This is a genomic window from Brevibacterium marinum (assembly GCF_011927955.1).
GTDB classification, from domain to species: Bacteria; Actinomycetota; Actinomycetes; order Actinomycetales; family Brevibacteriaceae; genus Brevibacterium; species Brevibacterium marinum.
The window spans coordinates 1,959,917-2,016,456 of sequence record NZ_JAATJN010000001.1 but is presented as its reverse complement, the minus strand read 5'-3'; the positions used below and the strand labels follow the sequence as shown (position 1 = coordinate 2,016,456).

The window sequence follows — 56,540 nt, the reverse complement described above, 5'->3', positions numbered from 1 at the left end:
TACCTCGACTCGGGCAAGACCGGACCGGAGAACACGCCCTCCGTCATGCGCTCGGCACTCTCGGGCATCCTCGTCACCGGCGTCATGCGCTACATCCTGTTGCTGGCCATCCTCGGCGTCGTCGCCTCGGGGGTTGCCATTGACCTCAGCGGTGAGGTCGCCAACCCAGCCGGACAGGCCTTCGCTGCCGTCCTCGGCGACGCCGGCATGCGCATCTTCGGTGCCATCTTCTGGGCCGCGGCACTGAGCTCGGTGATCGGTGCGGCCTACACCTCGGCGACGTTCCTCTCCGCGTTCTCCACCCGCCTCGAGAAGGGGTGGCCGCTGCAGCTGGCCACGGTCGCCTTCATCGCCGTGTCGCTCATCGTCTACCTGAGCATCGGCACAGCTCCAGCGACCCTGCTCGTCTTCGTCGGCGGATTCAACGGCCTGATCCTGCCCATCGGCCTGACCATCTTCATGTACATCGGGTGGTTCCGACCGCGCCTGCTGCGCACTGACTCGTACCCCAAGTGGTTGCTGATCATCGGCACCGCGGCAACACTGGTGATGTGGTACACGGCCGTTCAGTCGATCGGCCCAATCTTCGCAATGATCGGAATCGGAGGATGACAATGACATCGACCATCGACCTCAACTCGGACCTCGGGGAAAACGTTCCCGACCGCATCGTCAGCGACGATTCGGCCATGCTGGGCCTGGTCTCCAGCGCCAACGTCTCATGCGGGTTCCACGCGGGCAGTCCTGAAGGGATCCGATCGACTCTGGAGGCTGCGAAGAAGGGCGGCGTCGTCATCGGCGCCCACCCCGGCTACGACGACTACGAGGGCTTCGGCCGTCGCCCCTTGGACGTGCCCGCCGCGACCCTGCAGGCGCAGGTCGAATACCAGATCGGTGCGCTGCTGGGTCTGACGGCCGCGGTCGGCGGATCGGTCGCCTACGTCAAGCCCCACGGCGGCCTGTACAACGCTATCGTTCGCGACGAGGCTCAGGCGAAGGTCGTCGTCGATGCGGTCAAGGCCGTCGATGAGAGCCTCGTGTTCCTCGGCCTGGCCGGCAGCGTGGCCAATCGTGTCGCCGCCGAGGCGGGCCTGACCGTGGCGGCCGAAGCCTTCGCCGACCGCTCCTACAACCCCGACGGCTCCCTGGTCTCACGCACCGAACCCAATGCGGTGCTGCATGACCCCGAGGCCGTGGCCGCGCGCGTCCTCAGACTCGTCCAGACCGGGCAGGTCGAAGCCATCGACGGCAGCCTCGTCGACGTCGACGCCCAATCGATCTGCTTCCATGGTGACTCCCAGGGGTCGATCGACATGGCCCGCGCCGCCCGCGAGCTCCTCGAATCCTCGGATGTCGACATCGCGGCATTCGCCGGATCCAGCCGATGAACCGTGACCGGACTGGGCGCTCAGGGACCGGCGCCGTCGCCCGCGAGCGCATCCGTGCCGGTGCCGCCGAGCCCACCTCGGGCCTGGCGCCCGGACTGGTCCAGGCGAACCTCATCGCCGTTCCCGCCGACTGGGCCTTCGACATGCTGCTGTTCGCACAGCGCAATCCGAAGCCATGTCCGATCGTCGATGTCCTCGAACCCGGTCAGGTCGAATCGATCCTGGCACCGGGCAGCGATCTGCGCACCGACATCCCGGGCTACCGGGTGTGGAACAACGGTGTTCTGCAGGAGGAGATCACCGATGCCACCGAGGTCTGGCGGACTCACCCCGACCTCGTGTCCTTCCTCATCGGCTGCAGCTTCACCTTCGAATCCGGACTCGTCGAGGCCGGGATTCCGATCCGCCACCAGGAGGCCGGTCGCAATGTGCCGATGTATCGCACATCGACGGCCTGCCGCCCGGCGGGCAGGATCAGTGGGGACCTGGTCGTCTCGATGCGTCCGATCCCCGCCCATCAAGTCGCCGAGGCGGTGCGCATCACCGACCGCTTCCCCGCCGTCCACGGCGCCCCGGTCCACATCGGCGAGCCTGCACAGATCGGCATCGACGACCTCGACTCCCCGGACTTCGGCGATGCCCCGGTCATCGCCGACGGCGACATCCCCGTGTTCTGGGCCTGTGGTGTCACCCCGCAGGCTGCCGTCCAGGCTTCGGCTCCCCCGTTCGCGATCACCCACTCACCGGGAAAGATGTTCATCACCGACGAACCGGAAGACACCTTTCGCCAATGACCTCAGCTGCCCCTGCGAACTCCGGCCTGTCCTTCCACACGGCCTCTCGCCGCCACCTGCTCGTCGAATGCACCGACCTGAGCGCGACGATGCACCTGCACCACGCCCTCGAGTCGGCCGCGCTGCCGGGCATCGTCGAACTCATCCCGGCAGCACGAACCGTGCTCATCAACTTCGACCCGGCCAGAACCTCGGCGACGGTGCTTGAGAAGTCGATCCGCGGTCTCTCCCACACTGCGTCCGAATCCGACGACGCTCGTGAAGTCACGATCGACGTCCACTACGACGGTGAGGACCTCGCCGAGGTGGCCGAGCTGCTCTCGGTCTCCCCCGCCGAGGTGATCGCCCGCCACCGGGCCGCGACCTGGCAGGTCGCGTTCGCCGGGTTCGCCCCCGGCTTCGGCTACCTGGCCGGTGACGATCCGCTCTTCGACGTGCCCCGGCGCTCATCGCCGCGAACCCGTGTGCCCGTGGGTGCCGTGGCACTGGCCGGAGAATTCACCGGCGTCTATCCCCGGTCCTCCCCCGGCGGCTGGCAGCTCATCGGGCGCACCGACGCACAACTGTGGGACCTCGAGCGGGACCCGCCGGCACTGTTCGTGCCCGGAACGATCGTGACATTCCGGGAAGCCGAGCGAGAGTCCGTGACGGCGGAGACCTCGGCTTCGGGCGACGGAGACTCAACGGCAGTGCCAAATGCTGCGCACGCCGTCGAGGTTCTCCGGCCCGGCCTGCAGCTGCTCGTCCAGGACCTCGGGCGCCCCGGCTTCGCCTCGATGGGAGTCTCGAACGCCGGGACCGCCGACCGCTTCGCATTGACATCGGCGAACCGGATCGTCGGCAATGCCGAAGCCGCGGCCGGCCTCGAAAGCTTCGGCGGCGGCACGCTCCTGGCCATCACGGGCACAGGCGTGGCCGCGGTGACCGGGGCACACGGGACGATCACAGTGACCTCCGCAGACGGAACGATCCACCGCCCCCGCCTCGGCCAGCCCTTCGCCCTGGAGGACGGAGACGAACTCGAACTCGGGACCGCCGAGCGCGGCATCCGCCGCTACGTGGCATTCCGCGGCGGCGTCGAAGCCGAGTCCGCACTGGAGAGCCGGTCGAGCGACACTCTCGCCCACCTGGGTCCGGCTGCGTTGGAGCCCGGGACGACGGTGGGCATCGGCGACGGACGAGCAGCCCCCCACCTCGTCGATCCCGGACCGCACGCGTCACAGGAGAGACACCTCCCGCTGCCGGGCGAGACACTGACGATGACGGTGACCCTGGGGCCACGGGAGGACTGGTTCACCGTCGCGGGGGTGAAGACTCTGCTCAGCCAGGAGTGGACGGTCACGCACGAATCCGACAGGGTCGGTCTCCGGCTCGAAGGCGAAGTCCCTCTCGAGCGCTCCCGCACCGGCGAGCTGCCCAGCGAAGGCGCGGTCACCGGGGCGCTGCAGGTCCCGCCGAACGGCCAACCCGTACTGTTCGGGCCCGACCATCCGCTGACCGGCGGCTATCCCATCATCGCCAGCGTCGACGACACAGACCTCGCCGCTCAACTGGCGCCCGGCGTGAAGCTGCGCTTCACCACGTCGGAGGAATCTGCTCCAGACGCTGCCGCCGCGGACGACGGCAGCGACGACCACACGCACCGCTCACCGGAGAACGAAAGCTGAATCATGTCGAGAATCCTCATCGCCAATCGCGGCGAAATCGCTGTCCGCATCATCCGCGCCTGCTCCCATTACGGGCACACGTCTGTAGCCGTCTACGCCGATCAGGACATCGAGGCCATGCACACTCAGCTCGCCGACGAAGCATTCGCGCTGCCCGGCACGACTGCGGCCGAGACCTATCTCAGTATCGATGCGATCATCTCAGCGGCCAAGGACTCCGGTGCCGATGCCGTCCACCCCGGCTACGGATTCCTGTCCGAGAACGCCGACTTCGCCAAAGCCGTCGAGGACGCGGGACTCAACTGGATCGGACCCACGGCAGACACCATCACGGCGCTCGGTGACAAGGTCACCGCCCGCCAACTGGCGCAGAAGGTCGGTGCTCCCTTGGCACCGGGCATCGACCGGCCGCTGGAGGACGCGAACGAGGTCGAGGCCTTCGCCGCAGAGCACGGGCTGCCGATCATCATCAAGGCCGCCCACGGCGGCGGCGGTCGCGGCATGAAGATCGTCCACGACCTCGACGAGGTCTCCGGCGCCTTCGAGTCCGCGATCCGTGAGGCCGAGGAAGCATTCGGTCGGTCCGAGTGCTTCGTCGAGAAGTACCTCGAGCGTCCGCGCCACGTGGAGGTCCAGATCGTCGGCGACGGTCAGGGCCGGGTCGTGGCCGTCGGCGACCGGGACTGCTCGGCCCAGCGCCGCAATCAGAAACTCGTCGAGGAGGCTCCCGCCCCGGGGTTGTCCGCCGAGCAGCGCGAACGTCTCCACCGTTCGGCCGAGGCCATCTGCGCCGAGGTGGACTACCGGGGCGCGGGAACCGTCGAGTTCCTGCTCGCCGCCGACTCCACGATGACGTTCCTCGAGGTCAACACCCGACTGCAGGTCGAGCACCCTGTCACCGAGGCGGTGTCCGGGGTCGATCTCGTCGCCGAGCAGTTCCGCATCGCCTTCGGCCAGGGACTGTCACTGGATTCGACCCCGGAGCCGAACGGGCATGCCATCGAGCTGCGCATCAACGCCGAAGATCCCGGCCGCGGCTTCCTGCCGACACCCGGCCGCATCGACACCCTCAATGCCCCGGGCGGGCCCGGCGTGCGCTGGGATGCCGGAGTCCGCGCCGGTGACACCGTGCAGCCGGCCTTCGACTCGCTCTTCGCGAAGCTCATCGTCCACGGACCGGATCGTGCCGCGGCGATCGCCCGAACCGTGACGGCGGCGAAGGAACTGGTGGTCGAAGGCCCGGCCACCGTGCTGCCCTGCTCCCTCGACATCCTGACCGACCCGGCGTTCACCGCCGAGAAGCTGGGCATCCACACACAGTGGATCGAGTCGGAGCTGCTGCCCCGTATGGAGGCTCAGGACCGGCCGGCCCCGGTTGGCGATGCCGACATGCAGCGGATGACGATCGAGATCGACGGACGGCTGACGACCCTCGGCCTGCCGAGTTCTCTGTTCGCGACGCTTGGGTCCGCTGGGGCCGGTGGGTACGCGTCGGGAGACAACGTTTCCGGATCGTCTGGGACTGACGGCAATGCATCCGGTGCGGTCACGGCTCCCGTGCCCGGCAACCTCGTCGACTATCTGGTCGAAGACGGCGCCGAGGTGGCCGAGGGTGACGACATCGCCGTACTCTCGGCGATGAAGATGGAGACCCGGGTGCAGGCTTCCACCTCCGGGACGCTGACCCGGGTCGCCAAGGTCGGCGACACCCTGTCCGTCGGTGAGGTCGTGGCTCGCGTGGGATGAGGCGGACTGCTGGTCCGGGTCTGGAGCCGGCCGATCTCGACCGCGAACTCGAACTGTCACCGGCTCGGGCTAGAGTGGTCGGTGACGAAAAGCATCAGCCTGAGCAGAGGAGACACAATGCCCCGTATGTCAGTCGGCGACACCGCCCCGGATTTCACCTTGGTCGATCAGGACAACAAGTCCGTGAGCCTCAGCGACTTCAGGGGTCAGCGGGTCGTCGTCTACTTCTACCCGGCCGCGATGACCCCGGGCTGCACGACCGAAGCCTGCGACTTCCGTGACTCGCTCTCGGCGCTCTCTGCCGCCGGACTCGTCGTTCTCGGCATCTCCCCCGACAAGCCGGAGAAGCTGAAGAAGTTCATCGAGAAGGAGGGCCTGAACTTCGAGCTGCTCTCCGACGAGGACAAGACCATGATGGAAGAATGGGGTGCCTTCGGAGAGAAGAAGAACTACGGCAAGGTCGTCCAGGGAGTCATCCGTTCGACCGTCGTCGTCGATGCTGAAGGCAAAGTCGAACTCGCCCAGTACAACGTCAAGGCCACCGGTCATGTTGCCCGCGTCCGGAAGGCGCTGGGCATCGACGCCGCCTGATCGACTGTGGTGCGAGCATCGGTGGCTCGATCCCCCAGTCCGTCAGTGCAGGGTGCTCAGAGCGTTTTCAGCAACGCTGGCTGATCCTGCTACTGTTGAGAGCGCCCTGCGCGAGTGGCGGAATTGGTAGACGCGCTGGATTTAGGTTCCAGTGTCTGCGGACGTGGGGGTTCAAGTCCCCCCTCGCGTACGAATAAAAATGGCCTCTGACCTGGGTTTTTGATAACCAGGTTGGGGGTCATTCTCGTGCCATGTGCTGAGATATGTGCTAAACGTTCCCGAAATGCTGTGCGAAGCGGTTCATAACATCGGGTGAGCGCAGTTCCCCATCGTCGATCACGGCATCGAGGATCGCCCCGAACAGGACGTGCACCTTATGACCGCTGTCGGCAGACAGCACCTTGCCGAGGAACATTTCGTTCTTCGCGTCTGAGCCGAGGGTGGCGGCCCGGCGTGACACGAAGTATTATTGTTACCAAGGTAAATGATGTAGTAGGGTAACGATATGGAATCTTCGCTGCTCAACAAGCTCCTTGCGATCACCAGTTTGTTCCAGCAGGACATGGCTCGTGCCTTTGAAGGCACACCACTTACAGAGTCGAGGGTGGCCGTCCTGTGGACGCTCTCGACGAGCGGGCCGTCCACGCAACAGGTGCTCTCGAGCGCTCTTTCGGTTACACCCAAGAACATCTCCGGTCTCGTGGACGTCCTGGAAAAGCACGGCTACGCCCGCCGGGTTCCCCACCCATCTGACCGTCGGGCAGTACTGGTTGAGCTCACAGATGCGGGCGAAGCGATGATGACCCGGATGCAGGAGGAACACGCCTCACTTGAAGCGGAATTGCTTGATGCCATTCCTCCCGAACGTCGAGCCGAGTTCGAGAACGGCATCGACGCGATCATTGCGCGGCTCACTGAATTGATGAGCGCAGCACAGTCGGATAGTGGGAGTGGCACATGAACGCCGCAACTCAGACGAAGCAGAACGTATTCGAGTTCGAGACGGCCTCGACATGGCAATCACCGATCACACCAATATCGAAATCACCCTCGAACGCCCGACAGCGATCACTCTCCCTTGTTTATCGCCCACAGGCGGCCAGCAGATCGTTGATCGCATCTACCTCTGGACAGACGACCCCAAGGACTTCCTCACCGCGATGCGGGAACACATCGGCTCAGGCGCAGAGAGCGACACCAACAAGAAAGCGCAAGCGCACGCCGCGCACGACGAAGAACGGAGAAAGCGCATGGCTGAGTACAGCAACGGCCCAGCAATCGATGTCAATGGCCTCGTCAAGAGATTCGGCGACGCTACCGCGCTCGACGGAATCGACCTCACCGTAGAGTCCGGATCAGTACTCGGACTACTCGGCCCGAACGGTTCAGGCAAAACCACGACCGTGCATATCCTCGCGACCCTGACGAGAGCCGATCAAGGAACCGCCCGTGTCTGTGGGTATGACGTTGTCCGCGAAGCCCATCAGGTACGGCAACTCATTGGGCTCACCGGCCAGTACGCCTCAGTAGACAAAGACCTCAGCGGTTATCAGAACCTCGTCATGATCGGCCGACTGCTTGGCATGCCCAGAAGCCAGGCAAAGAGCCGCGCGTCTGGCCTTCTCGAAGAGGCAGGCCTTACTGACGCGGCGACCAAACCGGCAAAGACCTATTCAGGCGGCATGCGTCGCCGACTCGACCTCGCCGCGAGCATCATGGGCGAAGCCGCTGTGGTTTTTCTTGACGAGCCGACCACTGGCCTTGATCCTGCTCGTAGGGGCGAGACCTGGGCGATGGTCCGCAGACTTGCCGCGCAAGGCTCCACAGTTCTGCTCACCACCCAATACCTCGAAGAAGCCGATCACCTCGCCAGCGAGATTGTCCTCATCGACTCCGGCACAGTCGCCGCACGCGGCACCCCCGACAGCCTCAAACGACGCGTAGGCAGCCAAACCCTCGACGTACGCCTGAGCGACCCTGTCCAGCTCAAAGAGGCGGCAACACGTGTCGAGAGCATCATTCGCACCGCTCTCGTTGTGGACGCTCAGACCGGCAGGCTCAGCGCAGCTGTCGCTGATGGCGAGGTTATGCCCGCCATCGTGCGAAGCCTCGATGAGGCATCGATTGAGGTCAACGAGCTTTCTTTGCGCCTCCCGAGCCTCGATGACGTGTTTCTCACTCTCACCGGACATCGCGCCACCACAGAGAACGACAACAAGAAGGAGGCGGCATGACCACCGCGACACTCCCTGCCAGCCATGTGCCGTTGCGGAAGCACGTGGGGCTTGGAAAAACAATCGCCCAATCAATGACCCTCTCCTGGCGCGGGATGGTCAAGATTCGTCGGAACCCAGCGGGCTTGGCCGATGTCATCATCGGCCCTGCGATCTTCCTTGTACTCTTCGGGTACGTCTTCGGCGGTGCGATCTCGGGTGACACCGGCGAATATCTGCAGTACGTGTTCCCGGGCATCCTAGGCATGATGACGCTCTTCGCGACGATGGGTGTCGGCGTCTCGCTCAGCACCGACCTCTCCCAGGGCATCTTCGATCGGTTCCGCAGTCTGCCCATCGCGCGCGTATCTCCGCTCATCGGAGCAATCGGCAGTGACATTGTACGTCAGCTTGTCTCCCTGACGGCGCTGGTCGGCTTCGGACTCCTGCTTGGCGTACGATTCGAAACCAGCATCTGGTCAATACTCGCAGCTTGCGCTCTCGCGCTTGGATTTGCTTTCGCTGTGTCATGGGCATTGATCCTGCTCGCCCTCGCAGTCAAAGACCCGATGGCCGTGCAAGGTCTTGGAGCGGTACTCATCATCCCGATCACCTTCGCCAGCAACATCTTCGTCCCGGTGGAGACAATGCCCGGATGGATGCAGACTTTCGCCTCATGGAACCCAGTGGGGCATCTCGTGGATGCAGTGCGTGGATTGATGATGGGCGGTCCCGTTGGAGAGCCGTTGATGTTCACTCTGGTGTGGATGGGAGTCTTCGTGATCCTCTTCGCTCCGCTTTCTCTCGTCGTCTACAACCGGCGACCGTAATTCATCGACTTTTCCGCGTGACGGCTCACTGATTCTCTCCGGTGAGTTCGAGCAGAAGCCGGTCACCGCTGGTGACGAGCAACTATCGAGCCTGCGTTCCATGTGCTCACAGATCGACAGCGTTATATTAGACACAGGCACCTGACCGTGGATTGGGTTCCACCGGGCGGGGGCCTGTGGCACAGCTGAATGCTCTCCGGCCAGAAGGGTCCCACGAATATGTCTGCTGCTTCGAGTCTCTCCATCCGGCCCGTCGAGGTCTCTGACGAATCTCGCTGGCGCGAGCTCTTCCGCGGCTACCGCGACTTTTACCACCTTCAGGAGTCGGAGGAGATCGTCTCACGTGTGTGGGAATGGCTGAACGATCCCGAACATGAGTGCTCCGGACTCGTCGCCGAGGCGGAGGACGGCATCGTCGCAATCGCCGACTATCGTCACTTCTCACGTCCATCGACCGGCAGCGTCGGCATCTGGCTCGACGACCTGTTCACCGACCCTGCGGTTCGCGGGCGTGGCGCCGGCCGCGCACTGATCGCACGCCTGCAGGAGATCGCCGCAGCAGATGGGTGCTCAGTGGTCCGCTGGATCACCGCCGCTGACAATGAACGGGCCCAGGCTCTCTACGACAACATGGCGAGGAAGACGAACTGGGTCACCTACGATGCCGAACCTGCACAGGCTTGAGCTTGGAGAATTGAACGCCGGTAGCCTCAACGCCATACCAGAACTGTTCTCGGTCAGCTTTCTCCCGAATCTCTGACGTTCTGGGCGAAATGCTGCTGGGCGAGGAGAACCAGCGCCTCGAGCAGCGGGCGCCGCAGCACACTGCCCAGAACGACTCCGCGGATTCTCTGCTCCAAGCTTTCGGCATCCTCGATGGCCTCGAGGTCGGCCCGTCCCACCATCTCTGCCGCCTCGGCGTAGCCATCGAGGTGATCGAGCACCGTCGTCAGCTCCTCGGCGTGCAGCTGCGTGACCGCGCCTGCGGCCGCTTGGTAAGCCGGTGACGAGCGAGCACACCGCCACCCGCGTTGGCTGATCACACGGTCGAGGATCTCGCTTGTTCCCGCCCCCTCGTCGGTGATCGTCCCAGTGAGGACATCTTGGGTGACGGCCATGGCATCGATGACCGTGGATTCGCCGCTGACAGCGTCCACGACCTCCCGGACCTTCGACAGCGGCAGTCCGGCCACTGACGTCAACGCACGAATGAGACGAAGCCTGTCGAGGTGACGATGGTCGTACTCGGCCTGATTCACGCTCGTGCGGCGGCCTGGCTGCAGCAGTCCCTGCCTCATGTAGTACTTGATCGTCGGCACGCTCACGCCCGAGCGACGAGCCAGTTCGGCCATTCGCATCACAGTTGCCTCCGTCATGCCACTCCCCTCTTGCGCTCTGCCCGACAATAACAGATACTATCACTATCCATTATAGATACCTTAACTATCCATGAGGAGACGCCGTGGACATCATCGAAATTGCCACCGTCATCATCACCGGTGCCGTCGGCAGCGCCGAATTCGGTTCAGCCACAATGGTCCATCCAGTCATCCGCAAGTTGAGCGTCGAGGAGCAGCTCGTCTTCGAAAAGGGGCTGCTCACCACCTTCGGCCGGGTCATGCCCATCGGGATGACTGCAGCCGCAGTCCTGGGAATCATCGTTGCGATCGCCAACCCTTCGGGATGGCTCATCGCAGCCGCGATCAGCCTCGGTGTCGCCCTCGCGGTAACGATCATCGGCAATGTGCCGATCAATCTCCGGACCGGCCGCATTCCGGAGGCGTCCGCCCCGGAAGGCTTCATCGCGATGCGCCGGCGCTGGGATGCCTTCCAGATCGTCCGCGCCACGCTTCAGCTGGTCGGATTCGTTCTGGTCACGATCGGCATCATCGGCGGTTCGTGAGGGGCACAACCCCACGAGCGCCAGATCGTTCACAGGTCGCTCAGCTCCTGCCGCAGCCCAGCGATGAGGGCGCGCAGTCCCAATTCGAACGCGGCCACAGCTGACGAGGACTCGGCGAATCGCGGGTCGAGAGCCGCTCGGATCTCGGAGAACCGCTCATCCGCAGAGTCCCGGGTGATGAGGTCGTCAGGGGCGATGATGTCGAGGGCGGAGCCGAGGACATGGGCCTCAACCGTGCGCATGACACCCACGGTCCTCGACTCCGGCCAGCCGCCTCGGCGCAGGCCCGCGACCACTGCGTCGTACATCTGATAGGTCGAGAGGTCGCCGATCGCTGTCGTCGCGAGCAGACGGATGAGGTTCGGATGGGCGGCGAACGCGCGCAGGTACGACCGGGCCCAGGACTCGAGGGCCACGTTCCAGACCACCTCGCCTGCGGATGAGGGCGCCGAGGCGAACGAACGGACGTCGATGTCGGCGACGATGCGGGCGCGCATGAGTTCGATGAGCTCGGCACGTCCGGACACGTGGTTGTACAGGGAGGACACCTGTCGGTCGACGCGGGCTGCGAGCGTACGCATGGACAGCGCCTCGGATCCTTCTTCGTCGACGAGGGCGAGCGCGGCATCGGCGAGCCGTTCCCGGTTGAGTCTCATGCCGACCCCGCTTTCTGCTTTCCCTGGTTCCACTCGGAGTGTATCGTGTTCTCAGTCACAAATACGAACACTGTTCGTGCTCGGTGGCACGTCAGAGATTACACGCAGCGAAGCGGGGGACGGACCGAATTGGCTTTGACGCATTTCCACAACGGCGCCATCTGGCTCGGGGCTTCGAATGAGCCCGCCGACTCGCTGCTGGTCCGCGAAGGCGTGATCGTCGCAGTCGGCGCCGCCGACGTGGACCGGCTTCTGGGCTCGTCCTCATCCGAACACTCGCCCGCGAGCTCAAAAGAGTGCCCGATCGACAGCATCGACCTCGAAGGCGGCTTCCTCATGCCCTCCTTCGGCGATGGTCACGCCCACCCGATCTTCGGCGGACTCGAGGCCGAAGGACCGCAGGTGCGCTCCTGTGTCAGCGTCGCCGAGATCGTGGCCGAGGTCCAGCGCTTCGCTGAGGCCAACCCGGACATCGAGTGGGTCACCGGCGCCTCCTACGACGGCAGCCTCGTCGAGGGCGGGCTCTTCGATGCACGCTGGCTCGACGAAGCCGTGTCGGATCGTCCGGTCGTCCTGCGTGCCTGGGATTATCACACGGTGTGGTGCAATTCCCGGGCCCTCGAACTCGCCGGGATCACTGCGGGGACACCCCAGCCGGAGCTGGGTGAGATCCCCCGCCGAGGTGACGGTTCGCCCTTGGGGACACTGCGGGAATGGGGAGCGGTCGATCTCGTCGACGCCGTGCGCCCGCCGCTGGACGAAGCCATGCGACTGCGCGCCTTGGAACGCGCGGCGGACTATTATCTCGAGCGCGGGGTGACCTGGGTCCAGGACGCGTGGGTCGAACCGGCCGATGTCGAGACCTACATTGCGGCCTCGACCCAGGGACGGCTCAGACTTCGGTTCAATCTCGCCCTCTACGCCGACCCGCGCCGCTTCACCGAGCAGCTGCCGTCCATGGTCGAGGCCAGAAGGCGCGTGGAGGAACTCGCCGATCCGCTGCTGAGCGCGAAGACCGTGAAGTTCTTCGCCGACGGTGTCGTCGAGAACGAAACCGGGTCGCTGCTCGAACCGTACTGCTCGTCCCTGCACAACCACGGGCTGCGGGTCTGGGAAGGCGAGACCCTCGCCGAGGCGGTCCGAGCCGTTGACGCCGCAGGCTTCCAGGTCCACATCCATGCCATCGGCGATGCCGCCGTCCGGCAGGCCCTCGACGCCGTCGAATCGGCCATCACGACAAACGGGCCCCGCGATCGGCGACCGGTGATCGCCCATGCGCAGCTCGTCGCTTCCGAGGACCTTGCTCGCTTCGCCGAGCTCGGGATCATCGCGAACATGCAGCCTCTGTGGGCACAGCTCGATGACCTCATGACCGTGCTCACGGTCCCCCGCCTCGGCGAGGATCGGGCGCGGGAGCAGTACCGGATGCGCAGCATCCTCGACGATGGCGGACGACTGGCCTTCGGGTCGGACTGGCCGTGCACCTCGGGCACGCCCGTCGAAGGTCTGGCGATCGGCACGAGCCGACAGAACGATGAGGGTGAACCGGCCGACGGGTGGACACCGGAGGAGATCGTCGACATCGACCGCGCCCTCGACGCGTATTCGACTGCGGTGGCACACCAGGCCTTTGCCGATGACTCATCCGCGGTCTGGGGCGAGATCCGCCCCGGGGCGAGTGCCGACCTCATCAGATTCGACCGCGACCCTCGGGAACTGACACCGCGGGAACTCGCGGTGACAGCTGTTCGCACCACCTACCTCGGCGGCACTGCCGTGCATTCATCGATCTGAGCGAAAGGACGGTCATGTCCCACTCACACGAGACCACAGCACCTGAGGGCGGCCAGAAGCCTCACGGTGGCGGCGAAGGACAGCTGCGCCGGGCCCTCGGGGTCCCGTCTCTGGTGTTCTTCGGCCTCGTCTACATGGTGCCGCTCACGGTCTTCACGACCTACGGCATCGTCACCCAGGTCAGCGGCGGCCGGGTGCCGCTGGCCTACGTCATCACCCTTCTCGCGATGGTCTTCACCGCCAGGTCGTACGCAAAGATGGCCCACGAGCTGCCCTTCGCCGGATCCGCCTATACCTACACGCAGAAGAGCTTCGGCGCCGGCATCGGCTTCGTCGCCGGTTGGGCGCTGCTGCTGGACTACCTGTTCCTGCCGATGATCAACTACCTCGTCATCGGCATCTACCTGTCCGCCGCGTTCCCGATGATCCCGGCCTGGGTGTTCGTGCTCACGGCGATCGCTCTCGTCACCTTCCTCAACGTCATCGGCATCGTCTCCGTGGCACGGGCCAATATCGTCATCATCGCCGCCCAGGCGATCTTCATCATCACCTTCGCCTGCTTGGGAATCGCGTCGATGTCCGGCACCGGGACGGTTGATCTTGCGGCACCGTTCACCGGGGACGGGAGTGCACCCGGCTTCGGCAACGTCATGGCGGGTGCGGCGATCCTGTGCCTGTCGTTCCTCGGTTTCGACGCGGTCTCGACCCTGTCCGAGGAGGCCAAGGACGCCAAGCGCACCGTACCTCGCGCGATCGTCATCGCCACCATCACGGGCGGACTCATCTACATCGTGCTCTCGTTCCTCGCTCAACTCGTCTATCCCTCGAACGACTTCGGCGACGTCGACTCGGGCGCCCTCGATGTCATGGCTGCCGCGGGCGGTGAGTTCCTCACGATCTTCTTCACCGCCGCGTATGTCGCCGGCGCCTGCGGTTCGGCGCTGACCTCTCAGGCCTCGGTCTCGCGCATCCTCTTCGCGATGGGCCGCGACGGTGTTCTGCCGACGCGCTTCTTCGGACGCCTCTCACCGCGATTCCACACGCCGATTCTGGCGACACTCTCGGTCGGGGTGGTGTCGCTGCTCGCCATCGCCGTCGACCTCGGCTTCATCTCCGAGATGGTCAGCTTCGGCGCTCTCATCGCGTTCTCGGCGGTCAACCTCTCCGTCATCAAGCACTTCATCATCGATGGGAAGCGACGCGGGGCGCGCGCTGTGCTGAGCTTCATCGTGCTGCCCGGCATCGGCTTCTGCCTCACGCTGTGGCTGTGGACGAGCCTGTCACCGCGAACGCTGCTCATCGGTGCGATCTGGTTGGTCCTCGGCATCGGATACCTCGCTGTCGTCACCCGCGGGTTCCGTCGGCCGACCCCGATGCTCGACCTGGCGGAGTGAGGTCACCGAAACACGGCTTCACCTGCGTGCGCAGCCGAGGTCTTCACCATCCACGACGGCCTGATCGGCGAAAGCGTGCTCATCTTCGGCCGACTGTCCTACGGCCCTTCCAAGCAGGAATGGCACCGACTTCGACGCTCCTGAGGACTCATCGCTCCCCCGAATCTTCCAAGACGACAATCCCCGTGCGTGTGGTTTGGGCAGCACGATCGACGCCCATCACGCCTCCGATCAGCACGGCGTTCCTGCTGGAGATTTCCGCGTCGCCTGACCAAGCCCGACGATCAGGGCCGTGAGGCCGACGAACACCGCCCATCCCACTATCAGGATGAGCAGGGCCAGCGGCGCCTGGGCGACCGGCATGTCCAGCAGCGGAAGTGTCAGAAGCATGAGCGTCACCACGACCAACGCGAGGAGACCACCGGTGAGGCGATTGTTCCATTTCGACTCGCTCCACCGTATGAGCGGATAGATGAAGTTGATGCACAGCAGTGACAGCGTCCACGACAGAAAGAATGCGATGGTCACCATGAGCGCGCTCGTACCCCACGCGAAATACAGCTTCGTGGGTGCGAGTGGCCCGAGGAGGATCGGCCACAGGAGAGTCGACAGCGCCATGAGCCCAGCCACGAGCATCGACCCGAGGAGAAACAGTGGCAGCAGGCCCCGGTGCCGGTATCCGAAGTCGACGCGACGCGGGGAGGCCGGGAGCAGAGGAAAGAGCAGAGCGACGAACGCGATCGCGAGTGTCCCATATATTCCGGTGCCTTCGGCGTCGAGCGGACGACTGGGTCGGCCGGCGCCGATCACTTGCTCGGCCCAGCCCCACATCATGAGCATGGTGACCGCGACGGCGACCATGCCGCCGATGAGTATCCGGCAGATATCAGCCCCCAGCGTGCGCGGCGGCTTCGAGGAAGTCAGCCGGCGTGACAGGGGCTGCTTGCCCTTCCGACCCCTGCGACTCCGCCGGTGCCGACTGTCCGCAGTGAGCGCCCGCGGCGGCTGCGCCGCTGCTCGCGGCGAAGGCGGCATCGGCGGTCCGTGTCTCTGGGAGTGCATGATCTCAGTCTGCCAGTCCTCGCATCTCGGCTGTGGCCACCGTTGTTGCGGTCCTGGAACCTCCGCCCCGATCGGCTTCGAGTCCTACCGGCCAGCCCGGGAGGCTGTCTTGCCATCGGCATCAGCAAGACAGAATGCCGATGGCCTCGTCTCCCCTTTACGGGTGAAGCGGATCCGAGCACGCGTCAGTCGGTACCGGACAGGATGAGCTCCACCGCTTCGTGCGGCGCATCCCATTGCGGGAAGTGCCCGCACTTGGGGAACCAATGCAGCGTTGCGTCGGGGAACGCCGCGGCAGCCCGACGGGCCTGCCGCGCAACGGTGACGAGGTCTCGACGCCCCCAGCCGACGGTGACTCGACCGGGAACCGTCCCGGGAGCAGCTCCCTGCTGTTTGGGTCCCTTCGTGAGCGCATCCATCGCCTCATCCGTCGCTGCGGCATCGGCCAATCCGAGCAGGTCGGGCAGCACGGTCTGCTGCGTCAGCGCCCACGGGCGAGCCGACAGCTGCGCGAGCAGCGCCGTCCGACTCACGGGATTGCCCAAAAGCGCCGGCAGGGCACCGCGCAAGGCACGGACAAGGGTGATCGAGGGCCGGAGCGTATAGCTGAAGACCGCCAGTTCACGCTCGTTCCAGAAGCCACCGGGGTCCAGCGATACGGTGTCACCGCCGATCCCGCGTCTGGCGAGTTCAAGCACGATCCGTCCACCCAGCGACTGCCCGGCAGTGGCAACGCCGTCCAGACCCTGTTCGCCGATGAATTGTGTGACCGAATCGGCCAGCGTGGCGATCGACACCTCGCCGGGCAACGGTGCCGTCTGGCCGAATCCGGGCAGGTCAACCGCAATGACCTCCCGGTGCGCGGCCAGCGCGTCGATGATCGGATCCCAGGAGCGCAGACCCGCGCCGAGGCCGTGCACCAACAGCAGGGGGCTTCCAACCCCTCTCCGGACATGATGAAGAGTCATCACATCACTGTACGGCGAGGACGAACGCTGCGAAAAGACCCGTTCTCATCTCCTTTGACGGACAGAGACTCCACGCCAGTCCATGGTCGCCGCGAGTCGCTGACGATCTGCCTCTGACGCCACACTATGTATCGCCTATTGCAATAGTGTGTGTCACACACTATTGTGTCAGTTATGAACGAGGATGAGGAACAGGCACTGACAACACACGAACAGGAGCTGCGACGAGGCACGGTCGTCTTCGCCAGCCTCGTCGCCTGTCGCCGTCCGCAGTACGGGTACTCGCTGCTGACCACCCTCACCGAGGCGGGCATAGCGACAGAGGCGAACACTCTCTACCCTCTGCTGCGAAGACTCGAGAAGCAGGGACTGCTCACGGCCGAATGGAACACGGAGCAGGCGCGACCTCGCAAGTACTACACGGTCACCACCAGCGGCGCCGAAGTCGCCGCGGCACTCCACTCCCGATGGCTGGAACTCGATTCCAGCATCACGAAACTCTGGAAGGAAGGCACACCATGAGTGCGCTCACCGACATCTACGTCGACAACGTGATCGGCCATCTGCCCGAGAAGTCGCGCGAGGACATCGCCGCAGAGATCAGGGCGACGATCAATGACATGGTGGAGGACCGCCTCGGTGAGTTCGACCATCCTGCCGAAGAACAGAGCGCGGCCGCTGAACGGGAGGTGCTCGAAGAGCTCGGCGATCCGCTCCTGCTCTCGCGGGAATACACGAACTCACCACAGCACCTCATCGGCCCCTCGTCCTACCCGCTATACATCTGGTCGCTGCGGTGGGTGCTTCCGACCATCGCCGTGCTGTCCGTGCTCACCAACGTCATCGTGCACATCGCGACGACGCCGCAGGTCCGCCTCGGCGCGCTGCTGGGGCAGACCATCGGCAGCACCGTCACAGCACTGCTGATCGCATTCGCCGTCATCACGATCCTCATCGGGCTCGGCGATCGAGGTCTCGACGGGGGCACCACACAGCAGCTGCCCGGACCACGGTCGAAGACTTGGAGCGTCGATGACCTTCGTCGCAGGGACACCAAGGGCGCACAGGTCCGCGCCGAGGCGATCCTGAACCTGATCTTCATCGTCCTTCTGGCGCTGATCCCGCTCATCCCGACCTCGCTGGTCTACGTCGGACATCTCAACAACGGCGAGACATTCATCAATCCCGACCTGGGAACGGGATGGCTGCTCGGCTACTGGGGATTCCTCGCACTGATGGCGGTCATCGAGGTCATCAAGCTGGTCCGCTCCTCGGCGGCCGCCGGGCTGCTCATCGCCGGCATGGTCCTCGATGTCGCCATGGCCGTCTTCCTCACCTTTGCACTGCTGACACAGCCGGTGCTGCACCCGGACCTGACGAGCGCCTCGAGCGCCGAGGTGCAGCAGGTCATCACCGTCATCGCGATCTGGGCGATCGTCGTCTGGGACCAGATCAGCACGTGGCGGGCTCACCGAGCGAACCGCTGACCGCGTACTCTGGTCCGGGTGCGGCCTCACCGCTGCACCCGGACGAGAGGAAGAGGCCACACCATGAGCGAACAGATCGGCGTCGTCGGCGCCCGGGAGCACAATCTGTCCGGCTTCTCCGTCTCTCTGCCGCATCGGCAGCTCATCGCGATCTGCGGTGTCTCCGGCTCCGGCAAATCGTCTCTGGCCTTCGACACCGTCTACGCCGAGGCGCAGCGGCGCTACCTCGAATCGGTCTCACCGTTCACCAGGCACCTCCTCGGCGCGGTCTCCACTCCCCAGGTCGACCGGATCACGGGACTTCCGGCCGCAATCGCGGTCAAACAGCTCGTGACCACGCCGCCGGAGAATTCGAGCGTGGGCACCCTGTCACAGGTCTCTGACCTGCTGCGGGTGCTGTTCTCCCGCTTCGGCGACTATCCGGCGAACCAGGGACGCCTGCTCGCCTCGGCGTTCTCGCCCAACACCGTCGAAGGCGCCTGCCCGACATGTGCCGCGAAAGGCAGCATCCACGACATCGACCTCGAGGCCGCAGTGCCCGACGGGTCCCTGACCATCCGCGAGGGAGCCATCGCCGCCTGGCCGGGCGGATGGCTGGGAAGGAACTTCAAGCACCTCGTCGAGGCCATGGACATCGACGTCGACCTCCCCTGGTCCCGGCTGCCCGCCGATACTCGCTCATGGCTGCTGACCACAGAGGACACCCCTTCGGTCACCGTCAGGCCGGCCGACGTGCTCGACCATGTCGCTCGCGAATACACGGGAAAGTTCCGCAGCGCCCGCCGGTATCTGCTCGACACGATGGTCACAACAGGCAGTGCCTCGGTCCGGGAACGCACCGAGTCGTTCCTCAGCAACGACCTCTGCCCCGACTGCGATGGAAGCCGCATCAACCCTGCGGCACTGTCGGTCACGATCGGCGGATCGAATATCGCCGAGGTGGCCACCCGCAGTCTCAGGGAACTGGCCGAGACGATCAGCACCGCCATCGCCTCAGACCTCGCGCACGGTCCCAGCGAATCGAAGCGATTCTCCGCGGCCACCGATGAGGCCGCCCAGGTCCTCCTCGACGAACTCGACAAACGCACGGCGGTGATCGAGCGTCTCGGCGTCGGATATCTTCCGCCCCACCGATCGGCGGCCACGCTTTCGCCCGGTGAACTGCAGCGACTGCGCCTGGCCGCCCATCTGCACAGTGGGTTGCACGGCATGGTCTACGTCTTCGACGAACTGTCGACGGGGCTGCACCCGAAGGACACCGATCATCTCTTCACCCACATCGAGGCCCTGCGCGATGCGGGCAACACCGTCATCCTCGTCGAACACGATATGGAGCTGGTGCGCCGCTGCGATTGGGTTGTCGAACTCGGTCCGGACGGGGGCGCCCGGGGTGGACAGCTGATGTTCTCCGGACCGGTCGCCGAGGCGCTCGAGGGGCAGAGCTCGACCGCCGTTCGTCTGCGCAACGAGGCACCCAGTCAACCGTGGCGGGCCGGGGAGGACTTCAAGACTTGGGCACGGTGCGCAGGGATGTCGGCGAACAACCTCGACGATCTCGCTCTGGCCTTTCCGGTCGGCGGTCTCACGACGCTGACCGGAGTCTCCGGGGCGGGCAAGAGCTCGGCCCTGCGTTCGGTGGCGGCGCTGGCCCGGGGCGCGGGCGCCTCGCCCTTCGACGGGGTCGAGGAGCCGCAGGCTGCGGCCGGTGACGCTGAGCGAGGAGAACTGGCAGGGGCGAGCGCCACGGGCCTTGGAGCCTTCACTCGGGTGGTCAGTTTCGATCAGTCGACCATCGGACGCTCATCGCGTTCGGTCATCGGCACCTATCTGGGCATCTTCGACAAGATCCGCGGCCTCTTCGCGAAGACCGAGCTGGCCGGCAGTCGCGGATTCACCGCCTCGCAGTTCTCCTTCAATACGGTTCGCGGTCGGTGTCCGCGCTGTGAGGGTTTGGGCGTCATCACGATCGACCTCGTGCATCTGCCGGCGGCCAGCGGCACCTGCCCGGAGTGCGAGGGACGCCGATTCACCGCCGAGACCCTGGAGGTCACGGTCGACGGACTGACCATTGCGGATGTGCTCGATCTGTCGATCGACGCGGCCGCGTCGATCTTCGCCGAACGCCTGGGATTGGGTGCGCATTTCGAGGTTCTGCAGAGGGTCGGTCTGGGCGGTCTGCTGCTCGGGCAGTCCTCGGCGACGCTGTCCGGCGGCGAGGCGCAGCGCCTGCGTCTGGCCGCGGTGATGCGGGCCAGGAAGCGGCGGGAGCGTTCACTGTTCGTTCTCGACGAGCCGGCCAACGGCCTTCACCCCAGCGATGCCCGGGTCCTCGGCAGGCTCTTCCGCCAGATCGTCGACGAAGGCGATACGATCCTCATCGCCGATCACAACATGGAGTTGGCTGCCGGCTCCGACTGGCTGATCGACATTGGGCCCGGTCCGGGTCCGGACGGTGGTCGGATCGTCGCCGAAGGGCGACCGCGCGAGGTTGCCGCGGCCGGTGTCGGGGCCACGGCCGAGGTCCTGTCGGCGCGATTCGGCCGCCCCTGACTGCCGGTCGAGGGGCTGACTGTGCGGCCCCTGAGTGTCGGGTGCGACCGCCGACTGCCGGGCGAGGCCGAGGGTGCGGGGTGCGGCAGCCGTCAGCGATCGCCGGTGGAACTCCGGTAGGCGAGGACTCCGGCCGTGCCCGCGCCGGCCAGAGCACCCACGGGCAGACTCAGCGGTGCGATGACCATCACGGCCTCGGGCCAGATGCCCGCCACCAGGTCGTTGAGGACGATCATGGCCAGCACTCCCCCGATGCAGCCCAGCACCGCTGAGCCCACGATGCGCGCCCACGTCCGGCCGCCTCGGCGGGATCGGTCCTCTGTCATGGCCGCACACGACCCGTCGTCCACGTTCCCCAGCGGATTCGGCGCACGATGAGCCCAAGGCCTCCGGCGATCGCGCCCCAGACACCACTGGTCGCCAGCATCGGCGCAATCGCCAAGGGCTGCGCCAGTGGTCCTTCGAGGTGGCCCAGCAGGATCGGGGACAGCAGGCCGCTGAGGATGATCGCGCCGATCGCGTACACGAGTCCGGCGACGATTCCGCCGAGCACCGGGTTCGCCGCTCGTGCAAGTCCCAGTCCCAGGGCCCACAGTCCGGTCACGAGCACGGTCATTCCCAATGCGATGACGGCGGTGGGCAGCTGGGTGCCCTCAAGCGTGATTCGAGCCGCCGGTCGGACGAGTCCGAGGAGTCCGAGGACGACGAGCAGCGGCCAATTGAGTTCTCGAAGTGAGTTCATGCCATCCAGATTAGGAATGGGCGGCACCTGAGCACATCGCGTCGAAAGCGGCCGATCCGTCGACTTCTGCGCCGGTCTCGGTACGTCGAGAAGCGATATCGCGGTGCACGGTGGGCGGTGCCCATCGGCGCCGGGGTTGCCTATGCTGGTGGGATGGGAGTGCGGAGAACCGAAGTCGTCCTCGCGGGCGCGGTGGCGGCGTCGCTGGCGATGATCATCGTCCTGGCTCAGACCGACACCGAGGCACCGCTGCGGCCGCTGTCCTATCTCTTCGCCTTCGGCTTCGGTGCCGTGCTCCTTCTGCGCCGCGGGCTGCCGAAGACCGTGGTCGTCCTCAGCGTGCTCGGCACCTTCGCCTACTACAGCCTCGAGCTCACCCCGATCGGGGTCGCTCTTCCCGTGGTGGCCGCGCTCTATTCCGCCGCCGAGGTGGGTCTGACCCGCTTCTCCGTCGGTGCAGGAGCCGTGGTCTTCGTTGTGTCCACGGCCTTTCGGATCCGCGACGACTCCCTGCCGCTGGGGCGTCTGCTGGGCGCGGAGTCGATCTCGACGCTCGCCCTCATCGCCGCCGCGATCACCCTCGGCTATGCCATGGCGACCCATCGCCGGTTCGCCTCCCAACAGGAACAGCTGCTCCGGCTCCAGGACGAACGTCTGAGAGAGGAGGCCGACCAGCGCGTGCAGAACGAACGGCTCCAGCTCTCCCGCGATCTCCACGACACCCTCGGCCACAAGCTCTCCGTCATATCGCTGCATTCGAATGTGGGACTCGAGGCCCTCGACCGCAGGGGGCCCGGCACAGCTCCGGACTCGGGAGACAGCGCCGTCGCCGAGGCGCTCGAACGTGTCCACGACGAAGCCGTCGGGTCGCTGTCGGACCTGAGATCCATGGTCCGGGTGCTGCGGACCGGTGACGAGTCGACCCGCACCAGCCTCGGCGTCGACGGGATCGAGACTCTGCTCGACCGTGCCCGCGAGGCAGGGATGTCCGTCGAGTCGAACATCTCACTCGCCCCGGGGACTCTGCCCTCACCGGTGGAATCGGTCGTCTTCCGTGTCGTGCAGGAAGGCATCACGAATGTGCTCCGGCATTCCTCTGCCGCCGCGCTGAGTGTCACCGTGGGACTCGACGACGAGGAGGTCGTGGTCTCCGTCGTCGACGACGGTCTCGGGGCCGCGGCTCTTGAAGGCGGGCACGGTCTGCTGGGCATGAGCGAACGAGTCAGGCTCCTCGGCGGGGATCTGAGCACGCAGGCCAGGCCCGGCGAGGGTTTCGAACTTCGCGCGACACTGCCGAGGAGGCTGCCGGAATGATCACGGTCGCACTCGTCGACGATCAGGAACTCGTCCGAACGGGGCTGCGTCAGCTTGCGGTCAGCGATGGGGATATCGAGGTCGTCGCGGAAGCCGCAGACGGTCGTGCCGGCCTCAGCCATGTGCGTGAACGGCACCCCGATGTCGTGCTCATGGACATTCGCATGCCGGTCATGGATGGGATCACGGCGACCGAGCACATCGTCTCCGACCCGAACCTCGACAGCACGAGAGTCGTCATGCTCACGACCTTCGACGATGACGAGGACATCGTGGCCGCGATCGCCGCCGGTGCCAGCGGCTATCTGCTCAAGGACATTCGGCCGGTGGACCTGCGTGCGGCCGTCCGCACGGTCGCCGGCGGTGATGCGCTGCTGTCACCGGGCGTGACCAACACCGTACTGCGCAGACTCAGTGACCAGAACCGAGCGACCCCGCGGCCCGAGATCCTCGACGACCTCACCGTGCGCGAACGTGAAGTGCTCACGCACATCGGCCGCGGGGAATCGAACCGGGAGGTGGGCGCGAGTCTGTTCCTCAGCCCGGAGACCTCGCGCACATACGCCAGTCGCCTGCTCGGCAAGCTCGGGGCACGCGATCGATCACAGCTGGTCGTCCTCGCCTACGAATCGGGCCTGGTCACGCCCGGAGAAGCAGCCCCGATCGCGGTCTCCGACTGACTGCGGCCGTCTCGCGCTGACGGGGACGTCAATGACGGCCGTCAGCTGCGACTGCGGCTGCGGACGACCGTGAACTTGCTGGTCCGGGCCGCCTGCTCGCTGGGACCGATGAGGCGCTCCAAGGAATCGCGGTAGCGCAGATGTGAGTTGAAGACGGTGACGACCTGCCCTCCGGGCGCCAGGAGCAGCGATGCGGTGCGCATGAGCCCGGCGGCAGTGTCGGTTTCGATGGCCGTGCCCTGGTGGAAGGGCGGATTGAGCAGGATCAGGTCGTAGCCCCCGACGACCAGTCCAGAACCGGGCTCGGTCACAGCCTGGGCGTCCGTGGCATCGACGAGGGCGGTCTCGACCTCGAGTCCGTTCGCCTCCGCAGTCTCCTTCGCCGAGGCGACCGCCGCCTTGGACACGTCCGCACCGGTGCCCTTCGCCGCCGCTGTCACCCGCATCGCGGCGGACAGCAGCCACCCGTTCCCACAGCCGAGATCGAGCACGGAAGCATGGCTGCCGGATCCCGCCGCCGCGGCCACGGCTTCGAGCAGCGCGGCCGAGCCCTCATCGCTCTTCACGCCCGAGAAGCAGGCACCATGAGCCCTGACCGGCAGGGGGCCGGTGGCCGCATGGTCGATGGTGCCGTGCTTGGGAAAGCTCGGCAGACTGGGCGAGGACAGGGGGCGGCTGCCGATGATCATGCGGTGTTTGCCGACCCCCGGTGAGACGTCGACGCGGGCGAAGCCGCGCGCGAGTTCCCTGTTCACGGCCCGGCTCATCGAGTCGCTGCGACCGATGACGATGACGGTGGACACTTGAGTCTGGATTGCGGCCACGGTCTCGGCCAGTGCCTGGGCGGCCTTCGGGGCGTTGACGATCGCCCAGGTCTCGCAGCCGTCGACCGATTCGGCCCGCGGTTCCTCGCCCGATTCGATTCGCGGTTCCCCGGCAGATTCTGCGGCACGCTCTTCGGCTCCGAGGACGGCGAGATCGTCGATGGGGCTGGTCCTATCTGCCACCTCGGCGACGGTGCGGGCCTCGTCGATCCTGTCGTTGTACGTGCGAACGGGAGCGATCTCGTTCAACAGCCGTGACTGCACCCCTTGAGCATCATCGACGACGATGATCTCGTGCGGAAGACCGGCGACCACCTCGGCGGCCACGAACGTGCCATCGGTGGGGCGGCCCGAGACATCGAGCTCTCCGCTGCGTCGACCGAGCACATACTCGGTGAGGATCCTCGCCTGGGGGAACCCAGGAACATCGGCGAGTTCGGGCAACTGTTCCTGCAGGTCCTGACTGCGTTGACGGGCAGGCGAATCCGGAGGCAGCAGGGTGGCAGGCATTCGATCAGTCTAGTCCGACGGACGCAGACTCGCCGAGCATAGCGGCGGGCACATGTGCTACTAATTGAGGGTGCTTCGTCCAGTGTCGAATCAGGAGAGACCATGACAATTCTCGTCGGCTATTCCCCCTCACCCGAAGGCAAGGCTGCCGTCACATTCGGCATCGACCAGGCAAAGGCCTTCGATGACACGGTGATCGTGCTCAACGCAGGCATCGGAGAGACTCCCGACGAACGCGGCGTGGCGACCAACCAGGACATGGACGAGCTCAAAGAGGCGCTGCGCTCCTCCGAGGTCTCCCACGAGATCCTGCAGTTCCTCCGCGGAAACGACCCGGTCGAGGAGCTCCTCGCCCTCGCCGAGGCGACCGAGGACACCCGCATGGTCGTGATCGGTTCGCGACGCCGCTCCCCCGTCGGAAAACTCATCATGGGCTCGACCGCGCAGCGCATCATCCTCGACTCCGACGTGCCCGTCGTCTCCGTCAAGGCCGACAGGACGCAGTAGAGTCAGCTCGTCCCTGCGATGGCTGCGATCAGGGAGTCGACGTCTTCGTCTGTGGTGTCGAAGGCGCACATGAGTCGTACGACGTTCTCGGCCATGGGCCAGTCGGCGAAGGCGAATCGCTGACGCGCCCGCGCTGCGATCTCAGGCGGCATGTGGACGAAGACGACATTGGACTGCACCTCCGCTGCGATCGAGATCTCGGGGGCACGGCCATCGGCAACCGCCTCGGCGAGGCCGTCTGCCAGTCGCCTGGCCATGGCATTGGCATGATCCGCCGAGGTTCGCCACAGATCGCCGTCGTAGAGGGCGCTCAGCTGAGCGGAGAGGAAGCGCATCTTCGATGACAGCTGCAGGTTCATCTTCCGCAGAAACGGCATTCCCAGGCCGATGTCGTCATCGAGGACGACGATCGCCTCGGCGCCGAGGAGCCCGTTCTTCGTTCCGCCCAGGCTGACGATGTCGACGCCTGTCTCGGTGGTCAGCGAGCTGAAGTCGGTGTCGAGGTAGGCTGCGGCATTGCCCAGTCGGGAGCCGTCGACGTGGACGATCATGTCGAGCCCGTGCGCAGTGTCGGCGATCGCTCGGATCTCATCGGCTGTGTAGGTCGTGCCCCATTCGGTCGATTGGGAGATGCTCACGGCCAGGGGTTGGGCGTTGTGTTCGCTGCCGCGGCCGATGACGGAGCGTTCGATGATCTCGGGCGTGAGCTTTCCGTCGGGGGTGGGCGCACCGATGATCTTCAGCCCGCCGACCTTCTCCGGGGCGCCGGTCTCGTCGTAGTTGATGTGCGCGGACTCCGCCGTGATGACCGCGGCCCAGCGCGGCAGGGCAGATTGCAGCGCGAGGACATTGGCACCGGTGCCGTTGAAGACCGGGAACGCCGAGGCGCTCGGACCAAAATGGGCCTTCATCACCTCGCGGAATCGCGCGGTCCAGGGATCTCCCCCATAGCCGGGCGTGTGGCCGACGTTGGCCTCGGAGATGGCGGCGATGACTTCGGGGTGGGCCCCGGCCCAGTTGTCGGAGCCGAAGTTGCGCGGATGGGCCGCCGGGGACGTGTCGATCGGTGGCAGGGTCCGGGCCCGAGGCGTCTCTGCAGTCGGGTCCTGGTCAGTCGGGTCCTGGTCGGCATGTGGGGCCGCGTTGTTCTCGGCAGGTGGGTTCTGGGACAGCGGTGTCTGGTCATTCACACATTCAGATTAACGTCCCACGACTACCCCGCACAGTCGGTCCCAAAACCACCCGTTGCACAGGGGTGATTCGGTGCCGGCGAGTGGGGGTGCGGAACGACTTGGAGGGACTGCGAGTCGGGTGCGAACTGGTGCTTAGGGTGCGTGATGGTTCGGTGGGTGGTGTTACGGTGCGTGGCGCTTCGATACGTGATGCGTCGGGCGTGATGGGTGCCGCTGAACTCGCACACGTTGTCCGGACAGACGACAGCGCGGTCGAAGTGCTGAGGGTCCAGCATGCCTGCTGAACGCGCGCACTTCGACCGCGCTGTTATGTTCGAGTCCGGCTCAGGCGAGGAGTTCGCGCATGAGGTCGGCGGTTTCGGTCGGGGTCTTGCCGACCTTCACTCCCGCAGCCTCGAGGGCTTCCTTCTTCGCTGCAGCGGTTCCCGAGGAGCCGGAGACGATAGCGCCGGCGTGGCCCATGGTCTTGCCCTCGGGAGCGGTGAAGCCCGCGACGTAGCCGACGACCGGCTTCGACACGTTGTCCTTGATGTAGGCGGCGGCACGCTCTTCGGCGTCTCCCCCGATCTCGCCGATCATGACGATGGCCTCGGTCTCGGGATCGTTCTCGAAGGCCTCGAGCGCATCGATGTGCGTGGTGCCGATGACCGGGTCGCCACCGATTCCGATGGCGGTGGAGAAGCCGAGGTCACGCAGTTCGTACATCATCTGGTAGGTCAGCGTGCCGGACTTCGACACCAGTCCGAGCTTGCCCTTCTTGGTGATGTTGGCCGGGATGATGCCGGCCAGCGATGCCTCCGGGGAGATGATGCCGGGGCAGTTGGGTCCGATGATGCGGGTCGCATTGTCTGCGGCCTGCGCACGGGCCCAGACTTCGGCGGCGTCCTGGACCGGGATGCCCTCGGTGATGATGACGAGCAGGCCGATTTTGGCGTCGATGGCTTCGATGGCCGCGGCCTTGGAGAAGGCCGGCGGCACGAAGGCCACAGAGACGTCTGCACCGGTGGCCTCCATCGCCTCGGAGACGGAGCCGAAGACGGGCAGCTCGATCTCGTTGCCGTCTTCGCCGTTGTGCTTGACGGTGGTGCCGGCCTTGCGGGCGTTGACGCCGCCGACGATGTTCGATCCGGCCGCGAGCATGCGTGCGGTGTGCTTGGTTCCCTCGCCGCCGGTGATGCCCTGGACGATGATCTTCGAATCGGAATTCAGGAAGATAGACATATGTGTAAAGACCTTTCCTTACTTGGCAGCAGCCAGTTCGGCGGCCTTGTCGGCTCCACCGTCCATGGTGTCGGTCAGGGTGACGAGCGGATGCGCGGCGTCCCTGAGGATCGTGCGACCCTCCTCGACGTTGTTGCCGTCGAGGCGGACGACGAGCGGCTTGGAGGCCTGGTCGCCGAGGATCTCGAGCGCCTTGACGATGCCGCTGGCAACTGCGTCACAGGCGGTGATTCCGCCGAAGACGTTGACGAAAACGGACTTGACCTGGTCGTCGCCGAGGATGACGTCGAGTCCGTTGGACATGACCTCCGCCGAGGCACCGCCGCCGATGTCGAGGAAGTTGGCCGGCTTGACGCTGCTGTGCTTCTCACCTGCATAGGCGACGACGTCGAGGGTCGACATGACGAGTCCGGCACCGTTTCCGATGATTCCGACTTCACCGTCGAGCTTGACGTAGTTGAGGTCGAGCTTCTTGGCCTTGAGTTCGAGGGGGTTCTCCGCGCTGATGTCGCGCAGTGCCTCGTGGTCTTCGTGACGGAATTCGGCGTTCTCATCGAGAGACACCTTGCCGTCGAGGGCGATGATGTCACCGGCACCGGTCTTGACCAGCGGGTTGACCTCGACGAGTGAGGCGTCTTCCTTCTCGAAGACGGTCCACAGCGAGGTCAGCACAGGAGCCACCTTAGCGGCGGTCTCCTCGTCGAATCCTGCTTCCTTGGCGATCTCTTCGGCCTTAGCGGCATCGATTCCCTCGATAGCCGACACCGGGATCTTGGCGAGCGCTTCGGGGCGTTCCTCCGCGAGCTGCTCGATCTCCACTCCGCCTTCCTTGGAGCACATGGCCAGGTAGGTGCGGTTGGACCGGTCGAGGAGAACCGAGAAGTAGTATTCTTCAGCGATGTCTGCGCCTTCGGCGATCATCACCTTCTCGGTGATGTGGCCCTTGATGTCGAGACCCAGGATATCCCCGGCGCGAGCTTCGGCCTCTTCGGGGCTTTTCGCGACCTTGACGCCGCCGGCCTTGCCACGGCCGCCGATCTTGACCTGAGACTTGACGACGACGGTTCCGCCGCCGAGCTCCTCGGCCGCCTTCTTCGCTTCCTCTGGTGTCGTCGCGACCTGGGCCTTGAGCACGGGCACTCCGTGCTTTTCGAACAGGTCACGTGCTTGATACTCGAAAAGATCCACGTGTATTCCTTCGTTTCTACTGCAGGGTCGTTTGGCCCCGCAGGTGCGTTGACGGATGCAACAACCAAGACCACTTTATTCCCAAGTGACCCCGTCCATCCAAACGTGCAGGCCAAATCAGCCGATGAGTAAGAAATGTCTCGTGAAAAAGTATCTTTGGCGCAAAGATTCTTGATCTGGACGTAAAATCGGACCATGGACGAGGTTGATCGGATTGTCGCAGCGTGGCGCCACGAGCGTCCGGACCTCGACGTGTCGCCGATGGAAGTGCTCTCTCGGGTCTCCCGTCTGGCCCGCCAGCTGGACTTGGCGCGCAAGGCGAGCTTCAACGACTACGGTATCGAGGGCTGGGCGTTCGACGTGCTTTCGGCTCTGCGCCGATCGGGTGAGCCCTACCAGCTCTCCCCCTCCACCCTGCTTCAGGAGACACTCGTCACCAGCGGCACCATGACCAACCGCATCGACCGGCTGGTCACAGCCGGATGGGTCGAACGACTGCCCGATCCCGGAGATCGCCGAGGTGTGCTCGTGCGGTTGACCTCCGATGGGCGCGCCACCGTCGACTCGGCGCTGGCCGATCTGCTGGTCAAGGAGCGCGAGATCCTCAGCGACCTGACACCGGCCGGACGACGCAAGCTCGCCGCGCTGCTGCGACAGCTGTCCACGGGCTTCGACGCCGACGAGGCATGACCTGGGACGGACGAAGAATGACCTGGAACGGACGAACGATGACCTGGGACGGACGAAGAATGACCTGGAACGGACGAACGATGACCAGGGATGACGGAGGAGCACCCATGACCGACGAGAACCTCACCGACTGGACCAGGGTCGACCCGCCTCGGCGGGAGACGATCCACGGCCGCTATGTCGACCTCGAGCCCCTCGACCCGCATCGCCACTCGGACTCGCTCTTCGCGGCCGCCTCGGCGGAGGGGTCGGACGAGCGGTTCCGTTACCTGCCGCAGACCCCGCAGACCGAACGCGCAGCCTTCGATGAGTGGGTGGCCGCGGCCTCCGCGACGTCGGATCCGCTGTTCTTCGCCGTCGTCGACCGCCGGACCGGACGGGCCGAGGGCCGACAGGCGCTCATGCGCATCGACACGCACAACGGCGTCATCGAGATCGGCAACATTCTGTGGGGCCCGGCCCTGGCGCGCGCCCGCGGCGCCACGGAGGCCTTCTTCCTCTTCGCAGACCTGGCGTTCGCCAGCGGCTGCCGGCGCTTCGAGTGGAAGTGCGATGACGCCAATGCCCCGTCGAAGCGCGCCGCGGGCCGCTTCGGCTTCACCTTCGAAGGTGTATTCCGGCAGCACCTGGTCGTCAAGGGACTCAACCGTGACACCGCGTGGTTCTCGATCATCGACTCGGAGTGGCCCCGCCTGCGCGCGGCCTACGTCCGGTGGCTCGACGAGGACAACTTCGACGCCGACGGAGCGCAGCGCACCCGCCTTTCCGACCTCATGTCCACCCGGACCGAATAGCCCGCCGGTCACTCCCGGACCGAACAACCCGCCGGAGACTCCCGCTCGCCCGAGTCACCACGACCCCGGGGCGATCGGAGGCACACCGAACGGCACCATCAGCACGGCCCCATCGGAGCAATCGGTGCCCGACCAGCGAGTCCGCCGAGGTCGCGGATGCCTCTCGGATTAGGCTGGAGGGCGAGATCGGTGCCCGGGCCCGGAACCGCCACGACGACCTGCTTTCGAGGAACCATGCGAATTCGCTCCCTTGCCCTCCTGACCACTGCCGCAGTGCTGGCCACGACGACAGCCTGCGTTCCCACCTCAGAGGAGACCCGGCCGCAAGAGCGCCCGTCCGTCAGTGAGGAGGAGGTCACCCCGATCGAGACTCCGGACGACGCACCGGAGATCTCCGTCGTCGATTCCTCCCCCGGCGGCGCGAAGGATGTCGATCCCCTCTGGCAGGGCCTCGCCGAAGCGGCCGAGAAGAAGTCCGAGGCCTACCTCAAGGTCTACGTCCACACCGGAAATCCCGACGTCCCCGACTCCGGTGAGGCCACCGTCACCGCCGATACCCCGGACAGCGTGAGTGTGACCGTCGATGCCGCCGACATCGACACCGAGAAGTCGCCGTTCCTGCTCATCCACGGAACCTTCACCGTCGAGGAGATCGGCGACTCCGCGTATACGCTGACGACGAAGGACTCCGACGACGTTCCCGAACTCGATCCGAAGGGCCCCGATGACGAGGCCCGGTGCACGGCCGATGACGCACAGGAGAGGATCTCGCTGGCCGCCGACGATCTCGCGGACGACCCCGACAAACGCGAAGACCTCCGCCAGCAGTGGGGCGGTTCGCCACAGGTATGGTGGGGCATCCAGAAGACCGCGGTCAGCCTCAACAAGGAAGGCGGAGTCGCCGGCGACTTCCTCACCGAGGCCTGCGGCGAGTACCTCGATCAGTAACGGCAGGCAGCCGAGCAGCCTGCTCGTCGAACGGAGGCCAGGGTGAGGATCGCAATCGTCGGAGCCGGCATCGGCGGGCTCTCCGCCGCCGTCGGACTGCAGCGGGCAGGTGCGGACGTCACCGTATTCGAGAAGGCCGCCGAGGTGCGTGCCGGCGGTTCGGGCCTGTCGATCTTCGCCAATGGTCTCAGAGCCCTCGAATCACTGGGGCTCGGGCCTCGGTTCGCGGCCATCACGGACAAACAGGCCGAATCCTTCGACGCCGGCCAACGACGTCCCGACGGGCGGTGGATCGCACAAGTGCCGAGTGACTCCGTGGGCGAGCTGCGCATCGTCGACCGCGCGGATCTGCACCGGGTCCTCCACGACGCCCTCGAGGAGGCAACGGTGCGGACCTCGGCGGAGGTCACCTCGGCGACTGTCGACGGTATGGTCAGCACGCGTGACCGCCGGGAGCACTTCGACCTCGTCATCGGTGCCGACGGACTCCACAGCCGGATCAGGGAAGCCGTCGAACCCGGAATCGGAGCTCGGTATGCGGGCTATTCGTGTTGGCGCGGGATCACGGACCGCCCGGTCGACCTCGATGGTGCCGCAGGTGAGACCGTGGGCCGGGGACTGCGCTTCGGCATCGCCCCGCTCAAGGACGGACGGGTCTACTGGTTCGCCGTCGCGAACATGCCGAAGGACGCAAGCTTCGCAAATGAGAAGTCAGCAGTGCGGGATCTGTTCTCCGGCTGGCATACGCCGATCGTGGAACTGATCGAGACGACGCCGGCGGGCCGCATCGCACGCACCGCGATTTCGGACCTCGCCGCTCCCCTGCCGAGCTATCATCGGGGACGGATCGTCCTCCTCGGCGATGCCGCGCACGCGATGACTCCGAACCTCGGCCAGGGCGGCGGTCAGGCGCTCGAGGACGCCGCGACGCTGACAACGCTGCTGGTGCCGCTGATCGAGAAGTCCACGCATTCGGACGGCTCCGGCGGATCGGCGAGCGCGGCGAAGTCGACAGGCTCCGCTGGGGCAACGAGCGCGGCGGGTCCGACGGTCACGCCGGCACGCATCGACCGTCCTCTTCGCCGCTACGATCAGCTGCGGAAGAAGCGCAGCCAGTCGATCGCGGCGAAGTCACGCCTGCTCGGGGCCGTCTTCCAGCTCCGTTCCCCATTGCTCTCAGCCATTCGCGACGCAGCATTCACCGCTGTTCCCTCGCGACTGGCGGCCGCGCAGGCCGAGAGCGTGCAGAGATGGGCGCCGCCGGCAAGCTGACGCGTCCGGGCACGCGATGAGCGGCTTACGGCAATGGCGGCAGACAGGCGGTCACAGTCCCGACCACGGACTGAGCCCCTGCCTGTGCGCGCTCCCTGCCTGCCGGTCCTTCCTAGTCCGCCAGCGCCCGGTTGTATGCGTCGACGACCGGGGGCAGGAAATAGCCCAGGAGCACTGCGAGCGCCGTGACCAGGCACCCCAGGCCGAGCCACAGAGATCCGCCGATGACACTGAAGGCGAAGACGATGACGAGGAGCTCGAAGGCGATCGCGGCCGGTCGCGCCCAGCGGTGCAGCTTCCACGAGCCACGTGCGGCAGCGACGACCCCGGCTGCGAAGATGACGAACATGACCGCCAGCCCCAACAGCGAACTGGCCAAGGGGCCGGCGCTGATGGCGGTGAGGACGAACGACAGAGCCGACCCGAGGAGGCCCAGCGCCTGGAGGCCCAGCACCACGACGACCAACAGCATCGCCCGCGGAGTCGGAACACCGTGCCCGGCCGGCCCTGACGAACCGGCCGGGCCCGACGACTCTTCGTCCCTCGAATTCAAATGTTCACCCGGGCGAATCCTGGGATGAGGATCTCGTCGAGCATGCGCTCGCGCACGTCGAGCGGCAGGAACGCCGCGGTGACCGCGTTGACGGTGGCCCATTCGAGGTCCGTCTGGGTCCAGCCGGCCTCGTCGACGAGCAGACGCATCTCTTGCGTGACCGAGGTCGCCGACATCAGTCGGTTGTCCGGGTTGATGGTGACGGCGAAGCCCAGGTCCTTGAGCCCGGTGATCGGGTGGGAGGCGATGGTGCCGCCGATGTCGGTCTGCAGATTCGAGCTGGGGCACAGTTCGAGCGGGATCTGCTGGTCGAGGACCCAGGCGGCCAGGCTGCCGAGCTGTCCTTCCCCCTCGACGATGTCCATGTCCTCGACGATGCGGGCTCCGTGGCCGAGGCGCTGCGCGTGGCAGATGGTGAGAGCTTCGTGGATCGAATCCTTTCCGGCGGCCTCACCGGCGTGGATCGTCACGGGCACGTAGGCCTGGTGGAGCGCGTTGAATGCCGACAGGTGAGCCGAGGGCGGGAACCCGTTCTCCGGCCCGGCGATGTCGAAGCCCACGACCCCGGACTCCGATCCCTTCTCACGATGCCGGATCGCCAATTCCGCGATCGCCAGGGAATTGTCCGCCTGGCGCATTGCGGTGATGATCTGGCCGACGCGGATGAACTTGCCGTCGGAGGAGGCTTCGATCACTCCGGCCTCGAGTCCTTCCTGGACAGCTTCGACGACCTCGTCGAGTTCGAGTCCGCCTTCCAGATGCTGTTCGGGCGCCCACCGGGCCTCGGCGTAGAAGACGCCGTCGGCGACCTGGTCGAGGACCCATTCCTTGGCCACACGCATCAGACCCTCACGGTTCTGCATCACGGCGACGGTGTGCGAGAAGGTCTCGAGGTAGCGGACGAGGTCACCGGAGCTCGCGGAGTCGCGGTACCACTTCGCCAGCGCCTCGGGTTCCGTGGCGGGCAGTTCATGGCCGATCGACGCGGCCAGTTCGATCATCGTGGCCGGGCGCAGGCCACCGTCGAGGTGATCGTGGAGGGAGATTTTGGGCAACTGCAGGATCGGGTCGTCTGCTGCGACGCCGGCGGGATTATTCAACACCCGCACAGCTTATCGGATCCGCGTGTGCGAACGATGGAAGAATCGGCGGGCATCAGCGATGTCGCCGGGGCCGGCCTCAGGACTTCTCCGGGTCGATTTCGCCGCTCTTGATCCGCTCCCGCAGGTCGGTGATGCTGCGTCCGGCGTCCGAGACCCGGCTGAGGAAACCGTCCTCGGCCGCGATCCTCACGCCCCCGTTGTCGATCGTGCCAGTGTAGTGGTGGTCGGCGACGAGGAAGCCGCCCATGTCGACGGGATCCTCCTGCGCGTCTTCGGCCACCTCGTCGGGGTTCTTGCTCTGCGGCCATTCGGGGAACATGCTCCGCAGTCCCCTGCGGATGTTGGGCTCGATGGTCGCGATGATCGTGTCGGAGAAGGCCCCGGATTCCCCGTACCAGATGATCTTCGGCACTGCCGCCTCGTCATCGTCGCCGTCCTCCGGCTCTGCGGTGCGCATCTCCCGCATCGTCTTCGTCGCGGCATTGACCACGCCCTTCGCCGCCGCCGAACCGAAGGGAACGACGACATCGACGTCGGCGTCATCGGCCGTGTCGAAGAACGTCTTGCCCGCCTCGCCGGTGTCGGCCACGGTTCGGCCCGTGGCCGCGTCGCCGCGGAAGGACTTCACCTCGTCGACGTCCTCGTCGGACTCGTCGTTGTAGAGGTCGACTCCGGCGTCGAACGCGGTCAGGATCTTCTCCGCTTCGGGGAAGCCCTGCGACACGACAGTGCCGACCTTGCCCGTTTCGCTGGCGGTCGCGGCGATGTAGCCGGCGATGAATGCCGGCGGCACGAGGTCGAAGTCGATGCTGAGTACATTGTCTGGGAAATCCTTGTGCCCGCTGGCGACGCCGAGGAAGACCCCGTCGGGACTGCTCCTGGCGTGGTCGGCGAGTTCGTCTGCGCCGCCGGGTCCGAGCACCGTCGTCAGTGCGCAGTCCTGGTCGCTCATCCTCTGCAGAGCCTCCGAGGTGGCCGAGGAGTTCGTGACCCGCTGACTCGAGGTGGCGGAGAACAGTCCCGCCGCGCGCGCCAGTTCCGTCTCCGCCAGGGTCAGTGCCCCGGACGAGTGATCGTCGAAACCGGCGGGGGCCGAGATCATGCACCCGAGGGTGGAGTCTTCGAGCGGTTCGGGTGCCGTCACCGAGCAGGCGCTCAGTGCCGCCAGGCTCAGCGCGCTGACGCCGGCGCCCAGGACCGTGTTCATGACCTTCACTCTCATGGCTCCAAGGTTATCGGGTCTGTCTGAGTCACCGGTGGGGCGTCAGCTTCGTTCGAGGACCTTCAGCGCGGTGGCGGTGAAGATGCGGGCGGCGATCTCGATGCTGCCCTCGTCGATGAGCAGATCGCCCTGATGGATATCGTACGTCGTTCCTCCGGGGGTGCGGGTGCCCATGCGCACCAGTGCTCCGGGGCAGTGCGTGAGGTACCAGGCGAAGTCCTCCCCGCCCATGGACTGCGGAGTCAGCTGGACGGAGTTCTCGCCGAGTTCACCGCGGACGGCGGATTCGATGAGCGCGACCTGGTCTTCGGTGTTGACCACCGGCGGCACACCTCGTCGATGGTCGAGGTCGACGGTGACTCCGTAGGGGCCGGCGATGCGCTCGACGAGCTCGGGCAGCACCTCGGCGACCTGGTTCCAGCCGTCGACGTCGAGGCAGCGCAGGGTTCCGCGCAGGATGCCCTCGCTGGGGACGACGTTGGCCGCGTGGCCGGCGCTGATCTCACCCCACACGAGGGAGATCGCGTGGCGCGGATCGATGAGGCGGCCCAAGGTGGAGGGCAGGTCGGTGGCGAGTTTGCCCAGCGCGTAGACGAGGTCCTCGGTCAGGTGCGGCCTTGAGGTGTGCCCGCCGTGCCCGGTCAGGCGGATGATGACGGTGTCGCCGGCGGCGGTGATCGCTCCGATGCGCGAGCCGATCCGGCCGACATCGACGTTGGGGTCGCAGTGGAGGGCGTAGACCTCGGGAACGTCGTCGAGCACACCCTGGGAGATGACGCGCAGCGCACCGCCCGGGGTGACCTCCTCACCGGGCTGGAAGATGAGTCGCACGCTTCCGCCGAGGCCGCCGGGGGTCGATTCGTGGAGTCGCTGCAAGGCGATGGCGGCGCCGACGAGGCCCGTGAGGTGCACGTCGTGACCGCAGGCGTGGGCGACTCCGGGCACGGTCGAGGCGAAGTCCTCATCGATGAGGTCGTCGATGGGCAGAGCGTCGATGTCGGCACGCAGGCCCAACGCCACCGGGCCGTTACCGACCTCGCAGACGACGCCGGTGCCCTCGAGTCGCCGAGGCGCAAGACCGGCTGCCTCCAGGCGGGCCACGATCTTGTCCGTGGTGTCGAACTCCTGAAAGGACAGTTCCGGATGCGCGTGGACATCGCGGCGGAAATCGACGAGCTCTGCACCGATCTCGGCAATCGTCGAGCCGATCACGTCTGGTCCTTCGGGGAGCGCAACCCCGTCGGGGCGCGGTTCGGATATCTGAGACATTGACTGCAATGCTAAGCACTCTCCGCCACATTTGGGCGCAATGCGACCAAATTCGACACACTCCGAAGACCGCCTGTGTCACAGAGGCTCGGTCAGGCTCGGCGCCCAGCTACGTCGGACCCGAATTACAACAGGTCGTCGAGTCCGCGTTCGCCGGCGGCCGAGACCGCCTTCTTCACATCCTGCGCATGAGACCGGGAGGTGATGAGCAGGACGTCCTCGGTGTCGACGACGACAAGGTCGTCGAGGCCGACGATGGCGACCGTGCGCGGCTGCTCGGATTCGGAGAAGACGACCCCGGAGGCGTCGACCTCGAGCAGCTCGCAGCTGCCGCCGATCGAGATGACCCCGCGGGGCTCGCCGGGCACCGGCTGGCGCAGACGGGCCACCGAATCGAAGTCGCCGACATCGTCCCAGCCGAAGTCGCCGGGAATGACGATGACACGGCCGGCCGCGGCGGCGGGTTCGGCCACGACGTAGTCGATGGCGCGCTTCTCCAAACCGGGCCACACCTCGGCGAGCACCTCCGCCTGGGCATCGGTCCCCCACGCTTCGGCGATGCGCGAGAGGCCGACGAACAGGGGCGGGTCCTCAGCCTCGAGCACCTCGAGCAGTGCCTGGGCCTTGGCGATGAACATGCCCGCGTTCCAGCGGTAGCGACCGGAGTCGACGTACGTGCGGGCCGTGCTCGCGGCGGGCTTCTCGGCGAAGGCCATGGCGCGGCGGGCCGTCGGCGCACCGTCGAGGCCGAGCAGATCGCCGGTCTCGATGTAGCCGTATGCGGTGGCGGGGCTGCGTGGCATGATTCCGACGGTGACGATGTCGCCGGTCTCGGCGGCGACGCAGGCCTGGTCGATGACCATTCGGAATTCGTCGACGTTCGTGATCGAGTGGTCGGCGGAGAACGAGCCGACGATCGCATCGGGGTCCTCCTTGGCGATGAGCATGGTCGCGAGTCCGATGGCCGCGGCCGAGTCCTTCGGCGAGGGCTCGGAGACGATCTTGTGCGGAAACATTTCGGGAAGCTGTTCGGCGACCTGCTCGAAGTGGCTCTCACCGGTCACGACCCAGACGTTGCCGGGCCCCACGATCGGTGCGACGCGATCCCAGGTGGACTGGATCAGGCTCCTGCCCGTCCCGAGCACGTCGTGGAGGAACTTCGGGGAGGCCTTGCGCGACAGCGGCCAGAGCCGGGTGCCGGACCCGCCTGCGGGGATGATGGCGTGGAAGTGGGTGTTCACGCTTTCAGTGTCTCAAAGTTCGGGCATGCTCTCGTCGATGTTGTCCGCCGTGTCGGGGTGGGGAGATCCGGAATTCATCGTCCGGCCATCTGCATCCCACGCACCCGGGGCACGGGCGCGATAGGCCCGCCGTCCACCTCGGCGAAGCTGTCGATGGACCTGGTCAGCGACGAGAGCAGAATATTTAGGGCATATCATTGTTCGGTAATTGAATTTCGTCGTATCCGAAATTCACGACTATGAGGGAACTGCCAGGAACTTAATGTGATCCACCACGCTCAGGCGTGGCTCGACTGGCAACCAGGCGGCGTTCGGCGTAGTTTCTTGATGTACACAGTCGATTAATTCAAGATGGAGGATGCTCCGTGGCCAAAGCGTCTACGGGCACTCTGTACCGAGGAAACGAAGGAATGTGGTCCTGGGTCGCGCATCGCGTCACAGGCGTCGGAATCTTCTTCTTCCTTTTGGTCCACGTGCTCGATACTGCACTCGTCCGCGTCTCGCCCGAGGCCTACAACGCCGTGATCGGAACCTACAAGACTCCGTTCATGGCCATCGGCGAGATCGCTCTCGTTGCCGCGATCGCATTCCATGCGTTCAACGGCCTTCGCGTCATTCTCGTCGACTTCTCGAAGAGTGGACCGAAAAATCAGAAGAAGCTGTTCTGGGGAGTCATCATCGTATGGCTCATCATCATGATCGCTTTCGTGCCCCGCCAGCTGATGCATACGTTCGGAGGCTGACATGAGCACAACATCGATCCCGGCTCCGCGCACCGGTTACTCGCGGCACAAGTCATCGAGTTCGAAGTTCGAGATGTTCGCGTGGCTGTTCATGCGCGTCTCGGGCGTCATCCTCGTCATCCTCATCTTCGGTCATCTCTTCGTGAACCTGTGGGCGGGGGAAGGCGTCCAGGCCATCGACTTCGGATTCGTAGCCGGCAAATGGGCCAGCCCGTTCTGGCAGATCTGGGATCTGCTGATGCTGTGGTTGGCGATGCTGCACGGCACCAACGGCCTGCGCACCATCATCATTGACTACGCCGAGAAGCCCGGCACCCGCATGGCCCTCCAGCTGATCCTCTACATCGCCTCGGTCATCGTCATCGTGCTCGGCACGCTCGTCATCTTCACATTCGATCCCTGCCCGGCCGGAGCCGACCCCGCACTGCTGGCGTCGTTCTGCTCGGCCGCATAGAAGGAGAAACATGCAGGTACACCAATACGACGTCGTCATCGTCGGTGCCGGTGGCGCCGGGATGCGCGCAGCGATCGAATCGGGCCAGCGCGCCCGGACCGCAGTCCTGACCAAGCTCTATCCCACCCGTTCGCACACGGGTGCGGCACAGGGCGGCATGTGCGCCGCACTGGCGAACGTGGAAGAGGACAACTGGGAGTGGCACACCTTCGACACCGTCAAGGGCGGTGACTACCTGGTCGACCAGGACGCCGCCGAGGTGATGGCCAAAGAAGCCATCGACGCCGTCCTCGACCTCGAGAAGATGGGGCTGCCGTTCAACCGCACCCCCGAAGGCCGGATCGATCAGCGTCGCTTCGGTGGCCACACCCGCGACCACGGCAAGTCCCCGGTCCGCCGCTCCTGCTACGCGGCCGACCGCACCGGTCACATGATCCTCCAGACTCTGTACCAGAACTGCGTCAAGCAAGGCGTCGAGTTCTACAACGAGTTCTACGTCCTCGACCTGGCCATGACCGAGGTCGACGGGGTCCGCCGTCCGGCCGGCGTCGTCGCCTACGAACTGGCCACCGGCGAGATCCACCTGTTCCAGGCCAAGTCGGTCGTCTTCGCGACAGGCGGAGTGGGCAAGGTCTTCAAGACCACCTCGAACGCGCACACCCTCACCGGTGACGGCATGGCCGTGGCCTACAACCGGGGCATCCCGCTCGAGGACATGGAGTTCTTCCAGTTCCACCCGACCGGTCTGGCCGGTCTGGGCATCCTGCTCTCCGAGGCCGCCCGCGGTGAAGGCGCGATCCTGCGCAACTCCGAGGGTGAGCGCTTCATGGAGCGCTACGCCCCGACGATCAAGGACCTCGCTCCGCGTGACATCGTGGCCCGTTCCATGGCCAATGAGGTCCGCGAAGGCCGCGGCTGCGGCCCGAACAAGGACTACGTCCTGCTCGACCTGACCCACCTCGAACCCGCACACATCGATGCGAAGCTGCCCGACATCACCGAGTTCGCCCGCACCTACCTCGGTGTGGAGCCCTATACGGAGCCCGTGCCGGTCTTCCCGACCGCGCACTACGCCATGGGCGGCATCCCGACCAACGTCGGTGCCGAGGTGCTCGCGGACAACGACAACGTCATCCCCGGTCTCTACGCCGCCGGTGAGGTCGCCTGCGTGTCCGTGCACGGCTCGAACCGCCTGGGCACGAACTCCCTGCTCGACATCAACGTCTTCGGCAAACGCGCCGGCATCGCCGCCGCGGAGTACTCCCAGACGGCCGACTTCGTCGAGTTGCCCGAGGCTGCCGAGAACGACACCGTCGCACTGCTCGAGAAGATGCGCACTTCAGACGGCACCGAACGCATCGGTGCCATCCGCAAAGATCTGCAGGAGCTCATGGACGCCAAGGTCCAGGTCTTCCGCACCGATGAGACCCTGCGCGAAGCGCTCGACGAGATCGCGAAGCTGCGCGAACGTTACAACAACGTCGGCATCCAGGACCGCGGCAGGCGCTTCAACCTCGACCTCCTCGAAGCAGTCGAGCTGAACTTCCTGCTCGAACTCGCCGAGGTCATCTCCGTCGCCGCCATCCACCGCAAGGAATCACGCGGTGGGCACTTCCGAGAGGACTTCCCGGATCGTGACGACGATGGATTCATGCATCACACGATGACGTACCTCGATCCTGATTCCGAGACCGACGGCATCAAGGGCATGCGTCTGGAGACGAAGCCCGTCATCGTCACCCGTTACCAGCCGATGGAGCGTAAGTACTGATGAGCACCGAAACAACCACCCCGGAGCCCGCTTCCAAGATCGACCTGCCGGATCACGTCGCCGGCGACAGCGGCTCGATCCCGTCGTTCGACTGCACCGTCCAGATCGCTCGCTTCGATCCCGAGGCGGACGAAGAGGCGCACTGGGAGGAGTACAACGTTACGATGCAGGGCACCGACCGTGTGTTGGACGCCCTGCACAAGATCAAGTGGGAGATCGACGGTTCGCTGTCCTTCCGACGCTCCTGCGCCCACGGCGTGTGCGGCTCCGATGCCATGCGCATCAACGGTCGCAACCGTCTGGCCTGCAAGACCCTGCTCAAGGATCTTGACACGAACAAGACGATCACCGTCGAGGCGATCAAGGGTCTTCCTCTCGAGAAGGACCTCATCGTCGACATGGAACCGTTCTTCCAGTCCTACCGCGAGGTCATGCCGTTCCTCATCACCTCCGGCCACGAGCCGACGCGTGAGCGCCTGCAGTCAGCCGAGGAGCGCGAGGCCTTCGACGACACCACCAAGTGCATCCTCTGCGCAGCGTGCACCTCGTCGTGCCCCGTGTTCTGGACCGATGGACAGTACTTTGGTCCCGCGGCCATCGTCAACGCGCACCGTTTCATCTTCGATTCGCGTGACGAGGGCGGAGACATGCGCCTGGAGGTTCTCAACGACAAGGAGGGCGTGTGGCGCTGCCGCACCACCTTCAACTGCACCGAGGCCTGCCCGCGTGGCATCGAGGTGACCAAGGCCATCGCCGAGGTGAAGCAGGCGATTCTGCAGCGCGCATTCTGATCCCACCACCGGCTACCCGAACCGGCAATAGCCCGCCGCACACGCAGTGCTTATGCAGGTTCAGGTAGCCGAAGGGATAGGACCATCCCACATCGCCGAGGCGGCCGTGCACTTTTCGTGCACGGCCGTCTTTGACGTTCCGCATATCCGGCGTCCGGGTGCATGGTCCAGGTCTGTCGAAACACTGTGCTCAATTGCACTGAATTTGCTGAATGCTCTCGATTCTCCACCGTCGTAGACTGGGGCGCATGCGTTTCCACCTTCCTGGTTCTCCGACGCCTGCTGCGTTGCTCCCGCGTAGGCTGTGGCTAGGGATGCGCCTCATCATCAGCGCCGCTCTCGCGCTCATGCTCATCGGCGCTCAGCTGGTCCTCTCCCCCGCGGTATCGCTTGCGACCTCCGCGCCGGACGATAAGCAGGAGAAGGTCTACGAAACGCCCGCCGATCTCGGCGATGGAGCGACGCCTCCACAGCCGGTGGGCACAGCGTGGCTGGTGGGAGACCTCGACACGGGCGAACTCCAGGTTGCGCATGACATCGACAAGAAACATGCACCGGCGTCGACGATCAAGCTCCTGACCGCTCTTGCTCTTGTCGATGTGCTCGACGACCCCAAGCAGAAGGTCGAAGCGAAGTTCGCGGACATGGAGATCGACGGCACGAAAGTCGGTCTCATGCAGAAGAACGAATACACCGTCGATCTGCTCTTCCACGCGATGCTCATGTCCAGCGCCAACGACGCCGCGAACGCACTCGGACGAGCCGCGGGCGGGCAGGAGAAGGCCGTTGCTCTGATGAACGAGAAGGCTCAGGAACTGGGCATGACGAACACTCAGGCGGCCAACACCTCCGGCTTGGACGACGAGAACCAGTACACGACGGTCTCTGACATGATGAAGCTGGCCTGGGCTGTGTGTGAAAACGACTACCTGATGGACGTCATCGGCACCGAGACCTATGAGTTCCCGGGCGGCAATAACCCTGTCACGAAAGAGAAATTCAAGGGATATCCGATTCAGAACCACACGAAAGTCGTCGGGCAGGTCGATGGCGGACTGGGCCTGAAGAACGGGTTCACGCGCCAAGCCAAGGGTTCCTATGTGGCCGTGGCCGAACGCGACGGTCACCGTGTGGTCGCGACGATGCTGGGCATCGACAACAATTCCCGGCAGGCCGCAATCGATCTGCTCGAATGGGATTTCGCCCAGAAGGATCCCGAGTCTCTCCAGACGGTCCCCGTCGGCCAGACCGTCACGGAAAGCTCCGACCCGACCGCCTCGGCCAGCGGAAGCGATGCCGGCGCAGACGGGCCCGCGTCGGTCGGCACCGACATGGACTCCGGCGATGGCGCAGGCTCTGCGGCCGACGCCGCGGACGAGTCCTCAGCGACTGTTCTCGGCTTCTCTTCCCAGGAACTCCTGCCGATCGGCATGCTGGCCGCAGGGCTGGTGCTGCTTCTCGCGGCACTGGTCATCTGGTTGCGGATCTGGCGACGGTGAGCTCGGCTCCTCCTCAGCACATCCAGCGGCATTGTGCGCTGTTTTGACTTTGTTCACCGAACCTGGTTAAGCTGTTGACTTGCATTCGAAGCAGTCCGGCTTCATCGAACCTGCACAATCGACTACGACGACATGTCGCTCATGACGACAGTCGCAGAATCAGGTTCGCGTTGCAGATGAAATCCCACGGACACTGTGTCTCTTCCGAATGCGGATCCCCCACACCGTGAAGGATCAACCCACACCACGGTGAAGCTCAGATGGTGAGCCTCCGACTTCCTCGGTCGGCAGACGACGCCATCAGGTGACTACCCCGTCACCGACTCAACACGAATTGAATCACTGGCGTAGACGCCGGCGATTCAATGACACATGATGAAAGGAGGGAACGATGACTCAGTTCCCACAGTGGGTCCAGCGTGCCGTCGAGCATGCAGGACTGATCGACCCGACGATCAGCGCCCGGAAGCCCGGAGAGATCACCATCAGTGATTCCACCGGACGTACCGTGCTGTTCACCGGTACTTCGCTGCGTGAGACCACGCCGCTGGCGGCCTGATCCGCCGTTGTCCGTCACATTCTACGACTCTGCTGGGTTTTAAGCAGGGCAAGGATGATGACGGGCTGACCGTTGCCCGACATTTCGCCGGTTCTGCCGGCGGGAATGTCGGGCGTTTTCATTGCTCAATGTCTCGTACGACACTCCGCGTCCAGCACTCCTCGTACAGCATGGAATCGGGCTGAAATTGAGGTTGCCGTGAGTTCACCACAGTTGTCGACACTTTCTGAGCGTGAGCATCATTCCATCGGCGACGGGGTCGAGGACTGCGTCGCTGGGCTGACCTCTGGCGCGACCGACCCGGCGCTGTGGCAACGCTCTGACCGACACCTGCGTATGAGCGGCACTGCCGCGAACGTGGTCGAGACGCACCATTCCCGATGCCCCTCCCACCTATCGCTGCATGTAGGGTGAAAGCTCCACCTACTCTGTCCGAAAGGACGACCATTGCCGGAGAGCACGCAGCAACAGCACGTATCGCTACTGGCCAGGCGGCCGGATGTCGTCACTGACCTGCTTCAGATCCTCAAAAGCGTCATCGCAGCCACCGGTGCCTGGTGGGTGTCGGACAGTCTTATCAATTCGGAGATGCCGTTCCTGGCGCCGTGGACGGCGCTGCTGACAGTTCATGCCACCGTGCACCGCTCGCTCTCGCGCGGTGCCCAGTCGACGATCGCCTCGGCCGTGGGCGTCGCACTGTCGTTCATTATCGGCAACTACCTCGGCGTCAGTGTCTGGACCTTCGCTCTGGCTATCTTGGTCGGGCTCGCCGCAGCCCGTCTTCCGTGGATTCGCGATGAAGGTGTGGCAATCGCGACGACAGCGATCTTCATCCTCGGCAGCGGCTTCGACAGTCAGGCGCCGCTTCTTCCCGAGCGCATCCTTGAGCTGTCTCTGGGCATCGTCGTCGGCATCATCGTCAATCTCCTCGTCATTCCACCGCTGAGGGACCAACAGGCCTCACGGTATGTCGACAGCATCAACCGCCGCATGGGCGACATGTTGGTCGACGTCGCCGATGAGCTCGACACCGACTGGGACACCGCGAAGGCCGATGACTGGTTCCAAGAGACAGAATCGATGAGCCAGGAGCTCAGCTCCGCCTGGCAGTCGGTCAGGTTCGCTCGCGAGAGCCAGAGGGCAAATCCGCGCGACCGCCTGCGCCGACGACGCGGACCATCGGGCCAACCACACGATTCCGAGGACTCCGTCGAGGAAGCCAGCTACGAGGACATCCTGCAGCGGGTGGACGAAGCCATCTCTCATCTGCGTCATCTGACGCGCACGCTGCGGGAGGCAACGTACGAAACCGGCGACTGGGACAATCGATTCCGAGAACAGTGGACCTCCGTCGTGCGCGACGCCGGGCGGGCCATCGCCGACCCCGATGCCGAGGTCGATCCGATCTTCAATCGGCTCGAGCAGCTGTCGGTGAGCCTGGCCAACGACAAGGGTCTCCCGGAACGTTCCTGGCCCCTCTACGGGTCGCTCATTGCCAGCATGCAGCACATCGCCGTCATCGTCGACGACGTCGCCTCGGCTCGTGCGGTGAGAGAGTCTGGCTGAGGCTGTCCGACAGACGCTGTTGAGACGACTGCTGAGTAGGCGTTGCTGCCCCACACGGTTCGACAGGCTCCGCACCGTGGCGGGGAGACACTGTTCAGCTGATGCTGCTGGGGTGACATCACTCGGCGCACGCCGCACCGTGGCGGATCTGGAGACGGAATGGGCGGGCCTACCGAACCGTTCGGTTCGGTAGGCCCGCCCATTCGCATATCAGGCTGTTCGTGATCGGGCCGGAGACGCAGTCCCCAGTCCTGGCCTCAGAAGTCCCAGTCGTCGTCCTCGGTGTTCTCGGCCTTGCCGATGACGTAGGACGAACCCGAACCGGAGAAGAAGTCGTGGTTCTCGTCGCTGTTGGGCGAGAGTGCCGCGAGGATAGCCGGGTTGACCTTGGTGACCTCCTTCGGGAACATCGCTTCGTACCCGAGATTCATCAGGGCCTTGTTGGCGTTGTAGTGGAGGAACATCTTGCAGTCCTCCGCCAGCCCAACCGAGTCGTAGAGCTCATGGGTGTAGGAGACCTCGTTCTCGTAGAGCTCGAACATGAGGTTCATGGTGTAGTCCTTGAGCTCCTGCTTGCGCTCTTCGGACTGGGATTCCAGACCCTTCTGGTACTTGTAGCCGATGTAGTACCCGTGGACCGCCTCGTCACGGATGATGAGGCGGATGAGGTCCGCCGTATTCGTCAGCTTCGCATGCGCCGACCAGTACATGGGCAGATAGAAGCCCGAGTAGAAGAGGAACGACTCCAACAGAGTGGAGGCGACCTTGCGCTTGAGCGGGTCATCTCCACGGTAATAGCTGAGGATGATGTCGGCCTTGGCCTGCAGGTAGGTGTTCTCCCGCGACCAGCGGAACGCCTCGTCGATCTCCTTCGTCGAGCACAGGGTCGAGAAGATCGACGAATAGGACTTCGCGTGCACGCTCTCCATGAACGCGATGTTCGTCATCACAGCTTCCTCGTGGGGAGTCACCGCATCCGGAATCAGCGAGATCGCACCGACGGTGCCCTGAATGGTGTCGAGGAGGGTCAGGCCGGTGAAGACCCGCATCGTCAGGGTCTTCTCCTCCTCGGTCAGTGTCGCCCAGGACTGGACGTCATTGCTCAACGGCACCTTCTCCGGCAACCAGAAGTTCCCGGTCAGGCGATCCCAGACCTCGTCGTCGACAGGGTCGACGACACGGTTCCAGTTGATGGCGTCGACATGCGAGGCCAAAGTCAGGTTCTCCAACGTTTCCATCTCTCTTCCCAGTTGCAGGTACGCCTTGCGTACGTATGGTCCGCCCAGCAGACAAAGATTGCTTCGCGCCCGGTACCGTCAGCGACACCGGCACCGGGCCACGAGTTCAGCGGGCCGGTTGTCCCCGGCCCGCTGAACTCAACGGTCACAGCATGCAGGACACGCAGCCATCGACCTCGGTGCCCTGCAGCGCCAGCTGCCGCAACCGGATGTAGTAGATGGTCTTGATGCCTTTGCGCCAAGCGTAGATCTGCGCCTTGTTGATATCACGGGTCGTCGCGGTGTCCATGAAGAACAAGGTCAACGACAGCCCCTGATCCACGTGCTTCGTGGCCTCGGCATAGGTGTCGATGATCTTCTCGTAGCCGATCTCGTACGCATCCTGGTAGTACTCGAGATTGTCGTTGCTCATGAAGGGAGCCGGGTAGTACACCCGCCCGATCTTGCCTTCTTTGCGGATCTCGATCTTCGAGGCCACCGGGTGGATCGACGAGGTCGAATTGTTGATGTACGAGATCGAACCGGTCGGCGGAACGGCCTGCAGGTTCTGGTTGTAGATGCCGTGCTCGGCAACTGCAGCCTTCAGCTCGCGCCAATCGTCCTGTGTCGGGATCCGGACTCCCGCCTCGGCGAACAGCTCCTGCACCCGCTGAGTGCGCGGTTCCCACACTTCGTCGGTGTACTTGTCGAAGTATTCGCCGCTGGCGTACTTCGAGCGCTCGAATCCGGCGAAGGCGGACTTGCGCTCCTTCGCGATCTCCATCGACGCCCGAACACAGTGGTAGGCGACGGTGTAGAAGTACATGTTCGTGAAGTCGAGTCCCTCATCGGAACCGTAGTAGACGTGTTCACGAGCCAGATAGCCGTGGAGGTTCATCTGTCCGAGGCCGATCGCATGCGACATGTCATTGCCGCGGGCGATCGAGGGAACCGACTGGATGTCGGAGGTCTCCGCGACCGCGGTCAGTCCGCGAATCGCGGTTTCGATGGTCCGGCCGAAGTTCTCCGAGTCCATCGTGAGGGCGATGTTGAGCGAGCCGAGGTTGCAGGAGATGTCCTTGCCGACGACGTCGTAGCCGAGATCGGAGTCATACTGGCTGGGCTCGGAGACCTGCAGGATCTCGGAGCACAGGTTGGACATGATGATCTTGCCGTCGATCGGGTTGGCCTTGTTGACCGTGTCCTCGAACATGACGTACGGGTAACCGGACTCGAACTGGATCTCCGCCAAGGTCTGGAAGAACTCGCGAGCGTTGATCTTCTTCTTCTTGATGGCGGCGTTGTCGACCAACTCTTCGTACTTGTCCGTGACGTTGATGTCGGAGAACGGAACACCGTAGACGCGTTCGACGTCGTAGGGGCTGAAGAGGTACATATCCTCGTTGCGCTTGGCCAGGTCGAAGGTGATGTCCGGGATGACGACGCCCAGTGACAGCGTCTTGATCCGGATCTTCTCATCGGCGTTCTCGCGCTTGGTGTCGAGGAAGTTGTAGATGTCGGGGTGATGGGCGTGGATGTAGACGGCACCGGCACCCTGACGTGCCCCCAGCTGGTTGGCGTAGGAGAAGGAGTCTTCGAGCAGCTTCATGACCGGAATGACGCCCGAGGACTGGTTCTCGATCTTCTTGATCGGTGCACCCGACTCACGGATGTTGGTCAGTGCGAAGGCGACACCGCCGCCGCGCTTGGACAGCTGCAGCGCGGAGTTGATGGACCGGCCGATCGATTCCATGTTGTCTTCGATGCGCAGCAGGAAACAGGAGACGAGCTCACCGCGCTGCTTCTTTCCGGCGTTGAGGAAAGTCGGCGTGGCCGGCTGGAAGCGCCCGGTGATGATCTCGTCGACGAGCTGGGTGGCCAGCGTCTCATCACCGCGAGCCAGGAACAGCGCGACCATGACGACACGGTCTTCGAAGCGCTCGAGGTAGCGTTTGCCGTCGAAGGTCTTCAGCGTGTACGAGGTGTAGAACTTGAAGGCGCCGAGGAAGGTCTGGAACCGGAACTTCTGCCCGTACGCGCGCTTCGAGAGGGCTTCGATGAATTCGAAGGAGTACTGGTCGAGGACTTCGGGTTCGTAGTAGTCCTTCTCGACGAGGTAGTCGAGCTTCTCCTTGAGATCATGGAAGAAGACGGTGTTGTTGTTGACATGCTGCAGGAAATACTGCCTGGCAGCCTGTTTGTCACGCTCAAACTGAATTCGACCGTCATCGTCGTACAAGTTCAGCATGGCATTGAGCGCATGGTAGTCAAGATCCGTCTCTTCGCGGATGATGTCTTCTACATTGCGGTCTTCAGCGAGCTCGCGCACAGTTTGTCCAATCCTAAATTCACTGCTTCGACATCCTCTGGGGTCCCGAGGAGTTCGACACGGTACAGCACGGGTACATGACATTTCGCGGCGACCTTGTGTGCCGCGCGACAGTATTCTTCGCCGAAATTGGTGTTTCCGGCTCCGACGACGCCAACGAGATGGCGACGATTTGATTCGATATTGAGAAACTTGATCACCTGTTTGGGCACGGCCCCTTTATTGGGTCCTGCCCCATAGGTGGGAGTCACGAGGACGAACGGTTCGTCGATATTCAGCGTCTCGTCCTTTGTCAGCAGCGGCAGTCGACGCGAGGGGTGTCGAAGCTTACTGACGAAGCGGTCGGTGTACTCGGAGCTGCTCGAGTAGTAGACCAGGAGCATTTCAGGCCACGACGGACGCCGTCGTCTGCTCTCCGGCCAATGCGGCGATCTTGTCCGGACGGAAACCTGACCAGTGGTCGTTGTCGGTGACGACGACGGGAGCCTGCATGTAGCCCATGGCCTTGACGACGTCCAGGGCGTTCTCATCGACACTGAGATCGACCGATTTATACTTCAGCCCCTTGGCATCGAGCGCACGGTAGGTGGCATTGCACTGGACGCAAGCTGGCTTGGTGTACACGGTGATCATTGCGACTCCTCAATTCTGCGCTGCGGCTTAGATTTCACGGTACGTCCGCGCCGGTTCCACGAGCTCCGCGATGACAAAAATCACGCAGATCATGCCCGGCGATGACCACTAGATGTTGTGTTCGGGTCCGACTCTACCCCTATATCCAGTGTCACTCCAGTGTTGTTTCGGCCATCCACAACCTGTGTCCAAACGGTCCACAGTCATCCACAGGTCATGAGTGACACCGGTGTAGTTCGATCACCTGCGAGGACACTGGCCCCTGCGGCTGAGATCATGTTTCCGACTGCGCTGCCCGACACTCTTTTCAACACTTGTCCACAGGTAAAAATTTCACTTGTGGGCGTTTCGTCGGCGTGTCACGTCGGTCCCTTCCATCGGACCATTCAAGTGGATTCCATCATCGTTCGCACCTTCCTCCTGACACCGATTCGTGCCGTCTGTGCCTGATTTCGGCCTGTCTTCGAAGGATATGTGTCGGTACTGACACGAGAGAGTCCAGCCGCATGTCAGGGTCAGCCCATATGCTTGTTCTGTCAGCCAGTTGAGATTCGAGAGGCTCCCACCCAATGACGGCAACGGCACCCGCCAACACGCAAGAGATCGCCCACGCACAATCGATCCTCAGTGGGCTGGAGTCATATCTGGATCATTTCGTCGTCGGGCAGCAGCGCCTGCGTGAGAGCCTGCTCATCGGCCTTCTCTCCAGCGGTCATCTCCTCCTCGAGAGCGTTCCCGGCCTGGCCAAGACGACAGCGGCCGCGGCCCTGGCCAATGCTGTCGACGGCAGGTTCTCCCGCATCCAGTGCACGCCGGATCTGCTGCCGGCCGACATCATCGGCTCACAGATCTACAATGCCCACGAGGGTTCCTTCAATACGGTGCTCGGCCCGGTGCATGCCAACATCGTGCTGCTCGACGAGATCAACCGCTCGTCGGCGAAGACGCAGTCCGCAATGCTCGAGGCGATGCAGGAGAAGCAGACGACGATCGGCGGCCAGCGGTTCGAACTTCCCCGCCCGTTCCTCGTCATGGCCACACAGAACCCGATCGAGCAGGAGGGGACCTATCAGCTGCCGGAGGCTCAGCTCGACCGGTTCATGATCAAGGATCTCCTCACCCATCCGAACCCCAATGAGGAGATGGAGATCCTGTCCCGTCTCGATTCGGGAGTCTTCGATCGCGACTCGGTGCCGAAGCCCTCGTGCGATCTCGATGATGTGGTGACGCTGCAGAGCTATGCCCGCACCATCTACGTCGATCCCTCGATCAGCCGATACCTCGTCGAACTCGTCCACGCGACGAGGAACACCGCGAAGTATCTGGGACGTCTGGCACCTTTCATCGAATACGGCGCCAGCCCTCGTGCCTCGATCGCCTTCACCAATGCGGGGAGGGCACTGGCGATGATCCGGGGACGCAACTACGTCATCCCCGAGGACATCAAGGACCTCGCCCACCGGGTCCTCGCCCACCGCATCCAACTCAACTTCGAAGCCGCAGCCGAGAACATCACGAGCGCACAGGTCGTCGATTCTCTCCTGATGGCCGTACCCACTCCCTGATCGGGTGCCTCGATGACTGCTCTGCTCAATCGGATCAAGGCGCGGATGACCATCCACGCGCACCGTCGGACCCGCAGACTCCTCGACGGGGACTACTCCTCCGTCTTCCACGGCCACAGCCTCGACTTCGACGACCTGCGTGACTACATTCCCGGTGATGAGATCCGCGATATCGACTGGAAGGCAACCGCCCGACACTCGAACCCGCTGGTCAAACGCTATGTAGCCCACCGCAGGCACATCCTCGCGCTCGTCGTCGACTCCTCGCGGAACTTCGACGCGGTGTCCTCGGCCGGGGTCGACAAGCGCCAGTTGGCGATCCTCATGGCCGGGATGACCGGGTACCTCGCGGTGCGCCACGGCGACGACGTCATGCTCGTCCATGGCAGCGCGCACCGCAGCATCGCCTCCCCGCGCAAGGGCAGCGAGGCCCATCTGGAGAACCTCCTGCAGCAGATCCTCGCCGAGGCTGGCACGGTGGCAGATGGCTCGGTCAACGAACAGCTGCAGTGGCTCGCCAGCCACATCAGCCATCGGATGCTCGTCGTCGTCATCTCCGACCAGGGCCCTCTCGGGCCGAAGGAGGAGGCCACGATCAAACGCCTGCGCGCACAGCACGAGATCCTGTGGATCACGATCACCGACGCGGACCTGGCGGGACTGCCGGCCGCCTCGGCGCCCTTCGACGTCTCCCGATCGGACGTCGGCCTGCCCACGTCCGTGATGACCGACCCGACCGTGCGCAATGAGTTCCTTGCCGCCGAGGCGGGGCGCAGCCAGCAACGCAGCGACCTGCTGTCGAAGCTCGGAATCTCCCACACCGAGGTGGCCCACCCCGACCAGGCACTGGGCAAACTCCACACTCTCCTGCTGAGGCACCGCCGTGGGCCCCGCTGAGCTCGTCGGGCCCCTGCAGATCTCGGTCTGGTGGTATGTCGCCGCCTCAGTCGTTCTGCTGGCCGCCCTCCTCAATCTCTTCGCTCCGCTCGTGCGCGCGGCGGCCGGTTCGAGCGACAGGTCCCGTCCTCGGATCCCCATCCCCGTGCGCAGCACCTATATGTCGCGGATCGCCGATGTGGAGTCGAAGTTGGCCGCAGGTGAAGCCGATGTCCGTGACTCGGCACGTGAACTGGCGAAGGTTCTGCGTGAGTTTGCCGGTGATGCGTGGGGCGTCAAAGCCGAACACCTGACCTACCGTGACGCGGCCGTGGCCGGCCTCGACGATCTCGCGGAGTCGCTGTCGAGCCTCTACGCGGCGGAATTCGCCGAGGACGATGCGAGCGATCTGGGACCACAGATCGCCGGTGCCAGGAAGTTGGTGGCGCGATGGTCCTGATGTTCTGGTGGGGCGCACTCATCCTCCTCGTCCTCGCGGCCGCCGCGGTCTTCTTCTTCCGCCGCCCCAAGGCGACCGCATCGTCGCTGGCCGTGGCTCACAGCGGACGCATGACGAGCCTGCCGAGCTTCCGCCGGGCAATGCGCAGGCGCCTGCTCACGACGGTGGCCTTTCTCGCGGTGATCGCTCTCACCGGGCTGTCGACACTGGCCGGGATCTCCAGACCCGCCTGGGTCGAGACCGTCAATCCGGAGAAGAAGCTGCGTGACGTCATGCTCTGCCTCGACGTCTCCGGTTCGATGCTCGGCTACGACGCGGACCTCCTCGAGGCTTATCAGGAACTCGTCGACCGGTTCGACGGCGAGCGCATCGGGATGACCGTGTTCAATTCGACCGCGGTCTCCGCGTTCCCCCTCACCGATGACTACGACATGGTCGAGACCTATCTCGAGGAAGCCGAGGAGGGGTTCCGCACATGGGGCTCCGAAGGCACGGACTACTCGTGGTCGACCTCGCCGCCGAACATCGGCGGTTCCTCGCTCATCGGAGACGGGCTGGTCTCCTGTGTCGACAACTTCGATCGCCAGGACGAGGATCGCTCCCGTTCGGTCGTCTTCGCCACCGACAACATGCTCGCCGGCGACCCCCTGTTCGAGCTCGACGAAGCCACCGACATCGCCGCGGAGTCGGAGGTCAGGGTCTACAGCCTCTCTCCCCCGTCGGTGCTCACGACCACGCAGACCAAGGAGTTGGAATCGGTCTCCGACCGCACGGGAGGCAAGCAGTTCGAAATGGGGTCGGCTTCGACGATCGATCGCATCGTCGCGGAGATCCAGAGTCAGGAGGCCGAGAACACCCCGGGCCGTTCCTACACCATCGTCCATGACATGCCCGCCGTTCCCCTCGGGATCGCGGTCTTCGGCCTCGCCGGTGTCTTCGTTCTGGCTTGGAGGACGAAATCATGATGTTCGATCCCGTCTTCACCTGGTTCGGTTGGGGCTTCCTCGTCCTCGCCCTGCTGACCGTGTGCATCATTCCGGCCATCCGCGGGGACGGGCCTCGGTGGAAATGGTTCGTCCGTATGGGCGTCGTCGCCGTTCTGGCGCTGGCGCTGGCGCGGCCGGGCATCCCCGTCAAGTCCTCGACCGAGGAGTACGAGGCGGCCGCCGATGTCTACTTCCTCGTCGATACGACGACGTCCATGGCCGCCGAGGACTACGACGGTGACAAGACCCGCCTCGAGGGCGTGAAGAAGGACATGCTGGAGCTGGCGGAACAGTTCCCCGGCACCAGACTGAGCATCATCACCTTCGCCTCCACCGCCTCGACGGTCATGCCTCTGACCACCGACCATGCGGCGTTCGCTTCCGCGGTGGATGTCCTCAGCCCCGAACTGTCGCTGAACTCGAACGGCTCCTCGATCACCCAGGCCGGTGACGAGCTGGACAAACGGATGAAGTCCAATCAGGAGGAACGCCCCGAGAACAAGAGCCTCGTGTTCTACTTCGGCGATGGTGAACAGACCGCCGAGGCGCCCGTGGACTCCTGGTCGTCCTTCTCATCCCGCATCGACAGCGGTGGCGTGTTCGGCTACGGCACCGATCAGGGTGGGAAGATGAAGGAGCCCGAGCCCTTCGGCTACGGCGCGGGGCAGGGAGACGGTCCCGGCCTCGGCGACCCCGACGACCCGGGCGGATCCGACGCCGCCGGCGGCGATTACATTCGCGATGGTCAGGGCAATCCGGGGATCTCGAAGATCGACGAGTCCAATCTCGAACAGATCGCGAACGACCTCGGTGTCGAATACCATCACCGTGATGGCAGCGCGTCGATGAAGAGCGCGTACACGGCTCCCACATATGACCAGACCCTTGTCAAGAAGGACGGTCGGGTCACCGTCGACGAATACTTCTGGGTCCCCCTGATCCTCGTGTTCGCATGGATCGCGGTCGAGATGGTGTTCGGAGTCCGTGAGCTGCTGCGCCTGCGCACCATCCAACCACGACGCCGAGGAGGTCGGCCATGAACAGGATTGCGCGCACATGGTCGAAGCTGCGACTGCGCTCCCGCATCAATCTCATCATCGGCTTCGTCCTCCTGCTGGTCTTCGCCTACGTGGCAGTGACCGCGTACTTCGGCGCGGCGTCGCAGGTCCGCTATGCCTCGAATGACTTCCCCGGAGCGAAGAGCGCATCGAGCGCGTTCCTCACGCTCAGCCCGATCCAACGGCACATCGGATACTACAATCGCGGCACCGCCCAGGCTGCGATCGGTGATTTCGAACCGGCCCGCAGCGATCTCGAATCCGCCCTGGAGATCACGCCGACCCGCGACGAGTGCGCGGTGCGGATCAACCTCTCCTACGTCTACGAGAAGCTGGCCGACGAAGTTGCCGATCAGGACCCCGAGCAGTCGGACGAACTCTACGACCAGTCGCTGCAGACCTTGCAGGACGCCCCCGAGGAATGCCAGCCGGAGAAGAGCGAAGAGAAGCAGAAGAGCGACGAGGCGAAGGAGCGCGTCGAGGACAAGAAGAAGGGCGCACAAGCCGAGGACGGTTCCGACAGCGGAGAGTCCGGGGATTCGTCCGGTGACGATCAACAGAACGGCGATTCCGGGGACGACTCGCAGGGCGATGAGCAAGGACAGGGTTCCGATGAGAGCGATGAGAAGTCCGATGGATCCGGAGAGAAGTCCGAAGAGGAGAAGAAGCGCGAGGAGCTGAAGAAGCGAGGAGAGGACTCGGACCGTCAGCAGCGGCAGCAGGGGCCCGGCGGTGACGGGGGACGGAATGCCCCGGACAAGCCGTGGTGAGTCGACTGTGAAATCATGAGCCCATGACTTCTCCGGATACCTCATGTGAAGGCCCGACGACCCCGCAGCTGCGAAGCTCGCTGGAGACGTTCCCACCGTATGTTCCGGGGAAGGCCCCCAAGCGAATCGAAGGTCTGACTCCGTTCAAACTGTCCTCGAATGAGAACAGCCTCGAACCGCTGCCCGCAGTCATCGACGCCATGATCGCGCATGCGAAGAATCCCGCCTTCTACCCCGATGATGCGGCGCTGGCTCTGCGCACAGAACTGGCCGACCGCCTCGGCGTGAGCATCGATCAGCTCGTCGTCACCACCGGTGCCAGCGAACTGCTCGTGGCGCTGACTCAGATCACCTCGGACGCCACCACGGAGGCGATCTATCCCTGGCCGTCGTTCGAGATGTATCCCCAGATCACGGGGTTGGCGGGATCGAAGCGGATCGCGGTTCCGGTGCGCGAGGACGGCCGACACGATCTGGACGCGATGGCCGCGGCGATCACCGACAGAACCAGACTCATTATCCTCTGCTCGCCGAACAATCCGACCGGCCCCGCTCTTCGCGACGATGAGGTGCGGCAGTTCCTCTCACAGGTGCCGGGTGATGTGCTCGTCGCCCTCGATGAGGCCTACTGGGAGTTCGCCACCGCCGAAGGAGCGGTCCGCGGCGTCGATCTGGTGGCCGACCACCCCAACGTCGTCCTGGTCAGAACCTTTTCCAAGGCCCACGCTCTGGCGGGCCTGCGGGTCGGTTACGCCATCGCCCGCGAAACCGTGATCAGCGGTCTGCTCAAGTCGGTGATCCCCTTCGGAGTCACCGACATGAGTCAGGCGGCCGCGCTCGAGTCGCTGCGCCACAGCGATGAGGTGGACGTGCGGGCGAAGGAGATCGCGGCAGTTCGCGACGATTTCGCCCACGCCCTGCGTGACCAGGGTTGGGACGTCCCCGATGC

At 64.7% G+C, this 56,540-nt stretch carries 57 protein-coding genes and 1 tRNA gene (2 of these 58 running past the window's edge); 38 read left to right on the top strand and 20 right to left on the bottom strand.

Annotated elements, in window-relative coordinates; translation table 11 throughout:
• The 7 genes from BKA07_RS08860 to BKA07_RS08830 all read left to right on the top strand — a co-directional run.
• Positions 1-612 carry the end of an NRAMP family divalent metal transporter gene (locus BKA07_RS08860; protein WP_167950585.1) on the top strand. 639 nt of this gene lie to the left of the window's left edge, so 612 of the gene's 1,251 nt are visible here — the last part of the coding sequence; its start codon lies off the left edge, out of view; it ends in the stop codon at positions 610-612.
• A 2-nt stretch (positions 613-614) separates the two neighbouring features.
• Positions 615-1,388: a LamB/YcsF family protein gene (locus tag BKA07_RS08855; RefSeq protein WP_167950584.1), complete on the top strand. Its 774-nt coding sequence runs from the start codon at positions 615-617 to the stop codon at positions 1,386-1,388.
• A complete protein-coding gene (locus BKA07_RS08850; protein WP_167950583.1) occupies positions 1,385-2,182 on the top strand; it encodes a putative hydro-lyase in 798 nt (265 codons plus the stop codon). The genes BKA07_RS08855 and BKA07_RS08850 overlap by 4 nt, the downstream gene beginning before the upstream one ends.
• Positions 2,179-3,849 (top strand): 5-oxoprolinase subunit B/C family protein, encoded by a 1,671-nt coding sequence (locus BKA07_RS08845; protein WP_167950582.1) that lies wholly within the window; start codon positions 2,179-2,181, stop codon positions 3,847-3,849. Before BKA07_RS08850 ends, BKA07_RS08845 begins: the two co-directional genes overlap by 4 nt.
• A 3-nt stretch (positions 3,850-3,852) precedes the next feature.
• Positions 3,853-5,595: an acetyl/propionyl/methylcrotonyl-CoA carboxylase subunit alpha gene (locus BKA07_RS08840; RefSeq protein ID WP_167950581.1), complete on the top strand. Its 1,743-nt coding sequence runs from the start codon at positions 3,853-3,855 to the stop codon at positions 5,593-5,595.
• A gap of 117 nt (positions 5,596-5,712) precedes the next feature.
• Positions 5,713-6,186 carry a thioredoxin-dependent thiol peroxidase gene (bcp, locus tag BKA07_RS08835; RefSeq protein WP_167950580.1) on the top strand — a complete coding sequence of 158 codons (474 nt, stop codon included), beginning with the start codon at positions 5,713-5,715 and terminating at the stop codon, positions 6,184-6,186.
• Between the two features lie 108 nt (positions 6,187-6,294).
• Positions 6,295-6,376: transfer RNA gene (locus BKA07_RS08830), tRNA-Leu, on the top strand.
• A 78-nt stretch (positions 6,377-6,454) separates the two neighbouring features.
• Here BKA07_RS08830 and BKA07_RS08825 read toward each other — a convergent pair.
• Positions 6,455-6,646, bottom strand: coding sequence for a hypothetical protein (locus BKA07_RS08825; RefSeq protein WP_167950579.1), 192 nt, complete (start codon positions 6,644-6,646; stop codon positions 6,455-6,457).
• Positions 6,647-6,691: 45 nt separating this feature from the next.
• Here BKA07_RS08825 and BKA07_RS08820 point away from each other — a divergent pair, with 45 nt between their 5' ends.
• From BKA07_RS08820 to BKA07_RS08805, 4 genes are all read left to right on the top strand, one after another.
• Entirely contained in the window at positions 6,692-7,147 is a 456-nt protein-coding gene (locus BKA07_RS08820) for a MarR family winged helix-turn-helix transcriptional regulator (RefSeq protein ID WP_167950578.1), read from the top strand.
• Positions 7,137-8,420: an ATP-binding cassette domain-containing protein gene (locus tag BKA07_RS08815; RefSeq protein ID WP_342449019.1), complete on the top strand. Its 1,284-nt coding sequence runs from the start codon at positions 7,137-7,139 to the stop codon at positions 8,418-8,420. The genes BKA07_RS08820 and BKA07_RS08815 overlap by 11 nt, the downstream gene beginning before the upstream one ends.
• On the top strand, positions 8,417-9,229 hold the full coding sequence (locus BKA07_RS08810; RefSeq protein ID WP_167950577.1) for an ABC transporter permease: 813 nt from the start codon (positions 8,417-8,419) through the stop codon (positions 9,227-9,229). The genes BKA07_RS08815 and BKA07_RS08810 overlap by 4 nt, the downstream gene beginning before the upstream one ends.
• Before the next feature lie 219 nt (positions 9,230-9,448).
• A complete protein-coding gene (locus BKA07_RS08805) occupies positions 9,449-9,913 on the top strand; it encodes a GNAT family N-acetyltransferase (protein ID WP_167950576.1) in 465 nt (154 codons plus the stop codon).
• A gap of 53 nt (positions 9,914-9,966) precedes the next feature.
• On the opposite strand, the gene BKA07_RS08800 is transcribed toward BKA07_RS08805, so the two are convergent.
• Positions 9,967-10,605: a MerR family transcriptional regulator gene (locus tag BKA07_RS08800; protein ID WP_245161896.1), complete on the bottom strand. Its 639-nt coding sequence runs from the start codon at positions 10,603-10,605 to the stop codon at positions 9,967-9,969.
• 86 nt (positions 10,606-10,691) lie between these two features.
• Here BKA07_RS08800 and BKA07_RS08795 point away from each other — a divergent pair, with 86 nt between their 5' ends.
• Entirely contained in the window at positions 10,692-11,132 is a 441-nt protein-coding gene (locus BKA07_RS08795) for an anthrone oxygenase family protein (protein ID WP_167950575.1), read from the top strand.
• Positions 11,133-11,161: 29 nt separating this feature from the next.
• On the opposite strand, the gene BKA07_RS08790 is transcribed toward BKA07_RS08795, so the two are convergent.
• Positions 11,162-11,788 carry a TetR/AcrR family transcriptional regulator C-terminal domain-containing protein gene (locus BKA07_RS08790; RefSeq protein WP_167950574.1) on the bottom strand — a complete coding sequence of 209 codons (627 nt, stop codon included), beginning with the start codon at positions 11,786-11,788 and terminating at the stop codon, positions 11,162-11,164.
• Positions 11,789-11,917: 129 nt separating this feature from the next.
• On the opposite strand from BKA07_RS08790, the gene BKA07_RS08785 reads away from it, so the two are divergent.
• Positions 11,918-13,582, top strand: a complete 1,665-nt coding sequence (locus tag BKA07_RS08785) for an amidohydrolase (RefSeq protein ID WP_167950573.1) — start codon at positions 11,918-11,920, stop codon at positions 13,580-13,582.
• A gap of 14 nt (positions 13,583-13,596) precedes the next feature.
• Positions 13,597-14,976 carry an APC family permease gene (locus tag BKA07_RS08780; protein ID WP_167950572.1) on the top strand — a complete coding sequence of 460 codons (1,380 nt, stop codon included), beginning with the start codon at positions 13,597-13,599 and terminating at the stop codon, positions 14,974-14,976.
• Between the two features lie 231 nt (positions 14,977-15,207).
• On the opposite strand, the gene BKA07_RS08775 is transcribed toward BKA07_RS08780, so the two are convergent.
• The gene (locus BKA07_RS08775) at positions 15,208-16,038 is read right to left on the bottom strand and encodes a hypothetical protein (protein ID WP_167950571.1); all 831 of its coding nucleotides are present in this window, start codon (positions 16,036-16,038) and stop codon (positions 15,208-15,210) included.
• A 185-nt stretch (positions 16,039-16,223) separates the two neighbouring features.
• Entirely contained in the window at positions 16,224-17,006 is a 783-nt protein-coding gene (locus tag BKA07_RS08770) for an alpha/beta fold hydrolase (RefSeq protein ID WP_167950570.1), read from the bottom strand.
• Between the two features lie 174 nt (positions 17,007-17,180).
• Between BKA07_RS08770 and BKA07_RS08765 the strand changes: the two genes are divergently transcribed.
• From BKA07_RS08765 to BKA07_RS08755, 3 genes are all read left to right on the top strand, one after another.
• Positions 17,181-17,528: a PadR family transcriptional regulator gene (locus BKA07_RS08765; protein WP_167950569.1), complete on the top strand. Its 348-nt coding sequence runs from the start codon at positions 17,181-17,183 to the stop codon at positions 17,526-17,528.
• The gene (locus BKA07_RS08760) at positions 17,525-18,493 is read left to right on the top strand and encodes an HAAS signaling domain-containing protein (RefSeq protein ID WP_167950568.1); all 969 of its coding nucleotides are present in this window, start codon (positions 17,525-17,527) and stop codon (positions 18,491-18,493) included. Before BKA07_RS08765 ends, BKA07_RS08760 begins: the two co-directional genes overlap by 4 nt.
• A 63-nt stretch (positions 18,494-18,556) precedes the next feature.
• Positions 18,557-21,043 (top strand): excinuclease ABC subunit UvrA, encoded by a 2,487-nt coding sequence (locus tag BKA07_RS08755; RefSeq protein WP_167950567.1) that lies wholly within the window; start codon positions 18,557-18,559, stop codon positions 21,041-21,043.
• A 92-nt stretch (positions 21,044-21,135) separates the two neighbouring features.
• Here the strand turns inward: BKA07_RS08755 and BKA07_RS08750 are convergent, their stop codons facing one another.
• Both BKA07_RS08750 and BKA07_RS08745 read right to left on the bottom strand, forming a co-directional pair.
• Positions 21,136-21,369 carry a hypothetical protein gene (locus BKA07_RS08750; protein ID WP_167950566.1) on the bottom strand — a complete coding sequence of 78 codons (234 nt, stop codon included), beginning with the start codon at positions 21,367-21,369 and terminating at the stop codon, positions 21,136-21,138.
• Positions 21,366-21,785, bottom strand: coding sequence for a DUF808 domain-containing protein (locus tag BKA07_RS08745; protein ID WP_167950565.1), 420 nt, complete (start codon positions 21,783-21,785; stop codon positions 21,366-21,368). The genes BKA07_RS08750 and BKA07_RS08745 overlap by 4 nt, the downstream gene beginning before the upstream one ends.
• 153 nt (positions 21,786-21,938) lie before the next feature.
• On the opposite strand from BKA07_RS08745, the gene BKA07_RS08740 reads away from it, so the two are divergent.
• Entirely contained in the window at positions 21,939-23,099 is a 1,161-nt protein-coding gene (locus BKA07_RS08740) for a sensor histidine kinase (protein WP_167950564.1), read from the top strand.
• On the top strand, positions 23,096-23,779 hold the full coding sequence (locus BKA07_RS08735; protein WP_167950563.1) for a response regulator: 684 nt from the start codon (positions 23,096-23,098) through the stop codon (positions 23,777-23,779). The genes BKA07_RS08740 and BKA07_RS08735 overlap by 4 nt, the downstream gene beginning before the upstream one ends.
• Positions 23,780-23,820: 41 nt before the next feature.
• On the opposite strand, the gene BKA07_RS08730 is transcribed toward BKA07_RS08735, so the two are convergent.
• Positions 23,821-25,113: a class I SAM-dependent methyltransferase gene (locus BKA07_RS08730; RefSeq protein WP_167950562.1), complete on the bottom strand. Its 1,293-nt coding sequence runs from the start codon at positions 25,111-25,113 to the stop codon at positions 23,821-23,823.
• Positions 25,114-25,215: 102 nt separating this feature from the next.
• Here BKA07_RS08730 and BKA07_RS08725 point away from each other — a divergent pair, with 102 nt between their 5' ends.
• Complete coding sequence (locus BKA07_RS08725) at positions 25,216-25,620, top strand: universal stress protein (RefSeq protein WP_167950561.1); 405 nt, start codon at positions 25,216-25,218, stop codon at positions 25,618-25,620.
• A 2-nt stretch (positions 25,621-25,622) separates the two neighbouring features.
• On the opposite strand, the gene BKA07_RS08720 is transcribed toward BKA07_RS08725, so the two are convergent.
• The 3 genes from BKA07_RS08720 to sucC all read right to left on the bottom strand — a co-directional run bounded on the left by BKA07_RS08720 (position 25,623) and on the right by sucC (position 29,222).
• A complete protein-coding gene (locus BKA07_RS08720; RefSeq protein ID WP_167950560.1) occupies positions 25,623-26,810 on the bottom strand; it encodes a beta-eliminating lyase-related protein in 1,188 nt (395 codons plus the stop codon).
• A gap of 327 nt (positions 26,811-27,137) precedes the next feature.
• Positions 27,138-28,034: a succinate--CoA ligase subunit alpha gene (gene sucD / locus BKA07_RS08715; RefSeq protein WP_167950559.1), complete on the bottom strand. Its 897-nt coding sequence runs from the start codon at positions 28,032-28,034 to the stop codon at positions 27,138-27,140.
• An 18-nt stretch (positions 28,035-28,052) separates the two neighbouring features.
• Positions 28,053-29,222, bottom strand: coding sequence for an ADP-forming succinate--CoA ligase subunit beta (gene sucC, locus BKA07_RS08710; protein ID WP_167950558.1), 1,170 nt, complete (start codon positions 29,220-29,222; stop codon positions 28,053-28,055).
• A gap of 195 nt (positions 29,223-29,417) precedes the next feature.
• Between sucC and BKA07_RS08705 the strand changes: the two genes are divergently transcribed.
• The 4 genes from BKA07_RS08705 to BKA07_RS08690 all read left to right on the top strand — a co-directional run bounded on the left by BKA07_RS08705 (position 29,418) and on the right by BKA07_RS08690 (position 32,926).
• Complete coding sequence (locus BKA07_RS08705) at positions 29,418-29,912, top strand: MarR family winged helix-turn-helix transcriptional regulator (protein ID WP_167950557.1); 495 nt, start codon at positions 29,418-29,420, stop codon at positions 29,910-29,912.
• Positions 29,913-30,019: 107 nt separating this feature from the next.
• On the top strand, positions 30,020-30,706 hold the full coding sequence (locus BKA07_RS08700; RefSeq protein ID WP_167950556.1) for a GNAT family N-acetyltransferase: 687 nt from the start codon (positions 30,020-30,022) through the stop codon (positions 30,704-30,706).
• 234 nt (positions 30,707-30,940) lie between these two features.
• Positions 30,941-31,654 carry a hypothetical protein gene (locus tag BKA07_RS08695; protein WP_167950555.1) on the top strand — a complete coding sequence of 238 codons (714 nt, stop codon included), beginning with the start codon at positions 30,941-30,943 and terminating at the stop codon, positions 31,652-31,654.
• 42 nt (positions 31,655-31,696) lie between these two features.
• Positions 31,697-32,926 (top strand): FAD-dependent monooxygenase, encoded by a 1,230-nt coding sequence (locus BKA07_RS08690; RefSeq protein ID WP_167950554.1) that lies wholly within the window; start codon positions 31,697-31,699, stop codon positions 32,924-32,926.
• Between the two features lie 112 nt (positions 32,927-33,038).
• Here BKA07_RS08690 and BKA07_RS08685 read toward each other — a convergent pair whose 3' ends face one another.
• The 5 genes from BKA07_RS08685 to BKA07_RS08665 form a co-directional block, all read right to left on the bottom strand.
• A complete protein-coding gene (locus BKA07_RS08685; protein WP_245161895.1) occupies positions 33,039-33,479 on the bottom strand; it encodes a hypothetical protein in 441 nt (146 codons plus the stop codon).
• Entirely contained in the window at positions 33,476-34,582 is a 1,107-nt protein-coding gene (locus BKA07_RS08680; protein ID WP_167950553.1) for an adenosine deaminase, read from the bottom strand. The genes BKA07_RS08685 and BKA07_RS08680 overlap by 4 nt, the downstream gene beginning before the upstream one ends.
• 76 nt (positions 34,583-34,658) lie before the next feature.
• The gene (locus BKA07_RS08675) at positions 34,659-35,804 is read right to left on the bottom strand and encodes a BMP family ABC transporter substrate-binding protein (RefSeq protein WP_245161894.1); all 1,146 of its coding nucleotides are present in this window, start codon (positions 35,802-35,804) and stop codon (positions 34,659-34,661) included.
• Between the two features lie 42 nt (positions 35,805-35,846).
• Positions 35,847-37,073 (bottom strand): amidohydrolase, encoded by a 1,227-nt coding sequence (locus BKA07_RS08670; RefSeq protein WP_209043915.1) that lies wholly within the window; start codon positions 37,071-37,073, stop codon positions 35,847-35,849.
• A gap of 125 nt (positions 37,074-37,198) precedes the next feature.
• Complete coding sequence (locus BKA07_RS08665) at positions 37,199-38,314, bottom strand: sugar phosphate nucleotidyltransferase (RefSeq protein ID WP_167950552.1); 1,116 nt, start codon at positions 38,312-38,314, stop codon at positions 37,199-37,201.
• Positions 38,315-38,679: 365 nt separating this feature from the next.
• Here BKA07_RS08665 and sdhC point away from each other — a divergent pair, with 365 nt between their 5' ends.
• The 7 genes from sdhC (at position 38,680) to BKA07_RS08630 (ending at position 45,697) form a co-directional block, all read left to right on the top strand.
• Entirely contained in the window at positions 38,680-39,057 is a 378-nt protein-coding gene (gene sdhC, locus BKA07_RS08660) for a succinate dehydrogenase, cytochrome b556 subunit (protein ID WP_167950551.1), read from the top strand.
• 1 nt (position 39,058) lies between these two features.
• Positions 39,059-39,511, top strand: a complete 453-nt coding sequence (locus tag BKA07_RS08655) for a succinate dehydrogenase hydrophobic membrane anchor subunit (RefSeq protein ID WP_167950550.1) — start codon at positions 39,059-39,061, stop codon at positions 39,509-39,511.
• Between the two features lie 10 nt (positions 39,512-39,521).
• On the top strand, positions 39,522-41,282 hold the full coding sequence (sdhA, locus tag BKA07_RS08650; protein WP_167950549.1) for a succinate dehydrogenase flavoprotein subunit: 1,761 nt from the start codon (positions 39,522-39,524) through the stop codon (positions 41,280-41,282).
• Complete coding sequence (locus BKA07_RS08645) at positions 41,282-42,073, top strand: succinate dehydrogenase iron-sulfur subunit (protein ID WP_167950548.1); 792 nt, start codon at positions 41,282-41,284, stop codon at positions 42,071-42,073. Before sdhA ends, BKA07_RS08645 begins: the two co-directional genes overlap by 1 nt.
• Positions 42,074-42,387: 314 nt before the next feature.
• Entirely contained in the window at positions 42,388-43,572 is a 1,185-nt protein-coding gene (locus tag BKA07_RS08640; protein WP_167950547.1) for a D-alanyl-D-alanine carboxypeptidase family protein, read from the top strand.
• Positions 43,573-43,963: 391 nt separating this feature from the next.
• Positions 43,964-44,131, top strand: coding sequence for a hypothetical protein (locus tag BKA07_RS08635; RefSeq protein WP_167950546.1), 168 nt, complete (start codon positions 43,964-43,966; stop codon positions 44,129-44,131).
• Positions 44,132-44,578: 447 nt separating this feature from the next.
• Positions 44,579-45,697, top strand: a complete 1,119-nt coding sequence (locus BKA07_RS08630; protein WP_245161893.1) for an FUSC family protein — start codon at positions 44,579-44,581, stop codon at positions 45,695-45,697.
• A 257-nt stretch (positions 45,698-45,954) separates the two neighbouring features.
• Here the strand turns inward: BKA07_RS08630 and nrdF are convergent, their stop codons facing one another.
• The 4 genes from nrdF to nrdH form a co-directional block, all read right to left on the bottom strand.
• On the bottom strand, positions 45,955-46,935 hold the full coding sequence (gene nrdF, locus BKA07_RS08625; protein ID WP_167950545.1) for a class 1b ribonucleoside-diphosphate reductase subunit beta: 981 nt from the start codon (positions 46,933-46,935) through the stop codon (positions 45,955-45,957).
• Positions 46,936-47,080: 145 nt separating this feature from the next.
• Positions 47,081-49,207, bottom strand: coding sequence for a class 1b ribonucleoside-diphosphate reductase subunit alpha (nrdE, locus tag BKA07_RS08620; RefSeq protein WP_167953026.1), 2,127 nt, complete (start codon positions 49,205-49,207; stop codon positions 47,081-47,083).
• 5 nt (positions 49,208-49,212) lie between these two features.
• Positions 49,213-49,626, bottom strand: coding sequence for a class Ib ribonucleoside-diphosphate reductase assembly flavoprotein NrdI (gene nrdI / locus BKA07_RS08615; protein WP_167950544.1), 414 nt, complete (start codon positions 49,624-49,626; stop codon positions 49,213-49,215).
• A 1-nt stretch (position 49,627) separates the two neighbouring features.
• Positions 49,628-49,876, bottom strand: coding sequence for a glutaredoxin-like protein NrdH (gene nrdH / locus BKA07_RS08610; RefSeq protein ID WP_167950543.1), 249 nt, complete (start codon positions 49,874-49,876; stop codon positions 49,628-49,630).
• A gap of 569 nt (positions 49,877-50,445) precedes the next feature.
• Between nrdH and BKA07_RS08605 the strand changes: the two genes are divergently transcribed.
• The 7 genes in view from BKA07_RS08605 to BKA07_RS08575 are tightly spaced (at most 23 nt apart) and all read left to right on the top strand, a layout consistent with a single transcriptional unit that may run on beyond the window.
• Positions 50,446-51,441 carry an AAA family ATPase gene (locus BKA07_RS08605; RefSeq protein WP_167950542.1) on the top strand — a complete coding sequence of 332 codons (996 nt, stop codon included), beginning with the start codon at positions 50,446-50,448 and terminating at the stop codon, positions 51,439-51,441.
• A 12-nt stretch (positions 51,442-51,453) separates the two neighbouring features.
• Positions 51,454-52,338 (top strand): DUF58 domain-containing protein, encoded by an 885-nt coding sequence (locus BKA07_RS08600; RefSeq protein ID WP_167950541.1) that lies wholly within the window; start codon positions 51,454-51,456, stop codon positions 52,336-52,338.
• Complete coding sequence (locus BKA07_RS08595; protein WP_167950540.1) at positions 52,325-52,777, top strand: hypothetical protein; 453 nt, start codon at positions 52,325-52,327, stop codon at positions 52,775-52,777. The genes BKA07_RS08600 and BKA07_RS08595 overlap by 14 nt, the downstream gene beginning before the upstream one ends.
• Positions 52,768-53,742, top strand: coding sequence for a vWA domain-containing protein (locus BKA07_RS08590; RefSeq protein WP_167950539.1), 975 nt, complete (start codon positions 52,768-52,770; stop codon positions 53,740-53,742). The genes BKA07_RS08595 and BKA07_RS08590 overlap by 10 nt, the downstream gene beginning before the upstream one ends.
• Positions 53,739-54,803, top strand: a complete 1,065-nt coding sequence (locus tag BKA07_RS08585; protein ID WP_167950538.1) for a vWA domain-containing protein — start codon at positions 53,739-53,741, stop codon at positions 54,801-54,803. Before BKA07_RS08590 ends, BKA07_RS08585 begins: the two co-directional genes overlap by 4 nt.
• Positions 54,800-55,591 carry a hypothetical protein gene (locus BKA07_RS08580; RefSeq protein WP_167950537.1) on the top strand — a complete coding sequence of 264 codons (792 nt, stop codon included), beginning with the start codon at positions 54,800-54,802 and terminating at the stop codon, positions 55,589-55,591. Before BKA07_RS08585 ends, BKA07_RS08580 begins: the two co-directional genes overlap by 4 nt.
• 23 nt (positions 55,592-55,614) lie before the next feature.
• Positions 55,615-56,540, top strand: the 5' portion of a protein-coding gene (locus tag BKA07_RS08575) for a histidinol-phosphate transaminase (RefSeq protein ID WP_167950536.1). It continues 184 nt past the right edge of the window; the window shows 926 of its 1,110 coding nt (coding positions 1-926); the start codon lies at positions 55,615-55,617; the stop codon falls past the right edge of the window.

Excerpts from the sequence above, each read along its gene's own strand:
- BKA07_RS08775 (WP_167950571.1), bottom strand. The coding sequence starts at position 16,038 with ATGCACTCCCAGAGACACGGACCGCCGATGCCGCCTTCGCCGCGAGCA.
- BKA07_RS08745 (WP_167950565.1), bottom strand. The coding sequence starts at position 21,785 with ATGAACTCACTTCGAGAACTCAATTGGCCGCTGCTCGTCGTCCTCGGA.
- BKA07_RS08770 (WP_167950570.1), bottom strand. The coding sequence starts at position 17,006 with ATGACTCTTCATCATGTCCGGAGAGGGGTTGGAAGCCCCCTGCTGTTG.
- bcp (WP_167950580.1), top strand. The coding sequence starts at position 5,713 with ATGCCCCGTATGTCAGTCGGCGACACCGCCCCGGATTTCACCTTGGTC.
- BKA07_RS08840 (WP_167950581.1), top strand. The coding sequence starts at position 3,853 with ATGTCGAGAATCCTCATCGCCAATCGCGGCGAAATCGCTGTCCGCATC.
- BKA07_RS08760 (WP_167950568.1), top strand. The coding sequence starts at position 17,525 with ATGAGTGCGCTCACCGACATCTACGTCGACAACGTGATCGGCCATCTG.
- BKA07_RS08725 (WP_167950561.1), top strand. The coding sequence starts at position 25,216 with ATGACAATTCTCGTCGGCTATTCCCCCTCACCCGAAGGCAAGGCTGCC.
- nrdI (WP_167950544.1), bottom strand. The coding sequence starts at position 49,626 with ATGCTCCTGGTCTACTACTCGAGCAGCTCCGAGTACACCGACCGCTTC.
- nrdF (WP_167950545.1), bottom strand. The coding sequence starts at position 46,935 with ATGGAAACGTTGGAGAACCTGACTTTGGCCTCGCATGTCGACGCCATC.
- nrdH (WP_167950543.1), bottom strand. The coding sequence starts at position 49,876 with ATGATCACCGTGTACACCAAGCCAGCTTGCGTCCAGTGCAATGCCACC.
- BKA07_RS08600 (WP_167950541.1), top strand. The coding sequence starts at position 51,454 with ATGACTGCTCTGCTCAATCGGATCAAGGCGCGGATGACCATCCACGCG.
- BKA07_RS08585 (WP_167950538.1), top strand. The coding sequence starts at position 53,739 with ATGATGTTCGATCCCGTCTTCACCTGGTTCGGTTGGGGCTTCCTCGTC.
- BKA07_RS08700 (WP_167950556.1), top strand. The coding sequence starts at position 30,020 with ATGACCGACGAGAACCTCACCGACTGGACCAGGGTCGACCCGCCTCGG.
- BKA07_RS08810 (WP_167950577.1), top strand. The coding sequence starts at position 8,417 with ATGACCACCGCGACACTCCCTGCCAGCCATGTGCCGTTGCGGAAGCAC.
- BKA07_RS08820 (WP_167950578.1), top strand. The coding sequence starts at position 6,692 with ATGGAATCTTCGCTGCTCAACAAGCTCCTTGCGATCACCAGTTTGTTC.
- BKA07_RS08730 (WP_167950562.1), bottom strand. The coding sequence starts at position 25,113 with ATGCCTGCCACCCTGCTGCCTCCGGATTCGCCTGCCCGTCAACGCAGT.
- sucD (WP_167950559.1), bottom strand. The coding sequence starts at position 28,034 with ATGTCTATCTTCCTGAATTCCGATTCGAAGATCATCGTCCAGGGCATC.
- BKA07_RS08645 (WP_167950548.1), top strand. The coding sequence starts at position 41,282 with ATGAGCACCGAAACAACCACCCCGGAGCCCGCTTCCAAGATCGACCTG.
- BKA07_RS08640 (WP_167950547.1), top strand. The coding sequence starts at position 42,388 with ATGCGCCTCATCATCAGCGCCGCTCTCGCGCTCATGCTCATCGGCGCT.
- BKA07_RS08655 (WP_167950550.1), top strand. The coding sequence starts at position 39,059 with ATGAGCACAACATCGATCCCGGCTCCGCGCACCGGTTACTCGCGGCAC.
- sdhA (WP_167950549.1), top strand. The coding sequence starts at position 39,522 with ATGCAGGTACACCAATACGACGTCGTCATCGTCGGTGCCGGTGGCGCC.
- BKA07_RS08850 (WP_167950583.1), top strand. The coding sequence starts at position 1,385 with ATGAACCGTGACCGGACTGGGCGCTCAGGGACCGGCGCCGTCGCCCGC.
- BKA07_RS08675 (WP_245161894.1), bottom strand. The coding sequence starts at position 35,804 with ATGAGAGTGAAGGTCATGAACACGGTCCTGGGCGCCGGCGTCAGCGCG.
- BKA07_RS08765 (WP_167950569.1), top strand. The coding sequence starts at position 17,181 with ATGAACGAGGATGAGGAACAGGCACTGACAACACACGAACAGGAGCTG.
- BKA07_RS08740 (WP_167950564.1), top strand. The coding sequence starts at position 21,939 with ATGGGAGTGCGGAGAACCGAAGTCGTCCTCGCGGGCGCGGTGGCGGCG.
- BKA07_RS08805 (WP_167950576.1), top strand. The coding sequence starts at position 9,449 with ATGTCTGCTGCTTCGAGTCTCTCCATCCGGCCCGTCGAGGTCTCTGAC.
- BKA07_RS08605 (WP_167950542.1), top strand. The coding sequence starts at position 50,446 with ATGACGGCAACGGCACCCGCCAACACGCAAGAGATCGCCCACGCACAA.
- BKA07_RS08790 (WP_167950574.1), bottom strand. The coding sequence starts at position 11,788 with ATGAGACTCAACCGGGAACGGCTCGCCGATGCCGCGCTCGCCCTCGTC.
- BKA07_RS08780 (WP_167950572.1), top strand. The coding sequence starts at position 13,597 with ATGTCCCACTCACACGAGACCACAGCACCTGAGGGCGGCCAGAAGCCT.
- BKA07_RS08695 (WP_167950555.1), top strand. The coding sequence starts at position 30,941 with ATGCGAATTCGCTCCCTTGCCCTCCTGACCACTGCCGCAGTGCTGGCC.
- BKA07_RS08670 (WP_209043915.1), bottom strand. The coding sequence starts at position 37,073 with ATGTCTCAGATATCCGAACCGCGCCCCGACGGGGTTGCGCTCCCCGAA.
- BKA07_RS08855 (WP_167950584.1), top strand. The coding sequence starts at position 615 with ATGACATCGACCATCGACCTCAACTCGGACCTCGGGGAAAACGTTCCC.
- BKA07_RS08735 (WP_167950563.1), top strand. The coding sequence starts at position 23,096 with ATGATCACGGTCGCACTCGTCGACGATCAGGAACTCGTCCGAACGGGG.
- BKA07_RS08845 (WP_167950582.1), top strand. The coding sequence starts at position 2,179 with ATGACCTCAGCTGCCCCTGCGAACTCCGGCCTGTCCTTCCACACGGCC.
- BKA07_RS08635 (WP_167950546.1), top strand. The coding sequence starts at position 43,964 with ATGACTCAGTTCCCACAGTGGGTCCAGCGTGCCGTCGAGCATGCAGGA.
- BKA07_RS08705 (WP_167950557.1), top strand. The coding sequence starts at position 29,418 with ATGGACGAGGTTGATCGGATTGTCGCAGCGTGGCGCCACGAGCGTCCG.
- BKA07_RS08755 (WP_167950567.1), top strand. The coding sequence starts at position 18,557 with ATGAGCGAACAGATCGGCGTCGTCGGCGCCCGGGAGCACAATCTGTCC.
- BKA07_RS08590 (WP_167950539.1), top strand. The coding sequence starts at position 52,768 with ATGGTCCTGATGTTCTGGTGGGGCGCACTCATCCTCCTCGTCCTCGCG.
- BKA07_RS08800 (WP_245161896.1), bottom strand. The coding sequence starts at position 10,605 with ATGACGGAGGCAACTGTGATGCGAATGGCCGAACTGGCTCGTCGCTCG.
- BKA07_RS08580 (WP_167950537.1), top strand. The coding sequence starts at position 54,800 with ATGAACAGGATTGCGCGCACATGGTCGAAGCTGCGACTGCGCTCCCGC.
- BKA07_RS08750 (WP_167950566.1), bottom strand. The coding sequence starts at position 21,369 with ATGACAGAGGACCGATCCCGCCGAGGCGGCCGGACGTGGGCGCGCATC.